The organism is Nonomuraea marmarensis (assembly GCF_043197025.1).
Lineage (GTDB): Bacteria > Actinomycetota > Actinomycetes > Streptosporangiales > Streptosporangiaceae > Nonomuraea > Nonomuraea marmarensis.
In genome coordinates this window covers 1-53,097 of record NZ_JBICRM010000040.1, presented here as the reverse complement: position 1 = coordinate 53,097, position 53,097 = coordinate 1, and the positions used below count along the sequence as shown (strand labels likewise).

General features: G+C 71.1%; 60 protein-coding genes and 1 pseudogene (1 of these 61 only partly in view). 30 read left to right on the top strand and 31 right to left on the bottom strand.

Annotated features, from left to right (window positions below):
• Both ACFLIM_RS42350 and ACFLIM_RS42345 read left to right on the top strand, forming a co-directional pair.
• Window positions 1-214: the 3' portion of a helix-turn-helix domain-containing protein gene (locus tag ACFLIM_RS42350; protein WP_393175030.1), read on the top strand. It extends 620 nt beyond the left edge of the window; 214 of the gene's 834 nt are visible here — the last part of the coding sequence; the start codon falls outside the window, past its left edge; its stop codon occupies window positions 212-214.
• Between the two features lie 60 nt (window positions 215-274).
• Window positions 275-802 carry a GNAT family N-acetyltransferase gene (locus ACFLIM_RS42345; protein WP_393175027.1) on the top strand — a complete coding sequence of 176 codons (528 nt, stop codon included), beginning with the start codon at window positions 275-277 and terminating at the stop codon, window positions 800-802.
• A 43-nt stretch (window positions 803-845) separates the two neighbouring features.
• Here ACFLIM_RS42345 and ACFLIM_RS42340 read toward each other — a convergent pair whose 3' ends face one another.
• Window positions 846-1,727, bottom strand: a complete 882-nt coding sequence (locus ACFLIM_RS42340; RefSeq protein ID WP_393175025.1) for a MurR/RpiR family transcriptional regulator — start codon at window positions 1,725-1,727, stop codon at window positions 846-848.
• Window positions 1,728-1,792: 65 nt separating this feature from the next.
• Here ACFLIM_RS42340 and thrC point away from each other — a divergent pair, with 65 nt between their 5' ends.
• From thrC to ACFLIM_RS42295, 9 genes are all read left to right on the top strand, one after another.
• Window positions 1,793-2,857, top strand: coding sequence for a threonine synthase (thrC, locus tag ACFLIM_RS42335; RefSeq protein WP_393175023.1), 1,065 nt, complete (start codon window positions 1,793-1,795; stop codon window positions 2,855-2,857).
• Between the two features lie 112 nt (window positions 2,858-2,969).
• The gene (locus ACFLIM_RS42330) at window positions 2,970-3,578 is read left to right on the top strand and encodes a biotin transporter BioY (RefSeq protein ID WP_393175020.1); all 609 of its coding nucleotides are present in this window, start codon (window positions 2,970-2,972) and stop codon (window positions 3,576-3,578) included.
• Between the two features lie 4 nt (window positions 3,579-3,582).
• Complete coding sequence (locus ACFLIM_RS42325) at window positions 3,583-4,929, top strand: class I adenylate-forming enzyme family protein (protein WP_393175018.1); 1,347 nt, start codon at window positions 3,583-3,585, stop codon at window positions 4,927-4,929.
• Between the two features lies 1 nt (window position 4,930).
• Window positions 4,931-6,067: a thiolase family protein gene (locus ACFLIM_RS42320; RefSeq protein ID WP_393175015.1), complete on the top strand. Its 1,137-nt coding sequence runs from the start codon at window positions 4,931-4,933 to the stop codon at window positions 6,065-6,067.
• A 1-nt stretch (window position 6,068) separates the two neighbouring features.
• On the top strand, window positions 6,069-6,743 hold the full coding sequence (locus ACFLIM_RS42315; RefSeq protein ID WP_393175012.1) for an energy-coupling factor ABC transporter ATP-binding protein: 675 nt from the start codon (window positions 6,069-6,071) through the stop codon (window positions 6,741-6,743).
• Window positions 6,740-7,345: an energy-coupling factor transporter transmembrane component T family protein gene (locus tag ACFLIM_RS42310; protein WP_393175010.1), complete on the top strand. Its 606-nt coding sequence runs from the start codon at window positions 6,740-6,742 to the stop codon at window positions 7,343-7,345. The genes ACFLIM_RS42315 and ACFLIM_RS42310 overlap by 4 nt, the downstream gene beginning before the upstream one ends.
• A 51-nt stretch (window positions 7,346-7,396) precedes the next feature.
• A complete protein-coding gene (locus ACFLIM_RS42305) occupies window positions 7,397-7,747 on the top strand; it encodes an ArsR/SmtB family transcription factor (protein WP_393175007.1) in 351 nt (116 codons plus the stop codon).
• On the top strand, window positions 7,747-8,367 hold the full coding sequence (locus ACFLIM_RS42300; RefSeq protein ID WP_393175004.1) for an SRPBCC family protein: 621 nt from the start codon (window positions 7,747-7,749) through the stop codon (window positions 8,365-8,367). The genes ACFLIM_RS42305 and ACFLIM_RS42300 overlap by 1 nt, the downstream gene beginning before the upstream one ends.
• Entirely contained in the window at window positions 8,364-8,762 is a 399-nt protein-coding gene (locus tag ACFLIM_RS42295) for a VOC family protein (protein ID WP_393175002.1), read from the top strand. Before ACFLIM_RS42300 ends, ACFLIM_RS42295 begins: the two co-directional genes overlap by 4 nt.
• 108 nt (window positions 8,763-8,870) lie before the next feature.
• On the opposite strand, the gene ACFLIM_RS42285 is transcribed toward ACFLIM_RS42295, so the two are convergent.
• A complete protein-coding gene (locus ACFLIM_RS42285) occupies window positions 8,871-9,497 on the bottom strand; it encodes a TetR/AcrR family transcriptional regulator (RefSeq protein ID WP_393175000.1) in 627 nt (208 codons plus the stop codon).
• Window positions 9,498-9,571: 74 nt separating this feature from the next.
• On the opposite strand from ACFLIM_RS42285, the gene ACFLIM_RS42280 reads away from it, so the two are divergent.
• A complete protein-coding gene (locus ACFLIM_RS42280) occupies window positions 9,572-10,237 on the top strand; it encodes a carboxymuconolactone decarboxylase family protein (RefSeq protein ID WP_393174998.1) in 666 nt (221 codons plus the stop codon).
• 75 nt (window positions 10,238-10,312) lie between these two features.
• Window positions 10,313-10,951, top strand: coding sequence for an NAD(P)-dependent oxidoreductase (locus tag ACFLIM_RS42275; RefSeq protein ID WP_393174996.1), 639 nt, complete (start codon window positions 10,313-10,315; stop codon window positions 10,949-10,951).
• On the opposite strand, the gene ACFLIM_RS42270 is transcribed toward ACFLIM_RS42275, so the two are convergent.
• Window positions 10,927-12,054 carry an SWIM zinc finger family protein gene (locus tag ACFLIM_RS42270; protein WP_393174992.1) on the bottom strand — a complete coding sequence of 376 codons (1,128 nt, stop codon included), beginning with the start codon at window positions 12,052-12,054 and terminating at the stop codon, window positions 10,927-10,929. The two genes, ACFLIM_RS42275 and ACFLIM_RS42270, sit on opposite strands and share 25 nt — an antisense overlap.
• Window positions 12,051-14,759, bottom strand: a complete 2,709-nt coding sequence (locus ACFLIM_RS42265) for a DEAD/DEAH box helicase (RefSeq protein ID WP_393174989.1) — start codon at window positions 14,757-14,759, stop codon at window positions 12,051-12,053. Before ACFLIM_RS42265 ends, ACFLIM_RS42270 begins: the two co-directional genes overlap by 4 nt.
• Window positions 14,760-14,861: 102 nt before the next feature.
• Between ACFLIM_RS42265 and ACFLIM_RS42260 the strand changes: the two genes are divergently transcribed.
• From ACFLIM_RS42260 to ACFLIM_RS42245, 4 genes are read left to right on the top strand one after another with little or no spacing between them, the layout of a single operon-like run.
• On the top strand, window positions 14,862-15,479 hold the full coding sequence (locus ACFLIM_RS42260) for a DedA family protein (RefSeq protein ID WP_393174986.1): 618 nt from the start codon (window positions 14,862-14,864) through the stop codon (window positions 15,477-15,479).
• Window positions 15,463-16,554, top strand: coding sequence for a sensor histidine kinase (locus ACFLIM_RS42255; RefSeq protein WP_393174984.1), 1,092 nt, complete (start codon window positions 15,463-15,465; stop codon window positions 16,552-16,554). The genes ACFLIM_RS42260 and ACFLIM_RS42255 overlap by 17 nt, the downstream gene beginning before the upstream one ends.
• Window positions 16,545-17,189 (top strand): response regulator, encoded by a 645-nt coding sequence (locus tag ACFLIM_RS42250; RefSeq protein ID WP_393174982.1) that lies wholly within the window; start codon window positions 16,545-16,547, stop codon window positions 17,187-17,189. The genes ACFLIM_RS42255 and ACFLIM_RS42250 overlap by 10 nt, the downstream gene beginning before the upstream one ends.
• Before the next feature lie 21 nt (window positions 17,190-17,210).
• Window positions 17,211-17,570, top strand: a complete 360-nt coding sequence (locus ACFLIM_RS42245) for a dihydrofolate reductase family protein (RefSeq protein WP_393174980.1) — start codon at window positions 17,211-17,213, stop codon at window positions 17,568-17,570.
• Here the strand turns inward: ACFLIM_RS42245 and ACFLIM_RS42240 are convergent.
• Entirely contained in the window at window positions 17,522-18,403 is an 882-nt protein-coding gene (locus ACFLIM_RS42240; protein ID WP_393174978.1) for an NAD-dependent epimerase/dehydratase family protein, read from the bottom strand. The genes ACFLIM_RS42245 and ACFLIM_RS42240 overlap by 49 nt on opposite strands.
• 42 nt (window positions 18,404-18,445) lie before the next feature.
• Window positions 18,446-19,153, bottom strand: coding sequence for a TetR/AcrR family transcriptional regulator (locus ACFLIM_RS42235; protein ID WP_393174976.1), 708 nt, complete (start codon window positions 19,151-19,153; stop codon window positions 18,446-18,448).
• A gap of 143 nt (window positions 19,154-19,296) precedes the next feature.
• Between ACFLIM_RS42235 and ACFLIM_RS42230 the strand changes: the two genes are divergently transcribed.
• Window positions 19,297-20,160: an SDR family oxidoreductase gene (locus ACFLIM_RS42230; protein WP_393174974.1), complete on the top strand. Its 864-nt coding sequence runs from the start codon at window positions 19,297-19,299 to the stop codon at window positions 20,158-20,160.
• 132 nt (window positions 20,161-20,292) lie between these two features.
• On the opposite strand, the gene ACFLIM_RS42225 is transcribed toward ACFLIM_RS42230, so the two are convergent.
• The 6 genes from ACFLIM_RS42225 to ACFLIM_RS42200 form a co-directional block, all read right to left on the bottom strand.
• Complete coding sequence (locus ACFLIM_RS42225; RefSeq protein ID WP_393174971.1) at window positions 20,293-20,451, bottom strand: hypothetical protein; 159 nt, start codon at window positions 20,449-20,451, stop codon at window positions 20,293-20,295.
• Between the two features lie 80 nt (window positions 20,452-20,531).
• Window positions 20,532-20,891 carry a hypothetical protein gene (locus ACFLIM_RS42220; RefSeq protein WP_393174969.1) on the bottom strand — a complete coding sequence of 120 codons (360 nt, stop codon included), beginning with the start codon at window positions 20,889-20,891 and terminating at the stop codon, window positions 20,532-20,534.
• 63 nt (window positions 20,892-20,954) lie between these two features.
• Window positions 20,955-21,356 (bottom strand): VOC family protein, encoded by a 402-nt coding sequence (locus ACFLIM_RS42215; protein ID WP_393174966.1) that lies wholly within the window; start codon window positions 21,354-21,356, stop codon window positions 20,955-20,957.
• Window positions 21,353-22,141, bottom strand: a complete 789-nt coding sequence (locus tag ACFLIM_RS42210; RefSeq protein ID WP_393174964.1) for an arsenate reductase/protein-tyrosine-phosphatase family protein — start codon at window positions 22,139-22,141, stop codon at window positions 21,353-21,355. The genes ACFLIM_RS42215 and ACFLIM_RS42210 overlap by 4 nt, the downstream gene beginning before the upstream one ends.
• Window positions 22,142-22,462: 321 nt before the next feature.
• A complete protein-coding gene (locus tag ACFLIM_RS42205) occupies window positions 22,463-23,209 on the bottom strand; it encodes an aminoglycoside phosphotransferase family protein (protein ID WP_393174961.1) in 747 nt (248 codons plus the stop codon).
• Window positions 23,210-23,603: 394 nt separating this feature from the next.
• Window positions 23,604-24,071, bottom strand: coding sequence for a hypothetical protein (locus ACFLIM_RS42200; protein ID WP_393174959.1), 468 nt, complete (start codon window positions 24,069-24,071; stop codon window positions 23,604-23,606).
• Window positions 24,072-24,424: 353 nt separating this feature from the next.
• Between ACFLIM_RS42200 and ACFLIM_RS42195 the strand changes: the two genes are divergently transcribed.
• Together ACFLIM_RS42195 and ACFLIM_RS42190 are read left to right on the top strand one after the other, a co-directional pair.
• Window positions 24,425-25,153, top strand: a complete 729-nt coding sequence (locus tag ACFLIM_RS42195) for a Clp protease N-terminal domain-containing protein (RefSeq protein WP_393174956.1) — start codon at window positions 24,425-24,427, stop codon at window positions 25,151-25,153.
• Between the two features lie 101 nt (window positions 25,154-25,254).
• Complete coding sequence (locus tag ACFLIM_RS42190; RefSeq protein ID WP_393174954.1) at window positions 25,255-25,383, top strand: hypothetical protein; 129 nt, start codon at window positions 25,255-25,257, stop codon at window positions 25,381-25,383.
• 79 nt (window positions 25,384-25,462) lie between these two features.
• On the opposite strand, the gene ACFLIM_RS42185 is transcribed toward ACFLIM_RS42190, so the two are convergent.
• The gene (locus tag ACFLIM_RS42185) at window positions 25,463-26,479 is read right to left on the bottom strand and encodes a sigma-70 family RNA polymerase sigma factor (RefSeq protein WP_393174951.1); all 1,017 of its coding nucleotides are present in this window, start codon (window positions 26,477-26,479) and stop codon (window positions 25,463-25,465) included.
• A gap of 152 nt (window positions 26,480-26,631) precedes the next feature.
• Here ACFLIM_RS42185 and ACFLIM_RS42180 point away from each other — a divergent pair, with 152 nt between their 5' ends.
• A complete protein-coding gene (locus ACFLIM_RS42180) occupies window positions 26,632-27,219 on the top strand; it encodes a dihydrofolate reductase family protein (protein WP_393174949.1) in 588 nt (195 codons plus the stop codon).
• Here the strand turns inward: ACFLIM_RS42180 and ACFLIM_RS42175 are convergent.
• The 4 genes from ACFLIM_RS42175 to ACFLIM_RS42160 all read right to left on the bottom strand — a co-directional run bounded on the left by ACFLIM_RS42175 (window position 27,191) and on the right by ACFLIM_RS42160 (window position 29,906).
• A complete protein-coding gene (locus ACFLIM_RS42175) occupies window positions 27,191-27,493 on the bottom strand; it encodes a hypothetical protein (RefSeq protein WP_393174947.1) in 303 nt (100 codons plus the stop codon). The genes ACFLIM_RS42180 and ACFLIM_RS42175 overlap by 29 nt on opposite strands.
• A 9-nt stretch (window positions 27,494-27,502) precedes the next feature.
• Window positions 27,503-28,666 (bottom strand): hypothetical protein, encoded by a 1,164-nt coding sequence (locus ACFLIM_RS42170; RefSeq protein WP_393174945.1) that lies wholly within the window; start codon window positions 28,664-28,666, stop codon window positions 27,503-27,505.
• Entirely contained in the window at window positions 28,660-29,115 is a 456-nt protein-coding gene (locus ACFLIM_RS42165) for a hypothetical protein (RefSeq protein WP_393174942.1), read from the bottom strand. Before ACFLIM_RS42165 ends, ACFLIM_RS42170 begins: the two co-directional genes overlap by 7 nt.
• A gap of 569 nt (window positions 29,116-29,684) precedes the next feature.
• Window positions 29,685-29,906, bottom strand: coding sequence for a hypothetical protein (locus ACFLIM_RS42160; RefSeq protein WP_393174940.1), 222 nt, complete (start codon window positions 29,904-29,906; stop codon window positions 29,685-29,687).
• A gap of 411 nt (window positions 29,907-30,317) precedes the next feature.
• On the opposite strand from ACFLIM_RS42160, the gene ACFLIM_RS42155 reads away from it, so the two are divergent.
• On the top strand, window positions 30,318-30,881 hold the full coding sequence (locus ACFLIM_RS42155; protein WP_393174938.1) for a dihydrofolate reductase family protein: 564 nt from the start codon (window positions 30,318-30,320) through the stop codon (window positions 30,879-30,881).
• Here ACFLIM_RS42155 and ACFLIM_RS42150 read toward each other — a convergent pair whose 3' ends face one another.
• Together ACFLIM_RS42150 and ACFLIM_RS42145 are read right to left on the bottom strand one after the other, a co-directional pair.
• Window positions 30,882-31,295 (bottom strand): hypothetical protein, encoded by a 414-nt coding sequence (locus tag ACFLIM_RS42150; RefSeq protein ID WP_393174936.1) that lies wholly within the window; start codon window positions 31,293-31,295, stop codon window positions 30,882-30,884. It lies immediately after the preceding gene.
• A gap of 66 nt (window positions 31,296-31,361) precedes the next feature.
• The gene (locus ACFLIM_RS42145) at window positions 31,362-32,156 is read right to left on the bottom strand and encodes an SDR family oxidoreductase (RefSeq protein ID WP_393174934.1); all 795 of its coding nucleotides are present in this window, start codon (window positions 32,154-32,156) and stop codon (window positions 31,362-31,364) included.
• 101 nt (window positions 32,157-32,257) lie between these two features.
• Here ACFLIM_RS42145 and ACFLIM_RS42140 point away from each other — a divergent pair, with 101 nt between their 5' ends.
• Window positions 32,258-32,887 carry a TetR family transcriptional regulator gene (locus ACFLIM_RS42140; RefSeq protein ID WP_393174932.1) on the top strand — a complete coding sequence of 210 codons (630 nt, stop codon included), beginning with the start codon at window positions 32,258-32,260 and terminating at the stop codon, window positions 32,885-32,887.
• Between the two features lie 151 nt (window positions 32,888-33,038).
• Here the strand turns inward: ACFLIM_RS42140 and ACFLIM_RS42135 are convergent.
• The 3 genes and pseudogenes from ACFLIM_RS42135 to ACFLIM_RS42125 all read right to left on the bottom strand — a co-directional run.
• Window positions 33,039-33,191 (bottom strand): annotated as a pseudogene (locus tag ACFLIM_RS42135) (4a-hydroxytetrahydrobiopterin dehydratase); the annotation flags it as partial.
• A gap of 103 nt (window positions 33,192-33,294) precedes the next feature.
• Entirely contained in the window at window positions 33,295-34,578 is a 1,284-nt protein-coding gene (locus tag ACFLIM_RS42130) for an RNA polymerase sigma factor (RefSeq protein WP_393174930.1), read from the bottom strand.
• Entirely contained in the window at window positions 34,575-34,904 is a 330-nt protein-coding gene (locus ACFLIM_RS42125) for a YciI family protein (protein ID WP_393174928.1), read from the bottom strand. Before ACFLIM_RS42125 ends, ACFLIM_RS42130 begins: the two co-directional genes overlap by 4 nt.
• Window positions 34,905-34,995: 91 nt before the next feature.
• Between ACFLIM_RS42125 and ACFLIM_RS42120 the strand changes: the two genes are divergently transcribed.
• Window positions 34,996-35,421: an SRPBCC family protein gene (locus ACFLIM_RS42120; RefSeq protein ID WP_393174926.1), complete on the top strand. Its 426-nt coding sequence runs from the start codon at window positions 34,996-34,998 to the stop codon at window positions 35,419-35,421.
• Between the two features lie 79 nt (window positions 35,422-35,500).
• On the top strand, window positions 35,501-36,724 hold the full coding sequence (locus tag ACFLIM_RS42115) for a hypothetical protein (RefSeq protein WP_393174923.1): 1,224 nt from the start codon (window positions 35,501-35,503) through the stop codon (window positions 36,722-36,724).
• 11 nt (window positions 36,725-36,735) lie between these two features.
• On the opposite strand, the gene ACFLIM_RS42110 is transcribed toward ACFLIM_RS42115, so the two are convergent.
• Both ACFLIM_RS42110 and ACFLIM_RS42105 read right to left on the bottom strand, forming a co-directional pair.
• A complete protein-coding gene (locus ACFLIM_RS42110) occupies window positions 36,736-38,412 on the bottom strand; it encodes an FAD-dependent monooxygenase (protein ID WP_393174921.1) in 1,677 nt (558 codons plus the stop codon).
• A gap of 42 nt (window positions 38,413-38,454) precedes the next feature.
• Window positions 38,455-39,690, bottom strand: a complete 1,236-nt coding sequence (locus tag ACFLIM_RS42105) for an FAD-dependent oxidoreductase (RefSeq protein ID WP_393174918.1) — start codon at window positions 39,688-39,690, stop codon at window positions 38,455-38,457.
• Between the two features lie 98 nt (window positions 39,691-39,788).
• On the opposite strand from ACFLIM_RS42105, the gene ACFLIM_RS42100 reads away from it, so the two are divergent.
• Window positions 39,789-40,397: a TetR/AcrR family transcriptional regulator gene (locus ACFLIM_RS42100; protein WP_393174916.1), complete on the top strand. Its 609-nt coding sequence runs from the start codon at window positions 39,789-39,791 to the stop codon at window positions 40,395-40,397.
• 67 nt (window positions 40,398-40,464) lie between these two features.
• On the opposite strand, the gene ACFLIM_RS42095 is transcribed toward ACFLIM_RS42100, so the two are convergent.
• Entirely contained in the window at window positions 40,465-40,872 is a 408-nt protein-coding gene (locus tag ACFLIM_RS42095; protein ID WP_393174914.1) for a hypothetical protein, read from the bottom strand.
• Entirely contained in the window at window positions 40,776-41,168 is a 393-nt protein-coding gene (locus ACFLIM_RS42090; protein ID WP_393174912.1) for a glutamine amidotransferase-related protein, read from the bottom strand. Before ACFLIM_RS42090 ends, ACFLIM_RS42095 begins: the two co-directional genes overlap by 97 nt.
• A 70-nt stretch (window positions 41,169-41,238) precedes the next feature.
• Between ACFLIM_RS42090 and ACFLIM_RS42085 the strand changes: the two genes are divergently transcribed.
• Window positions 41,239-42,129, top strand: a complete 891-nt coding sequence (locus ACFLIM_RS42085; RefSeq protein ID WP_393174910.1) for a LysR family transcriptional regulator — start codon at window positions 41,239-41,241, stop codon at window positions 42,127-42,129.
• Between the two features lie 78 nt (window positions 42,130-42,207).
• On the opposite strand, the gene ACFLIM_RS42080 is transcribed toward ACFLIM_RS42085, so the two are convergent.
• Genes ACFLIM_RS42080 through ACFLIM_RS42070 form a run of 3 tightly spaced genes read right to left on the bottom strand, consistent with a single transcriptional unit; the run spans window position 42,208 to window position 46,081 of the window.
• Window positions 42,208-43,539: a serine hydrolase domain-containing protein gene (locus ACFLIM_RS42080; RefSeq protein WP_393174908.1), complete on the bottom strand. Its 1,332-nt coding sequence runs from the start codon at window positions 43,537-43,539 to the stop codon at window positions 42,208-42,210.
• 18 nt (window positions 43,540-43,557) lie between these two features.
• Entirely contained in the window at window positions 43,558-45,111 is a 1,554-nt protein-coding gene (locus ACFLIM_RS42075) for a hypothetical protein (protein WP_393174906.1), read from the bottom strand.
• Between the two features lie 25 nt (window positions 45,112-45,136).
• Window positions 45,137-46,081 carry an alpha/beta hydrolase family esterase gene (locus tag ACFLIM_RS42070; protein WP_393174904.1) on the bottom strand — a complete coding sequence of 315 codons (945 nt, stop codon included), beginning with the start codon at window positions 46,079-46,081 and terminating at the stop codon, window positions 45,137-45,139.
• A 192-nt stretch (window positions 46,082-46,273) separates the two neighbouring features.
• On the opposite strand from ACFLIM_RS42070, the gene ACFLIM_RS42065 reads away from it, so the two are divergent.
• From ACFLIM_RS42065 to ACFLIM_RS42055, 3 genes are all read left to right on the top strand, one after another.
• On the top strand, window positions 46,274-47,881 hold the full coding sequence (locus ACFLIM_RS42065) for a recombinase family protein (protein ID WP_393174902.1): 1,608 nt from the start codon (window positions 46,274-46,276) through the stop codon (window positions 47,879-47,881).
• Between the two features lie 275 nt (window positions 47,882-48,156).
• On the top strand, window positions 48,157-49,257 hold the full coding sequence (locus ACFLIM_RS42060) for a hypothetical protein (protein WP_393174900.1): 1,101 nt from the start codon (window positions 48,157-48,159) through the stop codon (window positions 49,255-49,257).
• A complete protein-coding gene (locus ACFLIM_RS42055) occupies window positions 49,254-49,850 on the top strand; it encodes a hypothetical protein (RefSeq protein ID WP_393174898.1) in 597 nt (198 codons plus the stop codon). The genes ACFLIM_RS42060 and ACFLIM_RS42055 overlap by 4 nt, the downstream gene beginning before the upstream one ends.
• Before the next feature lie 79 nt (window positions 49,851-49,929).
• Here ACFLIM_RS42055 and ACFLIM_RS42050 read toward each other — a convergent pair whose 3' ends face one another.
• Both ACFLIM_RS42050 and ACFLIM_RS42045 read right to left on the bottom strand, forming a co-directional pair.
• Entirely contained in the window at window positions 49,930-51,213 is a 1,284-nt protein-coding gene (locus ACFLIM_RS42050; protein WP_393174895.1) for a pentapeptide repeat-containing protein, read from the bottom strand.
• 306 nt (window positions 51,214-51,519) lie between these two features.
• On the bottom strand, window positions 51,520-52,431 hold the full coding sequence (locus ACFLIM_RS42045; protein WP_393174892.1) for a hypothetical protein: 912 nt from the start codon (window positions 52,429-52,431) through the stop codon (window positions 51,520-51,522).
• Window positions 52,432-53,097: the final 666 nt, after the last annotated feature.

Sequence of the window (53,097 nt, the reverse complement as noted above, 5' to 3'; positions counted from 1 at the left end):
GCCGGGGGCGGACATCTCCTACGACGAACCGCCGGTGCCCGGCCTTGAGCAGCACATCTGGGTGCTGGAGGGGGCGGTGGAGATCACCGCCAACGGCCACGTGGACACCGTCGAGGCGGGCGACTGCCTGCGCTTCCGGCTGTGGGGAGCCTCCCGCTTCCGCTGCCCCGGCCCCGATCCGGTGCGGTACGCACTCCTGATCGTCCTGCCCTGACCCCCGAGCGGTCGGCCTATCCAACCCGCCTGCCCCTGACCCGCCGAGCCGAGGAATCGAATGCACACCATCGACCGCCTGTCCGCCGAGGAATTCGACGCCAGCGTCAAGGACCTCGCGAACCTCCTGGTCGACGCCGTGGACAGCGGCGCGTCCGTGGGCTTCCTGACGCCGTTCGGCCATGAGGCGGCTGCCGCCTGGTGGCGGGCCCAGGCCCCGGCGGTGGCCGACGGCAGCCTCGTGGTCTGGACCTGCCGCGACGGCTCCGGCATCAACGCCACCGTCAGCCTGGCCCTGGCGCGCAAGCCCAACGCCCGCCACCGCGCCGAGATCGTCAAGCTCATGGTCCACCGCGACGCCCGCGGCCAGGGCCTGTCCCGCGCCCTGCTGGCCGCCGCCGAGCGGGGCGCGCTCGCGGCCGGGGCCGGCCTGCTGCTCCTGGACACCGAGACCGGCAGCACCGCCGAGCACGTCTACCTCACCGGTGGCTGGACCCGCTACGGCATCGTCCCCGACTACGCCGGATCCCCTGACGGCACCCTCCAGGACTGCAGCTTCTTCTACAAACACCTCACTGCGGCCGGCTGAGGCCAGGTGAGCGCTGTGAACCCCTCACAACGCTGCGAGCGGTTCACAACGTCTGGGTCAGGGCGTCGAGATCGGCCAGCCGCTGGGCCGGGACCAGGCGGGCGGCCGTGGCCACGAGCAGCAGCTCGGTGACGGCGATCTCGTGCGCGAGCGGCGCGATCGGCCCGGCCGCCTCGCGCGGCAACCTGATCAGGACCTCCGCCTGCGCGGCCAGCGGCGACTCCCAGGCGTCGGTGACGAGCACCAGCCGCGCGCCCCGGGCGCGGGCGGCGTGCACGAATCGAGCGGTGTCGGGGGAGTAGCGCCGGAAGTCGTAGGCCACGACCACGTCCGCAGCCCCCAGATCGAGTACGGTACGGGCGCGCGCCTGCGCGGAGTCGGGCACCCGCTGCGCACCCGGACGCAGGCTGGCCAGCTGCCGGATCAGATATTCGGCCGCCAGCTCGCTCAGCGGCCCGCCCAGCGCCCACACGGCCCCGGCCTCGGCGAGCAGCGCCGCCCCGGCCTCGAACAACGGCTCGGCGACGGCCGCGAGCGTCCCGTCCAGCCCCGAACGGAGATCCTCGGCCGCCCGCCGAAGCTCGGAAGCTCCGGCCCGGGAGGAGCCCCCAGAAGAGCCTGCCTCGGGGGAGGCGGCCGGAGAGCGCGGGCCAGGTGAGCGGGCGACGAACTCGTGCAGCCGCGACCGTTCCCGCGCCCCATCCCTGACCGCCGCCTGGAAATCCGCGAACCCGCCGAACCCCAGCCGATCGAACAACCGCGAAGCCGTAGGCGGGCTCACCCCCGCCCGCTCGGCCAGCGCGCGCAGCGACCCCAGGGCGGCGAACGGATAGTCGTCGAGCAGCACCCGCACGATCGCCCGCTCCCCGGGCGGCAACTCGGGATAGACGGCACTGAGCCGGGCCTCCACCGCATCGTTCTCCACAATGACAAACGTTACACCATTCCCCGTATACAGATTTACCCGAAACGAATGTTACGGTGCGAGACATGAATACCTGGCATGGTCTGATCGACAGCGACTACCGGCGCTGGCTGCCGGTCACCGCCGACACTCCCTCCATCTCCCTGAACGAGGGCAACACTCCGCTCCTGCGCTCGTCCCACCTGTCCGAGACCACCGGCTGCGACGTCTGGCTGAAGGTCGAGGGCGCCAACCCGACGGGCTCGTTCAAGGACCGCGGCATGACGGTGGCGATCAGCAGGGCGGCCGAAGCCGGCGCCGAGGCGGTCATCTGCGCCTCCACCGGCAACACCAGCGCCTCGGCCGCCGCCTACGCCGCCCGTGCCGGGGTGACGGCCGCCGTGCTCGTCCCCAAGGGCCGGATCGCGCTGGGCAAGCTGAGCCAGGCCGTACGGTACGGCGCCCGCATCGTCGAGATCGACGGCACCTTCGACGACTGCCTGCGCGTCGCCCGCGAACTGGCCGGCCATCACCCGATCGCCCTGGTCAACTCCGTCGGCAACGAGTTGCGCCTGGCCGGCCAGCGGACCGTCGCGTACGAGATCGTGGACGCCCTGGGCGAGGCGCCCGACGTGCACTGCCTGCCGGTTGGCAACGGCGGCAACATCACCGCCACCTGGGGCGGCTACCGCACGTACCAGAGCGCGGGCCTGTCCACCCGGCTGCCGCGGATGTGGGGCTTCCAGGCGGCGGGCGCGGCGCCGCTCGTACACGGCAGCCCTGTCGCCGAGCCCCGGACGGCGGCCACCGCGATCAGCGTCGGCAACCCCGCCACCTGGGACGGCGCCATCGCCGCGCGTGACGAGTCCGGCGGGCTGATCGCCGCGGTGAGCGACGAGCAGATCTTCGCGGCGTACCGGACGCTGGCCAGCCGCGACGGCGTCTTCGCCGAGCCCGCGTCGGCGGCCGGGGTCGCGGGCCTGCTCGACCGGCACGCGCGGGGCGCGCTGGAGCCGGGCCTGCGGATCGTGATCACGCTCAGCGGCAACGGCCTGAAGGACCTGGACGCCTCCCTGCGCGACGGCTACACCTCGACCGAGACCTCCTCGGCCACCGCCGACGTGGCCCGCGCCCTGCGTCTGGCCGCCTGAGTTCCCATGCGCGGCAGGGACGGCGGGTATCCATCGTTCGCAGATGATCGCGCGGAATGTTGTGGGATACCTCCATGCCTGAAGCGCGGCGTTCTGGTGTGGGATCGACCCCATGAAGAGTGACGGGAAGAGGCGCAGGTTCCCCACGGGAGACCTGGCGAGGGTGGCCGTGTTCGCCGCGCTGATCGCGGTGCTGGGCCTGGCTCCTTCGCTGAACGTGTTCGGCAACGTGGTCCCGATCACGCTGCAGACGCTTGGTGTGATGCTGGCGGGCGCGATCCTCGGCACGTGGCGGGGAGCGCTGGCCGTCGCGGTGCTGCTCGTGCTGGTCGCCGCGGGGCTGCCGCTGCTGGCCGGCGGGCGGGGCGGGCTGGCGGTGTTCGCGGGGCCGTCGGCGGGGTTCCTGATCGGCTGGATTCCCGGCGCGGCGGTGACCGGCTGGCTGGTCGAGCGCGCGGGCCGCGACCCGGGGATCGTCCGCCTGGTGGTGGCGTGCCTGGTGGGCGGCATCGGGGTGATCTACCTGTTCGGCATCCCCGTGCAGGCGGTGGTCACCCACGCGTCCCTGGGTACGACGGCGCTGCTCAGCCTCACCTTCCTGCCCGGCGACGTGATCAAGGTGGTGCTGGCGTCCATCGTGGTCAGGGGCACGCAGCGCGCCTACCCGGATGCGGTGCCCGCCGTGTACCAGGAGCGGTTGCGTACCGGCCGGGCGCGTTGACGAGATGCCGGTAGCGCAACATGTGATGCGGCACGCCGCCGAACGCCCTGCCCGGGTGGCGGCGCGCGGCCCGGAGGGCGAGCTGAGCTATGCCGAGCTCGCCGAGAAGATCAACGGAGCCGCCCGGCACCTGCTCGGTCTGGGCATCGGCCCCGGCGCGCTGGTCGCGGTGGGCGTGGCGGACCCGGTGGCGCTGCTCATCGCCGTGCTCGCGGCCGACCTGGCCGGGGCCACGCCGCTGGTGGGCGAGCACACCTGGGACCGCGCGCGGTGGGCTCAGGTGACGGACGCGGTGGACGTGCTCATCGACGAGCCGCTCCCGTATGTGGCGGGTCCCGCCGTGCGGTTCGAGCCGAGGCCGGACGACCGGGCGTGGGCGTGCTTCAGCTCCGGCAGCACCGGCAGGCCCCGTGCCGTGGTACGCACCCGCGCGTCGTGGACGGCCTCCTTCCCGCATCTCAGCGACCTGGCCGGGATCGGCCCCGACGACGTCGTGCTGGTCCCCGGCCCGCTGGTCTCCTCCCTGTACGCCTTCGCCGCCGTGCACACCCTGGCCACCGGCGCGACGGCCATCCTGCCCGGCCACCGGCCATGGAGGTCCCTCGTGGCCCAGGCCACCGTCGTGCATCTGGTCCCGCACCAGTTGCCCGACGTGCTCGAACATCCCGGAACGTTGCGCACGGCGGTCGTCGGCGGCGCGGCGCTGGGCCGGGACGCGCGGGCGGCTGCGGCGAGTGCCGGGGTGAACGTCGTGTCGTACTACGGGGCCACCGAATTGTCGTTCGTGGCCGTGGACGCCGACGGGGGCGGGCTGCGGCCGTTCCCCGGCGTCGAGATCGAGGTCAGAGCGGAGTCCGCGGGCGCGCTCGGCGAGGTGTGGGCGCGCTCGCCGTGGCTGGCCGGCGGCTACCTGGACGACGCGGCCGGACCGCTGCGCCGCGACGAGGCCGGTTGGGTGAGCGTGGGCGACGTGGCGGAGCCGTACCGGGTAGGAGAGGTGTTGCGGCTGCGCGGACGGGGCGGCGGCGCGATCCAGACCGGAGGCGCCACCGTCGTGCCCGAGGACGTCGAGGAGGTGCTCAGGAAGGTACCCGGCGTGGGGGACATCGTGGTGGTCGGCTCGCCGCACCCGCACCTGGGCTCGGTGGTCACGGCGATCATCGAGGGCGCCTCGCCGCCGCCGCGCTCGCTGCTGGAGGCGGTCGCCAGGAGCGGGCTGGACGCGGCGCAACGGCCGCGCCGCTGGTACGCGGTGCCGAGCCTGCCGCGCACCCAGGCGGGCAAACCGGCTCGTGCGCTGGTCGCGGCCCGGCTGGCGGGCGGCGACCCCGACATCCGCCGGCTGGCCTGACATGCGCCGCAGGGACGATCCCGTCATCGTGGCCACCCGCCGCACCCCCATCGGTACGGCCGGGCACGCGTTCAAGGAGCTGAGCGTCGATCGGCTGGCCGGACCCGTGATCGAGGCGGTCACCCGCGACGTCCCCGGGCGGCGGGTGGACGACGTGGTGCTGGGCAACTGCATGGGGCCCGGCGGCAACGTGGCCAGGGTGTCGGCGCTGGCCGCGGGGCTGGGGCAGGAGGTGCCGGGCCTGACGGTGGACCGGCAGTGCGGCAGCGGCCTGGCCGCGATCCTGGTGGCCGGGCAGGCGGTACGCGCGGGGGAGATGGACCTCGTGATCGCCGGAGGGGCGGAGAGCGCCTCGACCGCGCCGCTGCGTACCCGGCGGGGAGAGGCGCAGCCGTACGGCAGGGCGCCTTTCGCGCCGGACGGCCACCCCGACCCCGGCATGGGGCCCGCCGCCGAGGCGCTGGCGGCGGCGCGCGGCGTCAGCAGGGAACGCCAGGACGCCTACGCCTGCCGCAGCCACGCCGGGGCGCTGGCCGCCCGCGCCGCCGGCCGGTTCGACGAGGAGATCGTCGCGATCGGCGGGCGGGCCGAGGATCAGCGGCCGCGGCCGCTGCGGGCGGCGTCGCTGGCCCGGCTGCCTGCGGCGTTCGTGCCGGACGGTACAGTGACGGCCGGTAATTCCTCCCCGGTGAGCGACGGCGCGGCGGTCGTGGCCCTCGTGCCCGAACGGCTGCGCGCCGGCCTGCCGGGGATGCGGCTGGTGGCCGGGGCCGTCGTCGGGTGCGATCCGGCGCTGCCCGGGTGGGGACCGGTGCCCGCCGTGCGGCGGGTGCTGGCGCGTGCGGGGGTGGACATGGGGCGGGTCGCGGCCGTGGAGATCGTGGAGGCGTTCGCGGCGCAGGTGCTGGCCGTGACCGACGCCCTCGAGCTGGATCCGCTCGGCGCGGACGGGGAGCGGGTGTGCCCGGACGGCGGCGCGCTGGCACTCGGCCATCCGTGGGGCGCGACCGGCGCGGTCGTGGTGACCAGGCTGTTCAGCAGGCTCGTCGGCGCAGGCGCCCCGCCGGGAACGCTCGGCCTGGCGGCGGCCGCGGTCGGCGGCGGTCTCGGTGTGGCGGCCCTGTTCGAGGTGGTGTGAGGTGATCGAGTTCGCCGGCGTGCACGTGACGCTCGGGCAGCGGGAGGTGTTGCGCGGCATCACCGCCGCCCTGCCCGAGCGCCGTGTCGGCGTGGTGGGCGCCAACGGCTCGGGCAAGAGCACGCTGGCCCGCCTGGTCAACGGCCTGGCGCTGCCCACCTCGGGCAGCGTCACCGTGCTGGGCCTGGACACCCGCCGGCACGCCGCCAGGATCAGGCGCGGGGTCGGGTTCCTGTTCACCGACCCGGACGCGCAGATCGTGATGCCGACGGTGGCCGAGGACGTGGCCTTCTCCCTGCGCCGCAAGGGCCTGGCGCGCGAGGAGGTGGAGCGGCGCGTGCACGAGGTCCTGACCAGGTACGGACTGGGCGGCCACGCCGACCACCCCGCCCACCACCTGTCGGGAGGCCAGAAGCAGTTGCTCGCCCTGTGCTCGGTGATGGTGCTGGAGCCGGACATCCTGGTCATGGACGAGCCGACCACGCTGCTGGACCTGCGCCACTCCCGCCAGGTCGCCGGCCTGCTGCGCGACATGCCGCAGCAGGTGCTGGTGATCAGCCACGACCTGCCGCTGCTGGCGGACTTCGACCGGGTCCTGGTGCTCGACCAGGGCCGGATCGTCGCCGACGGCATCCCGGAGGAGGCCATCGGCCACTACCGGAAGATCATGTCGTGAACGGGCTCACCGGCGCCTACGTCCCCGGCGCCTCGCCGCTGCACCGGCTGCCCGCGGGCGCCAAGCTGGGCGGGCTGGCCGTGACGTGCACGGTGCTCGTGCTGCTGCGCTCACCGCTGGCGCTGGCCGGGGCGGCGGCCGTCGTGGCCGGACTGTACGCGATCTCGCGGGTGGGCGTGGCAGCGGCGTGGGCGCAGGTCAGGCCGGTGCGCTGGTTCGCTGTGGCGTTGTTCGGGATGCAGTGGGTGTTCGCGGACCTGGAAGGAGCGGTGTCCACGACGGCGCGGGTGGTGCTCGCCGTGGGGCTGGCCGGGCTGGTCACGCTCACCACCCGCACGTCGGCCATGATGGCGGCGCTGGAACGCTGCCTGTCGCCGGCCAGGTTCGTCGGCCTGGACCCGTTCCGGCTGTCGTTGTTGTTGTCGCTGACCGTGCGCAGCGTGCCCGTCGTGGCCGCGCTGGCCACCCGCGTCAGGGAGGCGCAGCGGGCCAGGGGCGTCGAACGCAGCCTGCGCGCCTTCGCCGTGCCGCTCGTGGTCAGCGCGCTCAGGCACGCCGACGCGCTGGGCGAGGCGCTCAGCGCCCGCGGCCTGGACGACTGACCCATTATCCCAGGCTTGACTTATATAAGTACTGCCTGAAATACTCGGGCCGTGCACGCATTCGACGTCCTCGGTGACCCGGTCCGGCGCCGGATCCTGGAGCTGCTGGCAGGTGGCGAGCAGAGCTCCGGCGAGGTCACCGCGGTCATCCAGGGCGAGTTCGGGATCTCCCAGCCGGCCGTCTCCCAGCACCTGCGGGTGTTGCGCGACAACGGGTTCGCCAGTGTACGAGCCCAGGGCACCCGGCGGCTCTACGCCGTCGACCCGGGCCCGCTGCAGGAGGTCGACCTCTGGCTGGACCGTTTTCGCGGCTTCTGGAATCAGCGGCTGGACGCGCTGGCCACGGAGCTGGCCCGCGGCAAACGCGAACGCCGCATGAACGACGACACGAAGGACACCTGATGGACATAGTCGACGAGATCACGCGGGCCCACCGCGAGCTGGCCGGCGACAAGCGCAAGGTCATGGTGCTGCGGCGCCACTACGACGCCGAGGTGGCGGACGTGTGGGGGGCCTGCACCGACGCCGAACGGCTGGGCCGCTGGTTCCTGCCGGTCACCGGCGACCTGCGGGTGGGGGGCACGTACCAGCTCGAAGGCAACGCGGGTGGCGAGATCCTGCAGTGCGAGCCGCCGGAGCTGCTCAAGGTCACCTGGCAGTACGGCGAGGACCCCGGCTTCTCCGAGGTCGAGGTGCGCCTGTCCGCCGACGGCGACGGCACCCTGTTCGAGCTGCGCCACACCGCCGAGGTGGATCCGGAGTTCTGGTCCCAGTACGGCCCCGGCGCGGTCGGCGTGGGCTGGGACCTGGCGCTGCTGGGCCTGGGCCTGCACCTGTCGGGCGGCACGCCGGTCGACGAGGCCACCTTCCACCAGACCGACGAGGGTAGGGGCTTCATCACCGCGAGCAGCCGGGCGTGGGGCGAGGCGCACCACGCCGCGGGCGGCCCGCCGGACGAGGTCGCCGCCGCCGTCGCCAACACCACCGCTTTCTACGCCCCCGAAGAGGAGTCCCCGAGATGACCCAGAAGATCAACACATTCCTCATGTTCCAGAACGGCGACGCCGAGGAGGCGATGACGTTCTACACCTCGCTGTTCGACGACGCGAAGGTGGTCCGCCTGACCCGCTACGGCCCGGGGGAGCAGGGCGCGGAGGGCAAGATCAAAAATGCCGCGTTCACGCTGGCGGGCCAGGAGTACATGTGCTTCGACAGCGACCCCCGGCACGCCTTCACGTTCACGCCGTCGATCTCGCTCTTTGTCGGGTGCGACACCGAGAAGGACCTCGACCGCCTGTACGCGGCCCTGTCCGAGGGCGGCCAGGAGCTGATGCCGCTGAGCTCGTACGGGTTCAGCACCAAGTTCGGCTGGGTCAACGACCGCTTCGGCGTCTCCTGGCAGCTCAACCTGCCCTGACCACCAGGCCAGCGGTCACAGCCAGCCGCGTGACTCGGCCACGCGGACGGCCTCGGCGCGGTTGCGGGCTCCCGTCTTGCCGATGGCCGCGGAGATGTCAGGGGTGCGTCAGCCCGCCGGCCGCACCGCCGCGGGCGCGATGCCGCCCAGCTTGATCAGAAACCGGTCGATCTGCTCCGCCAGCGGCGGCCAGGGGAGATCGGGCTGGTTGACCCGCAGCGACACGGCGCCGTGCACGGCCGACCGGAGATCGAGTGAGACCTCCTCGGCGTCGCCGCCGGTGGCGAGCCCGGCGTCCAGACAGCGCTGGACCGCCGCCGTGGTGCGCTCGGTCAGCTCCTGCTTGAACGCCATGGAGTTGCGCTGGTTGAGCGTGCTCTCGTGGAGCACTTTGTACAGGCCGGGATGCTTGCGCACCCAGTCGCCGAGGAAGTGCAGCCGGCCGCGCAGCCGCGCCACCGGGTCGGCGGAGGCGGACTCGGCCCGCTCGAGGGAGCGCACCAGGTCGCGGTGGCACTGCTCCAGGGCGGCGAGCACGAGCGCGTCCCGGTCGGCGAAGTGGATGTAGACGGAGGTGGCGGCGATGCCGACCTCGCGGGCGACCGCGCGCATCGACAGGGCCTGGTCGTCGGCGAGCTCGTCCAGCAGGTGCTGGGCGGCCGCGACGATGTCCGCGCGCAGCCGCTCGCCCTGCCCCCGGCGGTTGCGGCTGCGAGGGGTGGAGGTCGCGTTCATGGAGGCCATTGTATTGCGACAACCGTTGCACTACCGTCGTAGCGCTACAAGTGTTCAGTTAAGGAAGAAGGCCCATGAACGTCACCAAGACCCTCGACCCGGTGTTCGAGGAGATGAGCGCCGCCACCGACCGCACGGTGTGGGAGGGGATGCCGGAGCTGAGCGCGCGGGAGAAGGTCCTGCTGTGCGTGGTCGCCGACGTCTGCCAGCAGACTCTCGGGCTGCCGTTCGAGGCGCACGTGGCGATGGCGCGCGAGTGCGGCGTGTCCGCCGACGACCTGCGCGAGCTGCTGCGCTTCATCTCCTACGACAGCGGCTACCCGGCCGCGCTGTCGGCGATGGCCCGCCTGGCCGACCTCGAACCCGAGCCCGCGGGGCCCGGCCACGCGGTCAACGCCGACGGCGCGGACAGCCCGATCCCCGCGCCGACCCGGCAGGCCGTACGCAACCTCGACCCCGCCTTCGCCGGCTTCATGGACCTGCAGTCGCGCATGCGCGCGGGCATGGAGCGGCTGAGCGGGCGCGAGCGCGCGTTCGCGACGATGCTCGTCGACGTGCTCTACCAGACGCTGGAGGAGAGCTTCCAGGTGCACGTGGCGCGCGCCCTCCGAGCGGGCGCCACCCCTGAGGAGGTACGCGCCGTCGTGCGCTTCTCCGCCCAGTTCGGCATGACGAAGGCGTGGCGCGGCCTGCGGGCGCTCAACGCCCTGTTCACCGACACGGGAGCCGTCTTCGCCTGACCACCGGCCGCTCGGGCGGCGTGTCCCCGGAGTAGGTTAGTGAACACTCACCTACCCGGAAGGGAGCACGTCACCATGAAGATCGCGGTCTTCGGAGCGACCGGCGGCACCGGGCTCCAGCTCCTGCGCCAGGCACTCGACCTCGCCCACGAGGTCACCGCCGTGGTGCGCGACGCCTCCAGGCTGCCCGCCGACCTGCGCGGGCGCGTGGAGGTCGTCGAGGCCGACGTGATGGACCCCGATGCCGTCGCGCCGGCGGTCGAGGGCCGCGACGCCGTGCTGAGCGCGATGGGCTCGCGCGAAAGGGGCCCCACCACCGTGCACTCGGCCTCCATCGCCTCCATCACGCGGGCCATGGACCGGGTGGGCAGCCGGCGCCTGCTGATGGTGAGCGCCGGCGGCCTGGAGGCGGACGCGGGCGACGGCCCGTTCACACGGTACGTGCTCAAGCCCCTCATCGTGCAGCACCTGTTCCGCCACTCCTATGCGGACCTGGCCGAGGCTGAGCGGTTGTTGCGGGCCGGCGACCTGGACTGGACGATCGTGCGGCCCGCGCGGCTGACGGACGCCGGGCCCACCAACCGCTACCGCACGGCCAGGGACCTCAGCGTCCGGGGCGGCATGAGCACCACCCGCGCCGACCTGGCCGACTGCATGCTGGGGCTGATCGGCGACCGCACATCGGTGCGTCACGTCATCTCGGTGGCCTCGTAGCGGGCCAGGGCCGAGGGATCGCGTTCGGGCGGGCCGGCGGGCCACCAGCGGCCGTCGTGTTCGGTGAAGGGGTACCAGCGGCCGTCGCGGCCGTAGCGCAGTTGCAGGGGGCCGAGGGTCCAGCGGTTGCGCCAGGACTCGACGTGGGGCGGCTGTTCGTCCTCCCATCCGGCTTCGAGCAGCGCCTGCGCTCTGGCCAGGTCCTGCCGGGGCGGCGTCCATGCGGTTTCCAGGACGTCCAGGCCGCCGGCGCCGCCGTACCTCCAGGCCTGGACGGCGGCGCCGAGACCGAGGTCCAGGTCGTGGTCGGCGGCCAGCCGGACGCGGTCCTGGTATTCGGTCAGCTCCGGCAGCCGCCCGCGCAGCAGCAGCTCGCGCGCCCGCCAGGCGGCGGAGGCGGCCAGCACCCCCAGCGCGGTCACGTCCACGCCGGGGGCCGGTTCCAGGGCGGGCGGGGTGTAGGGGACGTCGTACGGCGGCGGCTCGGGCAGCGGTGGCACGCCCATCGCGAACGCCGCACCGGCCGGCACTCCGGACAGCACTGGAGCGGGGGTGTCGCGCTGCTGGAGGGCCTCGATCAGCTCGCGCTGTCCGCGCCCGCGCACCAGGAGCAGCACGAACGGGTCGGCGTCCAGCAGCCACGAGGTCTGGTAGCACAGGGCCGCGGCGTGCTGGCACGGGTGGCCCCAGTCGGGGCAGGAGCACTCAGGCTCCAGGTCGCCGACCGTGGGCAGCAGCGGCACGGCGGCGTCCGCGGCGGCCTCGACCAGGTCGTGCGGCATGTCGCGGTCCAGCAGCGCGGCGATGTGCCCGGCCTTGGCGGCGACCTGGTCCAGGAAACGTTCCCACGCGGCGTCGGTGAGCTGCTCGACGCGTACGACGGTGTCGTAGTCGCTCTCGGCGACGGCGGCGATGCGGCCCGGGCTGACGGTGATGGGGCCGACCTGCCCGGTCTTGGCGTACGCGCGGCCCTTGCGCAGCAGGACCTGGTCCAGCGAGGTGTCCTCCATGGCCTTGACCCAGGCGCGGCCCCACCAGGAGGTGGCGAAGCGGGCGCCGGCGCGTTGCGGGGGGAAGGCGGGGAATCCGCGGGCGGCGTTCATCTGAGCTCCACGAGAGCGGCGAGTTCGGCGTCGGTCAGCTCGGTGAGGGCGGCCTCGCCGGCGGCGAGCACGGCTTCGGCGAGCGAGCGCTTGGCGGCCAGCATCTCGGCGATGCGGTCCTCGATCGTGCCTTCGGTGATCAGGCGATGCACCTGGACCGGCCGCGTCTGGCCGATGCGGTAGGCGCGGTCGGTGGCCTGGTCCTCGACGGCGGGATTCCACCAGCGGTCGTAGTGGATGACGTGGTCGGCGCGGGTGAGGTTCAGGCCGGTGCCGGCGGCCTTGAGCGACAGCAGGAACACCGGCGCCTGCCCGTCCTGGAAACGGCCGACCATCTCCTCGCGGCGGGCGACCGGGGTGCCGCCGTGCAGCAGTTGGGCGGGCACGCCCCGGGAGGCCAGGTGGCGGTCCAGGAGGCGGGCCATGGCGACGTACTGGGTGAACACCAGCACCGCGCCGTCCTCGGCGACGATGGTGTCGACGAGCTCGTCGAGCAGCTCCAGCTTGCCCGAGCGGCCGGGCAGGCGCGGGGTGGCCTCGTGCAGGTACTGGGCGGGATGGTTGCAGATCTGCTTGAGCCCGGTCAGGAGCTTGACGATCAGGCCGCGCCTGGCCATGCCCTGGGCGTCGGCGATCTGGGCCATGATCTCGCGCACCACCGCCTCGTACAGTCCGGCCTGCTCGGTGGTGAGCGCGACGGGCCGGTCGGTCTCGGTCTTGGGCGGCAACTCGGGCGCGATCCCGGGGTCGCTCTTGCGGCGGCGCAGCAGGAACGGCCCCACCAGCCGCGACAGCCGTTCGGCCGCCTGGCTGTCGCCGGATTCGACGGGTTTGGCCCACCGCGCCCTGAACCTGCTCAGCGGGCCGAGCAGTCCCGGCGTGGTCCAGTCGAGGATGGCCCACAGTTCCGACAGGTTGTTCTCCACGGGGGTGCCGGTCAGGGCGACGCGGGCGGCGGCGGGGATCTCGCGCAACGCCTTGGCGGTGCCGGAGGCGGGGTTCTTGACGTGCTGGGCCTCGTCGGCCACCAGCAGGCCCCACGGGTGCCCGGCCAGCCGGGCCGCGTCCAGCCGCATGGTCCCGTACGTGGTCAGCACGAACCCCTCCTCGGCCAGGGTCCGGTTCGTGCCGTGGTAGCGGCGCACGGGCACGCCGGGCGCGAACCTGGTGATCTCGCGCTCCCAGTTGCCCAGCAGCGAGGCCGGGCACACCACCAGCGTCGGCCCCGTCCCTGCTCGATGCAGGTGGAGGGCGATCAGGGTGATCGTCTTGCCCAGGCCCATGTCGTCGGCCAGGCAGCCGCCGAGCCCGAGCGAGGTCATCCTGGCCAGCCAGCGCAGCCCGGCCAGCTGGTAGTCGCGCAGCGTGGCGGCCAGCGCCTCGGGCTGGGTGACGTCTTCGGGTTCGGTCAGGCGTTCGCGCAGGTCGCGCAGCCACGCGGTGGGCTCGGCCTGGACCTGCTCGCCTTCGACCTCGACGGTCCCGGTCAGGGCGGCGCCGAGGGCTTCGAGCCCGGTCAGGGGTTTGAGGTCGCGGTGGCGGGCCTTGCGGGCCAGGTCGGGGTCGATGAGCACCCATTGGTCGCGCAGCCGTACGACGGGGCGGTGGGCCTCGGCGAGCTGGTCCATCTCGGCGGCGGTCAGGCGCTCGCCGCCGAGGGCGAGCTGCCAGTCGAAGCTGGCCAGCTGGTGGCCGCCGAGGAACGTCGGCAGGTCATTGGGCGCGCCGTCGCGCTCGCCGATGACGGCGCGGACGCTGAGGCCGCGCACCAGAGAGCGGGGCCAGTGCACCTCCACGCCGGTGGCGGCCAGGCGCTCCGCGGCGCCGGCGAGCAGGTCTTCGACGTCGCCGTCGGTGAGGGCGAGCTCGTCGGGTACGGCGCTGTCGAGCAGCCGTTCCAGCCGGGGCCAGGTACGGGCGGCGCGGCGGATGGCCAGCGTCGCCTCGATCCTGGCCCGGGCGCCGAACCCGGGGTCGTGTCCCTGCCACAGGTCGGCGGCGTCGACGACTCGCGAGGGGTCGGCCAGGCTGTGGAGCTGGACGACGGCGCGGAACTCGGCGGCTTCGAGGTCGTCGGCCTCCAGCCGCAACGACAGCCGTACCCCGGAGTCCAGCCCGGCCGACACCTCCTCGGCCCACCGGCGCAGGTGCGGCACCTTGACCGGTTTGACGGCGGCGTAGGCGGTGGCGCCGGTGGCCCGCACGGCGCCGGGGGAGCGCGGCATGGCATCGGCCACGGCGTCCAGAAAGGCCCGGAGCAGCGGCTCGGCATCGGGCAGCAACGGTTCGTCCGCTTGCTCGAGTGGGATGGCGCGGGCCGATCCGGGCATGGCGTCGGCCAGTTCGCGGATGCGCTGCACGTCGGCGGCGTCCAGCGGGCCGGCGCGCCAGGAGTCGTGCTCGCCCGCCGACACCCCCGGTAGCACCCGCCCCCGGGTGACGAGCTGGAGGGCGACCAGCGCCGCCGCCCCCCAGAACCGCGCCGCCGGGTGGGCTTCAGGGTCGGTGCGCGCCCGGGCCAGGGCCGCCACCGCCTCGCTCACCGGGACGAGGGTGGCCGCCACCTCGCGCGTGCCCCCGTGTTCCGAGGCCACGGTCACGACGGCCGAGCCGCCGGGGTCGAGGAAGGCCATGCGCCCGGACCTGGGCGGGTCGCCGGGTTGGAAGAGTGCCGCGTGCCGTGCCAGATCCGTTGTGAGCCTCACGGCCGTACAGTGTACGGTACGCGGGGGGTGTGGTTTACCACAGTCCCAGAACGGCCGCCTGCCTCATTCCGGGCATATCTGATCTTCCCTAGCCTTGCTCGCATGACTGATTGGCTGGTTGGACTGATGGAGAGTCTCGGGGCGCCTGGGGCGGGGCTCGCGATCGCGCTGGAGAACCTGTTCCCGCCCCTGCCCAGTGAGGTGATCCTGCCGCTGTCCGGCTTCACCGCCGCCCGGGGTGAGATGGACCTGCTGGACGTGCTGGTCTGGACGACGCTCGGCTCGGTGGCCGGGGCGCTGGCGCTGTACTGGGTGGGGGCGCTGCTGGGCCGCGAGCGCACGCTGGCCATCGCCGCCAAGCTGCCCCTGGTGAAGGTGTCCGACATCGAGAAGACCGAGGCGTGGTTCCGGCGCCACGGCCGCAAGACGGTGTTCTTCGGCCGGATGATCCCGATCTTCCGCAGCCTGATCTCCGTACCGGCCGGGGTGGAGCGGATGCCGCTGGTGACGTTCACGCTCCTGACGACGGCCGGCAGCCTGATCTGGAACACCATCTTCGTGATGGCCGGGTATCTTCTGGGCGAGAACTGGTCGCTGGTGGAGGCGTACGTGGGCATCGGCACCAACGTCGTGATCGCCGTGGTGGTGCTGGCGGTCGTGGTGTTCGCCGGCGTGCGGCTGGCCGAACGGCGCAAGGGGAGGCATGCGACTCGCCGCTGAGGGGCTGCGGCTGCTGGGCGCGGTGACGCTGGGCGCCGTCACCGCGCTGGCCGAGCTGGCGTTCCTGCTGCTGGTTCTGCCGTTCCCGGGCAATCCGAACGTCGGCGCGGCGGCCCGGCGGCTGGCCCGGTTCGAGGCGCGCCGCCTGCGCCTGGACCCCGCCGCCCTCGCCTGGGACGGCGTCAGGCCGCTGGGGTACCTGGCCGCGCGGGTCCCGGTCGGCGTGCTGGGCGGCCTGGTGATCACCCTGCTCGGGTACGGGGCGGGCGCGGGCGTCCTGATCGCGGTGGCGTGGGGGCGCGGCGAGCCGTTCGACGGGATGGCGCCGACGATCCCCCTCGTGGCCTACATACTGCTCGCTGGATTCGTACTGCTATTTCTGGATTTGTCGGGCGTGGTGGGGGTGCACGCGCTGGAGCGCCGGCTGGCCGCGCGGATGCTGGGCCCGGACCCGACCGAGGCGCTGGAGCGCCGGATCGCCGAGCTGGCCGAGAGCCGGGCGGGCATCGTGGCCGCGGTCGACTCCGAGCGGCGCCGGATCGAGCGCGACCTGCACGACGGGTTGCAGCAGCGCCTGGTGGCCCTGTCGATGCTGGTCGGGCGGGCCAGGCGGGCGCGCCCGGAGCTGCTGGAGCAGGCGCACCAGGAGGCACAGCAGGCGCTGGCCGAATTGCGCGAGGTGGCCTGGCGGGTCTACCCGAGCGGGCTGGACTCCCTCGGGCTCGGCGAGGCCCTGGCGGGGGTGGCCGAACGCTCGGTCGTGCCGGTCACGGTGGCCTGCGAGCTGGCGCGGCGGCCGCCGATGGCGGTGGAGACGGCGGCGTACTTCGTGGTGTGCGAGGCGGTCACCAACGCCGCCAAGCACGCCGGCGCCACGCGCATCGCGGTGGAGGTGCACGAGGAGGGGGCGGCGGTGGTCGTACGGGTGCGAGACGACGGCTCGGGCGGCGCCAGTCCGGCCGGCGGTGGCCTGTCGGGGCTGGCCAGGCGGGTGGCGGCGCTGGACGGCAGGTTCGAGCTGAGCAGCCCGGCGGGCGGGCCGACGACGATCACGGCGGTGCTGCCGTGCGGGTGATCCTGGCCGAGGACTCCACGCTGCTGCGCGAGGGCCTGGTGCGGCTGCTGCTGGAGGAGGGCCACGAGGTGCCGGCCGCCGTCGGCGACGCCGGGGCGCTGGTTGCGGCGGTGGCCGCGTACGAGCCGGACGTCGTGGTGGTGGACGTGCGCATGCCGCCGACCCACACCGATGAGGGGTTGCGGGCCGCGCTGGAGATCAGGCGCCGCTGGCCGGCCGTCAGGGTGCTGGTGTTGTCGCAGTACGTGGAGAAGAGGTACGCCGCCGAGCTGATGAGCGCGGACGTCGAAGGCGTCGGCTACCTGCTCAAGGACCGGGTGGCGCAGGTGGGCGACTTCCTGGACGCGCTGGAGCGGGTGGGGGCCGGGGGAGCGGCGTTCGATCCGGAGGTGGTGCGCCAGCTGCTGGCCCGTACCAGCCAGGTGGACCCCCTGGCCCGGCTGACCGCGCGCGAGCGCGAGGTGCTGGAGCGGATGGCGCAGGGGCTGACCAACGCCTCGATCGCGCAGGCGCTGCACGTGTCGCAGAGCGCCGTGGAGAAGCACGTGAACTCGCTGTTCGACAAGCTGCGCCTGTCGCACACGACCGGGTACAGCCGCCGGGTGCTGGCCGTCCTGCACTTCCTGAAGTCCTGACTTCCGGCCAATATCCCCGTCTTGTACGTCGTCTCGGTCACCCTAACCTCCCCCACCTGGGAGAACACCACCGTCATCAGCGGCGACCCGCACACCGAGCCGGCCCGGCTCCGGCAGCTGCCGGGCAAGGACACCGGCATCACCGGCAGCGCCACCCTGGCCACCTCCCTGCTGCGCGACGGCCTGCTGGACGAGCTCAACCTGCTCGGCACCGGCAAGCGCCTGTTCGAGGTTAGATGCTCGCACTCTGCCCCACACCGGCCACGGCCTTTCCGCCCGCTCAGGCCGGGGCGAGGCCCCGTTCACCGGCGGAAAGGGCTGAGCGCCGCCGGTCATTCGCGCGGGGCGTCCCTGAGCAGGCCGAGGCGGAGAAGGCTCTGAGCGGTGGCGGTGACGGCGTCCTGGCTCGATCGCGGGGCCCAGCCGAGGACGAGGCGGGCCTTGTCGCTGCTGAGGTGGCGGATCCTGCCGAGGTTGGCGGCGGTCTCGCGCATCGCGGGGTTGCTCTCGGCGGCCTGCCGCACCACCTCGTCCGGCAGCACCTCGGTGGGCACCCGGTGGGCGGCCGGCCCCAGGCGCTCGCGCAGGGTCAGGGCGATGTCGTGCAGGGACACCACGTCCCCGGCGGCGGCCATGAACCGCTGCCCGGCCGCCTTCGGGCTGGTCATCGCCCGCAGGTGCAGGTCGGCGGCGTCGCGTACGTCGACCACCCCGAAGTACTGGCGCGGCACGCCGGGCAGGTCACCGTTCATCAGCATGGTGATCAGATTGATCGACCCGGCGTGGTCGGGCCCCAGCACGGGACCGAAGATGCCCACGGGGTTGACGACCGACAGCTCCATCGGGCCGCCCTGCCTGGTCATGAAGTCCCAGGCCGCCCGCTCGGCGAGCGTCTTGGACTTGATGTACGGGGCGACGCCGCCGTCGACGTCCGTCCAGTCGTCCTCGGTGAAGGGCCGCTCGGTGTCCGGGTGACCGTACCCGATGGCGCCGAAGGACGAGGTGACCACCACCCGGCGTACCCCTGCGTCGCGGGCGGCGCGCAGCACCCGGAGCGTGCCCTCCACCGCGGGCCGGATCAGCTCGTCCTCATCGTCCGGCGGGGCGGACGGGAACGGGGAGGCGACATGCCCCGCGTCGACCTGTTCGGAGGGCTCCGCTCTCTGCGCGACAAGGATTGACCCCCAGCGAGCCGCCTCTTGCTTTCCGGTCACGGGGGCCGGCGCCCAGCGCGGACGACCGTGTATGAGGGCGCGTCACTGGGCTGGGCTGGTGATGCGGTCGAGCCACTCCTGCAGGAGGTCCTGCTCCCGATCGGTCAGGGCGGTGGTCTGCGGCAGGACGGCACGCAGGGCGACCGCGGCGCTGACCGGTCCGGGCGACGCGGTCGCGGGGGTATCGGTGGTGATCGCGGTGATGACCGCCTCACGGGCCATGACCGACAGCTCCGGGTCCCGGCGGTCCCCGGGCATGTCGATCAGCGTGAGGGTCGTGCCGCGGCCGGCGGCCTGGACGAGGTTGGCGGCGCGTTCCTCGCTGACACGTAGCCGGCCCGCCTCGGCGATCCTGCGGATGCTTGCGGCGAGGAACTTCGCGCCGTCGACGGCGGCCTGCGGGGCCGCCCCGGGCCGGGGCTCGCTCATGACCAAGTACAAGGCCGGGTTGGCCAGGCCGAAGTCGACGTGCAGGTCCCAGCCGGCGCGCAGGTCCTCCACCGGGTCGGCGGTGGGTTCCAGGCCGGTCTTGGTGTTCAGGTAGGCCGTGAAGCCCTCGGCCGCGACCGCGTCGAGCAGGCCCCGCATGTCGCCGAAGAGCCGGTAGATGGTCGGGACCTGCACACGGGCGGCGGCACAGACCGTACGCGTCGACACGGCCTCCCGGCCGCCCTCGGCAAGCAGCTCGGCCGTGGCGGCGAGGATGCGCTCACGGGGGCTGCGCCCGGCAGCGAAGTCATCGGCGTCCATGTAGCAACGATAACAGTAAGCTGTTTGCACTTTTATTTTAGCGGTGCTAGCTTCATTCGTGTTAGCACTGAAACCGCCACTGCGGCGCCGAGAGCGCCCTGCCGGACGCCGGCTTACCGCAACCGAACCCACTGGAGGTCGTCGTGATCATCATTACCGGAGCCAATGGCCTGCTCGGCCGGGGAACCGTTGAGCAACTGCTCGTACGCGTCCCCGCGGAGCAGATCGCAGTGAGCGTCCGCGACCCGGAGAAGGCGCGGGGACTGCAGGAACAGGGCATCCGGGTCCGACGCGGTGATTTCACCGACCCCGCGAGCCTCGCCCACGCCTTCGAGGGGGCGTCGCAGGTCCTGATCGTGTCCGCCAACGCCACCGGGGAGGAGGCGGTCGGCCAGCACCTCACCGCGATCGAGGCAGCCAAGACGGCCGGCGCCCGCCGCATCCTCTACACCAGCCACATGGGCGTGAACCCATCCTCGTCCTTCCCGCCGATGCGCGACCACGCTGCCACCGAAGCGGCACTGCGCGAGTGCGGCCTGCCCTACACGTCACTGCGCAACGGCTTCTACGCGTCCACGACGCTGATGCTGCTCGGCGCCGCCCTGAAGACGGGAGAACTGGCCGTGCCGCAGGACGGGCCGGTCTCCTGGACCGCCCACGCCGACCTGGCCGAGGCAGCCGCGACCGCCCTGGCCAAGGACGGCTTCGACGGTCCGACTCCCGCCCTGACGGGCAGCGAGGCGATCGACTTGGCCGAGGTCGCGGAGATCGCCTCTCAGCTGACGGGGCGCCCGATCCGGCGGGTGGTCGTACCGGACGACGAGTACCGGGCTGGACTGGTCGCGCACGGTGTGCCCGAAGCCCAGGCGGACATGCTGCTGGGCATGTTCGCAGCAAGTCGGCAGGACGAGTTCGCCCACGTCGACCCGGAACTCGCCCACCTCATCGGCCGTCCACCGACGCCCCTGCGAGACGTCCTGAAGGCGGCGCTCACCCAGGCCGGGTGAAACGCGCGCTCCTGCTCCCCAGCACCTCCTGTGCAGTTGACGGCCCCAACTCGCCCTCCGGCATCGGGGCCGTCGTCATGCCAGGCATCGGATCAAGTGGAAGTGCGTCGGAGGACGGGGTCGGAGTGCTGTTCAGGCAGGAACCCGTGCCAGCAGGGCGCGGGTCTCGGCGACCACGCGTTCGTCGAATTCCGGCTCGCGCACGAGCATGGAGCCGTTCATCGGCCGGCCGTTTTCGTCGTAGTAGACACTGGTGCGGCACGAGTCGTCGGTGAGTACCTGGGTGATCACCCGGGCCGAAGGGTCGGCGTGCGCTGCCGTACCACCGGGTCGGTCACCCGCGACCAGGCCCGACGCAGAGTAAAGATCTGTCAGTGCAGTGGAACGTACGGCTCCCACAGGGCGGCGAGCGCCACCACGGCCGTGAGGGCCGTGAGCTGCATGACCACGATGCCATTCCGTCGGCGCCGAGCAATGACCACACTGACGATCAGGACGAAGCCCATGACTGCGTAAGAGCCGTAGGCGACGGTGGAGCGGAAGGTCATCTCCGCCTGCCACTGCGCGGGAGTGGGGTCTCCGCCCGAGCAGAGCACGGTGGCGCCGTCGCACAGCACGCCGCGGTTGCGTGCCCAGTGGATGGCGAATCCTGTGGCCATCAGCAGGGCCAGGTCCATGATCAGCACTGCGACGGCGGGGACGGTGTGCCTGGATAAGTCGTCCGTCTTCACGGGCTTGAGCCTAGAAGGTCCCGACGCGGTCTGGTTCGGGTGCGGAGTTGTGGGACGTGGGCGTTAGGTGCCGTCCTTGGCTGGTCGGTAGGCGGGTTCGAATAGTTCGATGAGGTTGCCGGCGGGGTCGGTGAGCAGGACTTGGCGTCCGCCGGGGCCGGCGACCACGTCGCTGCGGAAGGCGAGTCCCGCGGTACGCAGCCGGCCGATTTCGGCGTCGAGGTCGTCGACGATGAGATGGATGCGATTGCGGCCGCCGGCGGTGGCGTCAGCGGGCGTGGCGCGGGCACCGGAACTGGCCGGTCCGGACAGCAACAGCCGCAGCGGGCCGCGGGTGACATCGGCGAAGGCGGGTGCGGCGCTGGTGTGCAGGGCGAATCCGAGGTGGGTGGTGTAGAAGTCTATGGCCGCTTGGACATCGTCGACGATGTAGCGGACGCTGGCGAACTGGTCCGGTGGTGTCATGGCTGGACCTCCCGGTGTGGGGTGTGGGCAAGGATGGGCAGCAGGTACCGGATGCGGGTGTCGATCTCAGCGGCGGTACGGTCGAACGCGGGATAGCCGGCCCGGGCGGTGTCGTTGCCGGTGGCGGCCGGGTCGGGGATGCTCCAGTGCAGGCGTCGCGGGTGGTCATCGAACTCGGGGCAGACCTCGCGGACCTTGTCGCACAGGCTGATCACGTAGTCGAAGCGGCGGCCGGTCATCGTGTCCAGATGCCGCGGACGCTGGCCGGCGATGTCGATTCCGTACTGCTGGCGCAGCACACGCACGGCGTTGGGGTGCAGGCGTGGTTTGGGGTGGCTGCCGGCGCTGGTCACCTCGGCGCGGCTGCCGGTGCGGTGGCGTAGCAGGGCCTCCGCGATGGGTGAGCGGGCGCTGTTGCCGGTGCACACGAACAGCACGGAGGGTGCCGCCGAGTCTTCGGCCGCGATCGCCGGCTGGGTGGGGACCAGACGTAGCGCGGGATGCAGGGTGGTACCGGCGGCGGCCAGCGCGTGCGCACAGCGCTCCAGGTCCAGGTGGTAGTAGCTGTCGCGGCCGTCGAAGCTGCTGCGGCGGGCCACGACCAGCCCGCCGGAGCGCAGCAGCCGCAGATGGTAGGAGACCAGGTTCTGCGGTTGGTCGACCAGGGCTACCAGTTCCCGCACGCGCAGATCGCTGTGCGCCAGTTCGCTCAGCAGCCGCCAACGCACCGCGTGGGCGACCAGCCGGACGAACGGCGGTGGGACTGCTTGACCGGACAGCGCCATGGTCAGCATGATACGTCAAATTGATTTGATTGATATATCTGGATCGATGTACCTTCCGGGGTGCGTTCCGCCATCTCCCCAGAAGCACCGGCAACACCGCCCGGTTTCCTGCGTCTGACCGGGCACTCTGTGCGGTGGCAGTTGCTGAGTGAGCCGCAGCACCTGGCCATCGACGGCCGTACCGCTGGACATCACCCCGTTCTTCACGGTCAATCCCTTAGCTGGCCAACGCGACGAGTCGGTCCGGAAGACGACGCGCTTCAGGAGATGGCTCGCTCGATGCGGCAGAACGGCACTCGTGGCCGTCGGGCTGGTGCAGCCTCACATCCGGGATCTCAGCACGTCGACCTCGCACCCTGGCGAGGACGGGTCGAAGCCGTGCTCGACCAGCCAGCGGACCGCCAGCAGGCTTCGCAACGACCACCACGCGCGGATCACGTCGAGGTCGACGTGGGTGCCGTAGCCGACGACGACGTCGCCAAGGTGCTCCTCGTGTCCGAGCGTCAAGCTGGCGAGGTCGTACAGGGCATCGCCCTGGGCCGCCTCGGACCAGTCGATCACGCCGGTGATCTCGTCACCGTCGACGAACACGTGGGTGACCTGCAGGTCGCCGTGCGTGAACACCGGTGTCCACGGCCGGAGCGCAGCCTCGGCAACCCGGCGGTTGCGCGTGACCAGGTCGGTGGGAAGGACGCCGTTCGTGACGAGCCACTCGCATTCGCCGTCGAGGTGCGATGCGATCTCGTCGAGGCTCCGACCGGGCCATGGCGGCAGCGGCGCGTCGTGCAGCATCCGTGCGGCGGCACCCGCCGCGGCCCACGCCGCCGACGACGCGATCGACGGCTCGCCGAGGCGGCCGAGTGCCGTCCCTGGGAGGGCGGCGAGCGCGAGCACGGGCGGCTTGCGCCACAGGACCTCCGGAGTCGGGATTGGCGCCATAGCCATCGCCTCGACCTCGACGTCGGTGCGGGTCTGGTCAGCGTCGATTTTCAGGAACACGTCGCCGACGCGCAGGGTCGCGCGCTCGTGATGGGCGACGACGACCTCGACCTCCTCCACGTCGGCCATTATCGCGAGATGACCACCGACGTCGCCACGGGTTTATCGCGTGCGACTGCGCGGCTGACCGCGTCCCGCTGCCCCGGCGGCCTCGTGCACGACACCGACCGCTGACGGGCCGAGCACTGCCTCAGTCCGCCGGGCCTCGGCACGTGGATCGTGAAGTCCGAGCGGCATGTCGTCGCGGTCGGTGACCTCGACGCGACCGAGACTGTCGGTCCGATGACGTCGAGCGAGCGCTGTCGCGCATGACCCGGCGGTGCTCAAGTCGTCCGGTTGCACGTCGAACCACACTTGGCCTATGCCTTCGCGCGCCTGAATCGGCGATCTGGGGGCATTCGCTCGCTCGGAGTACGAATCAGCATGCGTTACGGCGCATAGGCATGCGACCTAGCTGACTCACTCACATCGGCAAGTCCGGATGCCGCCCGTGTCGCGTTTCGTCACTGGACAGGTGCTCGACTGCGCCGAGGAAGTCGCGGAAGGCCCGGTCGGTGCGGGTGGCGTCGCCGGTGGCGTCGAGGTCCATGAGGAGACCACGGATGACAGCGAGAACGAGCGTCGCGAGATCCGGCCGGCCGATGCTGCGCAGGCCGTCCTCGAGCGGCCCGAGCCAGTCGGTCGTCGCGGTGCGCCGGAAGTTGGGCCACAACTGCTGCTCTGCACTCTCGCGCAGCTGACCGAACATCCGCAGGTACGGCTGCCCGTCCGGGCCGGTGATGGAGGTCCAGGCGCGGTTCAGGGTGGCCGTGTACGGCTCGTCGGGTCGCGCCCGCAGGAGGTCGCCGAACGCGTCGAGCTGGCGTTGCCGCGCGTGCCCAAGGACGGCCCGCAGCAGGGCGTCGCGGGTGCCGAAGTGATAAATCAGCATGCGGGTTGAGGTGGCAATGGCCAGCGGCTCGAGCCGGTCGGGGAGGCCGTGCGCGAGGGCGTGATCTGCGCAGGCACGAAGCCCTCACCATCGCGCGGAATCTGCCAAAGCCGGTGAGCTGGGCCGAACTCGGCGCAGCGGTCGGCATATCCACCCAGGGCATCCACCAGTAATACGCTCGCCAGCAACTTTTCGTCACTCGCAGTCACAGGCGGACGTCATGACTCGACCTCCCGACAACACCCAAGTTGATCTTGGTGACAGTTATCCCTGGCAGATGACAACTATCTCTGTGAGTCTCAGGTCGTCAACTTCGGGTTGACGGTAGGCGACCGTCAACCTATGGTTGACGCATGGAAAGTACCGTACGTCTCCACGACCTGATCACCGCGATCAAGACCCGGCACCCCGACGGCGACCCCCTGGGCGAGCTGTCGGACGCGGTGACCTTGGGTGAGCACATCGGCGAAGTGGCCGACCACCTGATCGGCCACTTCGTCGACCAGGCCAGGCACTCCGGCGCCTCCTGGACCGACATCGGGCGCAGCATGGGCGTCAGCAAGCAGGCCGCGCAGAAGCGGTTCGTGCCCAAGGACGGCGGCTCCGGCTTGGCCGCCGACATGCGCACCTACTCCCGCTTCACCGACCGGGCCCGCAGCGTCGTCGTGAAGGCGCAGGAGGAGGCGCGGGCAACGGGCCACGACCACATCGAGCCCGGCCACCTGGTGCTCGGCCTGCTGCGCGAGCCCGAGGCGCTGGCGGCCGCGACCATGGTGGCACTCGGCGCGTCACTTGACTCGGTCAAGGACGCCGTCACGGCCGTGCTCGGGCCGGGCGGCGGGAACCCGCCGCAGATGATCACGCCGTTCTCCGTGCAGGGCAAGAAGGCACTGGATCTGACGCTGCGCGAGGGGTTGCGGCTGGGTCACGACTTCGTGGGCACCGAGCACATCCTGCTCGGCGTCCTGTCGCTGGAGGAGGGGTCCGTGGTGCGGGCGCTGGCGGATCTCGGCGTGACCAAGGAGCCGGCCGAGCGCGAGATCACACGGGCGATCAAGGAGATCAAGCAAGCCAGGGAATGATCTCCTTGATCGGGACAGAACGGGGGCCGGCGTAACTGTCGGTGGCCATCGGCAGGAAGGACGCCACCGTCTCAGGCCCCGTCAAGAGGAGTGGGGCAGTCATGAAGCAGGGATCCGGGTCTGCCGGCATCGACACCAACCTGACCCCGTACGGGGAGATCCAGCTACGGGACCGACCGCCGTCTGGACCTGACGGGCCTGCCCACTACGCCATGACGAACCCGGGGTGACGAAAAGCTCGCCCGATAGCCGCGCCAGCACATCCGCCGGTGTGTGTTTCGCTGGCGCGCATATCCCCCGGGAGGCCGGCTATCGGCTCGGGAGCGATCGTGGTAGCCCGAACGATGGGAGCACGCTGTTTTCGAAGCGGGTCATGGCGCAGATCCGGTCGCCTGCGAGGGTGAGGACGAACAGGCCGGTCCCGTGGCGGATGCCGGAAGGAGCGCGCAGGTAGGCTCCGAACGCCGGCTGACCGTTGGCTCGCGTCGGCACGAGGTCGAACCTGCGGCCTGAGCCGAACATGTCGGCGCAGAAGCGGGCCACGACGTCTCGGCCCTCGTATTCGAGGGGCAGCGGTGGCATGGACATGAAGACGTCGTCGGTCAACAGGGCCACCAGCGCGTCGATGTCGGCGGACTCGTACGCGCTGACGAACTTCGCCACGATCGCATCCTCGGCGGGTGAATCGGCGGCGGGAGGCGGTTCGCGGTCGGCGACCGTCAATCGTCGGCGCTGCAGGCCGGCGCGCGCCCGCTTGAGGGCGCTCTTGACCGATTCGACGGTCGTTTCCAGCATGTCGGCCACCTCGCTGGCGTGGAATCCGAGGACGTCGCGCAAGATGAGGACGGCGAGCTGGCGAGGCGGCAGGACCTGAAGTGCGGTCACGAAGGCCAGAGAGATGGATTCGGTCTGCTCGTAGCGGGCCTCCGGGCCGAGCGGCAGATTGATCGCACCTTCGAGGAGGGCGTCGGGATATGGCTCGAGCCAGACGATCTCGCCGAGCCGGGTCGGCTCGGGCGGTTCAACCCCGGGGATGTCCCACTCCTTGGCCGGGCGCCGGCTGGCCGAGCGAAGCGCGTCGAGGCACCTGTTGGTGGCGATCCGGTAGAGCCAGGTGCGGATCGAGGCGCGACCGTCGAACCCTCCGAGACCCCGCCAGGCGGACAACAAGATGTCCTGGAGGGCATCCTCGGCGTCCTGGAACGATCCGAGCATCCGGTAGCAGTGCACCTGGAGCTCGCGGCGGTGCGGCTCGGTCAGCGCTCGGAACGCCTCGCCGTCCCCAGCCCGCGCCCTGCTGATCAGGTCGGCTCTCGCCAACTCCACTTTGGCCACCTCTCTCCTGCACCGTGTCGCGCTTCCATCCTGTATGGACGCCGGCCGAGGGGCGAACGGGGCGGTTGATGAGCGCCCCCTTTCCCGACGTCGCGGCGTCTAGATCGGTGGTAGCCGACAACGCGGACAAAGGGAGAACCGACATGGGAAAGATCGTCATCAGCGAGAACGTCTCGCTCGACGGAGTCATCCAGGACAACCCGACCGGTGAGGACGGCTTCGGGCGCGGCAGCTGGTTCACCCGAATTGGGGACAAGGACCGCGAAGCGTGGGCCAAGATCGAGTTCGAGGAGGCGCTGGGGGCCGAGGCCCTGCTGCTGGGGCGACACAGCTACGCGTGGTTCGTCGCACGTGGCTGGGCATCCCGCAGTGGCGAGTGGGCGGACAGGTTGCGAAGCCTGCCCAAGTACGTCGTCTCCTCCTGCGCCCTCGAAGGTCCCGATTGGAACAACTCGACGGTCCTGACGGGCGACGTGGTGAAGGAGGTCTCGAAGCTGAAGCAGCAGGTGAACGGGGACATCGTCGTCTACGGCAGCGGCCGCCTCGCGCACACGCTGATAGAGCATGACCTCGTCGACGAACTGCGGCTGATGACCTACCCGTTCGTGGTTGGGGCAGGCGAGCGGCTCTTCGGTCAGACCAGCGGCGTGAAGCCCATGCGTCTGGTCGACACCCGCACCGTCGGTGACGGCCTCGCCTTCCTCACCTACCAGCCCGTCCGAGTCGCCTAGCCACCACGTCGGCGGGTGAGCGCCTCCTTCGGGTCACCGTCCGCCACCCTACGCGCCCCACCACGCGCGCAGGGTGGCGGCGCTTGACCCGACGGCAGACGCCGTTGGAGACGCCTGCCACCACGGTCTGGTCCGGCGCGGTTGCGTACCGGTCGGCCGCGTGGTCGATCAGCGCCCGCAGGAAGGCGACGTCGTCCACTCCCGCCTCCTCGGCGGTGGTGACGCCCCGGCCGTCGGCCCAGCAGCCGCCGTGGCCGTCGGGGTAGGCGATCACCCACCGTTGTTATCCAGTGAACATGAGTTGCACTGGCGCGCCCCGAACGGTGTTGGGCGCGCTGGTCCCCCGTGTTCTGGCCGCGTCCGGGCCCGGCGCATCGTGTGCGTGGTCCGGTGTGCGGTGGCGGGTTCCCTCACGCCCGGCAACACGCCGGTCGGCCTGGACGCTCCGATGCCCCGCACGATCGCTCTGGTCGTGCGGGGGCGGTGGCGTCCGTCGCCGGATCGGGTGCTGCTGGGCGCGTCTGCCGACGGCCACGGCGGCTGCGTCGTGGCGGGTGGTGTTGCGGGTCGCACTGGTCAGTGGGGCCTGCCAGTGCTGGGCGCCCCACTTGGAGGTGTATGCCGGATCGATGGCGATGATCGTGATGCCGGTGGCGTCGGCCATCGAGGTGAGCCGGGCGCGGAGTCTGCCGGTGGGCATGCCGGAGATGAGCTGCCGGAACCGCTTGTTGCGGCCGTGTTTCTCGCGGGTCTTCTCGGCGGCGAAGTCGAGGTCTTCGATGGCGATCGCGCTCACGCCGCACGAGCGCGCCCAGCGCAGCAGGCGGGTCAGGGCGTGGCGGACCTGGGCGTCGCGGTGCTCGGCGGTGCCGGCCAGGTCGTAGCCGAAGCGGCGCGGGTTGCCGATCGGGTTGCCGTGCACGTCCAGCCGCCAGGCGGCCAGATGATCGGCATTGGTGTCCACGCCGATCACGCCGTGGGCGAGCGCGGCGGACAGGGGGAGGGCCGGGGCCGGGGGGCGTTGCCAGGAGGCGGTCAGGTACCAGCGGCCACGGGCCACGTCCAGGTGGATGCGGTAGGCCACGGCACGGTTGGCTGCGATCCGGTCGGCCCATTCGGCGCCGCGGTGTGCGAAGGCCACCCGGCACCCCAGGGCGTAGCGGCCGTGCGGCGCGTTGGCCAGGTGCGCCAGCGGCGCGGGCAGCCGGATCGACACCTCGCCGTCGGGCGTGACGCGGATGGTCTCGTTGCCGTAGCGCTTGCCCGACTCGCCGTCGGCGTGCAGGAACCACCGCTCGGCCTCCCACCGTTGCCGCCATTCGACCTCGGTGAGCTGTGCGGCGGCAAGGTGGTGCCGGTTGCGGGCCAGCCGCTTGCCGCCCCGCACGACGCGCACCCGCCCGGCGTGGTGGTCGGCACGCTCGCGTGCCAGCCGGTCGGTCAGCACGTGCAGGCGGCGGGACTTGGCGAACCATTCCTGCGTGCTGCGGTAGCCGCCCGGCGCCCTCTTCGAACCCTTCGCCCGATCGGCTGAGACAGCCGATGCGCGATCGTACGGATACCTGCCTCAAGCGACTGGATGTGGGCCAGCTGGCAGCGCCGGGCCAGCGCCCACTGGTCATGGGTGGCCTTGGTGATGGCCCCGGCCCAGCGCGCCGAGGAGTCCGGCGTCAGCTCCCGCTTGCGCGCCGCCCACCTGTCGGGGGAGTGCTCCAGCCCATCACGGCAGCGCACCGCAAGATCCTTCGAGGCCAGCGCGCCGAGATGCGCGCCCACCAGCCGCAGCACCTGCTCATCCTGCAGGGTCAGGTCCTTGAGCCGGTCCCGGATCGCCACCCCGGACGGCCCGGCAGCCACGAACGGCGCCTCGATCGGCCGCAAGGAGCTGTCAGCCATGCGCGGCTGCCTCCAGCACCGGGCAGGCACGCCCGTTCAGCGACCGGCGGCCGCGCCACGAGGCTGGCACATCTCCAGCGGAAGCGAACCAGTGCGCCTGCATGACATGCACCCCACCCCGAGCTTTCACAGACAGTGACGATTAGACTACCAACATCTGACCCTGCTGGGTAGAACGTTTGAGCGATTCGCAGACACCACCCGTCGCTCAGATCCGCCCACGTCACCACGGACCGGCATCCGGCCGGGATAGACGGGGTGATCGAGCAGGCTCGGTCAGGACCAGAAAGGACGGGCGACCCGCCGCGCACGATCATCCTTAAGGCCGCGGGAAGAGACACGGGCGCAGAAGGCCCCAGACCGCCGATCGTCTCCACGGCGGTGCCGGCGTCGATATTGATCACGACCGTGCGCGGACCGGACCCCGCTCAGCCGGAACCCCCCGGGCGTGTCGCTACGAACAAGGGGTATGCCTGTATGACGACTGACCCCCTGCGCACGCCCATTCCGTCAACCTCACACGAAGATCAAAGCGCAACTACAGACGCACCATACACACTCATGCCTACTCAACAGCCAACAGTTCGCGACCCCCGGAGGTCCGCCTGCTGGCCGAACGTGGTCCACTCGCGCATCATCCAGCCGCCGGCCTCCGGGTGGTTTCCGTGCAGCACCAGCACGAGAGGCCTCGGGCCGCCACCCGAGGCCGCGCGCGGCAGCCGGATCGTGAAGCCACGCACCCGCCCCTCGATCGTCAGCTCACCGCGAACCACGGCTCCGTCGTCATTCATACGCCGACTCTGCCACCTGCCTGCCAAGCGCCGGCAAGACCTGGACCCCGCTACGTCCCGGACGACTGTTACGCGTCACGTGGCGTCCTCATTGTGAGCACGGCCGGGACCTTGATCTTCTGGCGGACGGCGACAACTTCGTGAGCATCACGCCTGCCGGCCCCGCCCGATGGCAGCCTCAGCCCGACAGCGGTGGTTACGGAGAATGAGCAGTCCCGCCCAGGCAGATCGCCGACTCTGCGCGACAGATGGAGGTGCCCAAGGGGCGCATGGCTGCGCGCAGATCACGCCATTCTGCTCCCTGCCGCGTGCACTACACCCCGTGCCGATGATTCCGGCAGCCAGGCCAGGTCTACTTGTGTAACGGCCGCCGTCCACAGCGCGGCAGGCACCGAGATGAGAGGGTAAAGCATGGGCCAGCTGATCTACTCGGCGATCGCCTCGGCTGATGGCTACGTCGAAGACGAGGGCGGCAACTTCGACTGGGCGGCGCCCGACGAGGAGGTGCTCGCGTTCGTCAACGACCTCGAGCGGCCGGTCGGGACTTACCTGTACGGGCGTCGGATGTACCAGACGATGCTCTACTGGGAGACCGCCCACACCCTCTCCGGCCAGCCGTCCTGCGTCCGGGAGTTCACCGGGATCTGGCAGGCGGCTGACAAGGTCGTGTTCTCAAAGACACTGAGATCGGTGTCGAGCGCCCGCACGCGAATCGAACGAGACTTCGACCCCGGCATGGTCGGGCAGCTGAAGCGTGCCACCGGGCATGACATGACCGTGGGGGGCGCGGACCTGGCTGGGCAGGCGATCAAAGCCGGCCTGGTCGACGAGCTGCAGCTGTTCCTGATGCCCGTCGTGGTCGGAGGCGGCAAGCATGCGCTCCCCAATGATGTCCGCTTGCACCTGGAGCTCCTGGACACGCACCGGTTCGCCGGCGGCGCCGTGTTCCTCAGGTACCTCCCGAAGTCAGCGTGATCATCGCTCAAGAGGACAACGTTGACGCACGCGCCGATCGTCCCGATCGGCGCGGTCATCTGGTTCGTCGATCTTGGCTGCACAGCCGCCCCGAACGGCGGATATCGTACGTTCGTCGTAGCCGGATTGTGACCATCTGTGATGAAACGTCGGCCCCGGCGAAGCACACCGGGTGCCCTGCGCGCCGCGGTCTCGATCGAGCAGAAGCGTCACGGCGAGCATGGCAGCGTCATCCTTGACCATCGCCGAAGGGTCTCGGCCGGCCTCATCCGATCTCCCCATAGCCATCAGGAGCGACGTTCGACCCGAGTCGGCGTCGACGCCGTCGCCCGCCGCGACCCCGCAGCCCGCCGCAGCACCAGCAACCAGCCCCGCTGAGAAAGGACCGCCGATGATCCGGATGCTGATCTCCATCGCCCTCAACCGGATCTCCGACGGCAAGGGCGGCGAAGTCTGCTGCAGCCGGCGACCTATAGGGAATCAGGTGAAGGTTTCGCCGCCGTCGACGGTGATGACCTGGCCGGTGATGTAGTTGTTGGCCATGAGGAAGAGGGCCGAGGCGGCGGCTTCCTCGGCGGTGCCGAAGCGGCCGAGGGGAGCGGTCGATCCGGCGGCGGAGATCGCGTCGTCGGAGTTCAGCCCCGGCAGCGAGCGCAGGAGTGGGGTGTCGATCCGGCCGAAGCGGACGGTGTTCACGCGCAGCCGTGCGGGGGCGAGCTCCACGGCGAGGGCCCTGGTGAGGGTCTCCACGGCACCGCCGACCGACAGCGGGGCGGCCATTCCGGGAGCGGGGCGGACCACGAGGATCCCCGAGCTGAACGTGAGTGAGCCTCCCGCGGGAAGCCGGGTCGCCGCCGCGCGGGCGGCAGCGAAGGCCGCCCAGAGGCGGGAGTTGAAGGTCGTGCGGATGTCGTCGGCCGACAGCCCGGTCAGGGGACCGGTGCCGCTGATGCCGCCCGCGGTGACGAGCACATGGTCGACGTGACCCGCCCTGTCAAAGGCCTCGGCGAGGATCTGCTCGTCTCCGCCGTCGCCGGGAACGTCCAGCACGGCGTCGTCGGGATCCTCGGCCGGGCTCGCGCTTCGCACCCGGGAGACGGCGGCCTTCAGCCGGTCGGGGTCGCGGCCGACCAGCACGACGCGGGCGCCGACCGAACGTAGCAGGACGCCCGCGGCCAGCCCGATGCCCGAGCTTCCGCCGATGAGGACGGCGGTCGTGCCGGACAGGGCGCTCGGCAGCGGCGAACGAACGGGGATGGGAGTCGCAGTGCTCATGGGAGAGCCTTTCGAAGAAATAAACCATCTGGTTGTTTTATTGCTCGGCTCGATACTGCCGTCTGGACGGAGAGGAGTCAACCGGATGGTTTAATTCGTTCATGGCCTATGACGCGGAGGACACCAGACGGCGGATCTTCGCCGCCGCCGCCACCGAGTTCGCCGAGCACGGCCTGGCGGGGGCCAGGGTCGACCGGATCGCGACGGCCGCCAGGGCCAACAAGCAGGCCATCTACCTGTATTACGGGAGTAAGGAGAAGCTGTTCGCCGCCATCTTGCGAGCGAAGCTGGAGGAGGTCCGCGTCTGCGTCTCCATCGATCCCGACGCGCTGGCCGAGTCGGTCGGGCAGATCTTCGACTGGTACCAGGAGCACCCGGAGCTGATCAGGCTGCTGCTGTGGGAGGCGCTGGAGGCGTGCGACGAACCCGACGAGGGCGAGTGGGAGCGCCGTGACGGTTTCCGCGAGAAGGTTCACCATCTCCTGGACGGAGGCGTGGCCCACCACCTTCCCGAGGACGCACGCGTCCGCGCCGCGCAGGACCTGCTGTTCACCGTCATGGGACTGATCGCCTGGAACTTCGCGGTGCCCAGGATGTGCCGCGTTGTCCTGGACGAGGAGACCGACCAGGCCGCCTTGGCCCGCCGCCGCGAGACAGTGATCGAAGCCGCTCGCAGCCTCGCCACCACCCTGGACGCCTCCAGAGCGGGGTCTCGGAGTAACACGAGCTGATGCTTGCGTGGCCGTGCCCTCGCGCGTCGATCGTGACCTGGACGGTCTGCACGGCGGCCGGGTCGGCGGGCACGCCCAGCTCGCGCGCCACCGCCGAGAGCTGCCGGGCCAGCTCGACGTCGCGCTCGCTCAGCCCGTAGTAGTCGTGTGTGATCGTGATCAGCCGCACGGTCACGCCGCCGTACCGCAGGTCGACGTCGGGGTGGTGGTCGTCGAGGCCGGCCAGCTCACTGATCGCGTGCACGAGCCGGGCGCCGGCCGCGAACGACCCGGTGCGCAAGTACGTGCACGCCCCCTCGCTCACCCACCCGCCAATCCTCGACACCGCCGGCCTCGTGGAACTGCCGTGCCGTGATCCGCTTTGTCACGCCCTCAGCGTAGGGCCGGCCATCACGGCAGGTGCCGCGTCACACCTTGAGGTCCGACAGGCGGCGAGTGAGGTAGCGGCGGTCGGCGTCGGTGACGGCCAGGGCGAGCGCGTGCCGGTAGGCGCCGGCCGCTTCGGCCGGGCGGCCGAGGCGGCGCAGGAGGTCGGCGCGGGTGGCGGGCAGCAGGTGGTAGCCGTCCAGCCGGCCGGAGTCGGCCAGCCGGTCCACCAGCTCGAGCCCCGTCTCCAGGCCCTGGGACATGGCGACGGCCACGGCGCGGTTGAGCTCGACGACGGGGGTGGGCAGCAGGCGGGCCAGCCGGTCGTACAGGGCGGCGATCTGCGGCCAGTCGGTCGCGGCCGCCTCGGCGGCGGTGGCGTGGCAGGCTGCGATGGCGGCCTGCACCTGGTACGGGCCCGCGGCGCGGCGGGCGAGCGCCCGGTCCAGGACGTCGAGGCCCTCGTCGATCGCGGCGCGGTCCCAGCGGGCGCGGTCCTGCTCCTCCAGGGGTACGAGGGTGCCGTCGGGGCCGGTCCTGGCGGCGTGGCGGGCGTCGTGCAGGAGCATGAGGGCCAGCAGTCCGCCCGCCTCCGGTTCGCCGGGCATGAGGCGGGCCAGCAGCCGGGCCAGCCGGATGGCCTCGCCGCGCAGGGCGGGCCGGTCCTGGCGGTCGTAGCCCTCGTTGAACAGCAGGTAGAGGACGCCGAGGACGGCCTGGGTGCGTTCGGGGAGCAAGTGCGGCGCCGGCACGCGGAACGGGATGCCCGCCTGCCGGATCTTGCGTTTGGCTCTGACCAGGCGCTGCGACATGCCCGATTCGGGCACCAGGAACGCCCGCCCGATCTCGGCCGTGCTCAACCCGGCCAGCGTGCGCAAGGTGAGGGCGACCTGCGCCTGCAGCGACAGCGCCGGATGGCAGCAGGTGAACATCAGCCGCAACCGGTCATCCGGGAAACCGCCCAGGCCGGCCTCTCCGAGCGACGCGCCGCCGTCCCGGAACCCGCCGTCCCGAAACCCGGCGTCCTCCGGGAAGCCATCGCTCTGCCGCAGCCTGGCGGCGGCCTCTTCGAGCCGGGCGATCTCGCGCAGCTTGGCGGCGCCGACGGCCTCGCGGCGCAGCCGGTCGGTGGCGCGGTTGCGGGCGGCCGTGGTCAGCCAGGCGCCCGGCCGATCCGGTACGCCGTCCCGCGGCCAGCGCTCCAGCGCCGCGGCGAAGGCGTCCTGGGTGCACTCCTCGGCCAGGTCCCAGTCGCCGGTGACGCGGATGAGGGTGGCGACGATCTGACCCCATTCGCGGCGGAAGACGGCCTCGAGGTCGGTCATAGGTCCAGGACGGGCCGGATCTCGATCGAGCCGTAGCGGGCCACCGGATGCGCCGAGGCGATCTCGACGGCCTCGTCCAGATCGGCGCACTCGATCAGGCTGAACCCGCCGATCTGGTCCTTGGTCTCGGCGAACGGCCCGTCGGACAGCAGCACGTCGCCGCCGCGCACCCGCACGGTGGTGGCCTCGGTGGCCGGCCGCAGCCCGACCCCGCCCTGGATGACGCCGCGCCGGGTCATCTCCTCGCTCCAGCCGCCGCATCCGTGCCGGGCGATCTCCTCGGGGACGTCGGACTCGTCGAGCCCGATCATGAGCAGGTACTTCATGCAGCCGAGGATAGCCAGCACCCCCGACAACGGCCTCCGAGCGGGGGTATCACATGAGGGAGACACGCAACGCATCGGATCGGGGGTTCGGGTGAGACCCGTGTACGCGGCCGCCGCCGTCCATGTGCCGGCGCCGCCGGAGCAGCTGTTCGCACTGATCATCGACTGGCCCAGGCACCAGGAGTGGATGTTCATGACCACCGCCCGGCAGGTGGGCCAGGACGTCATCGAGGCCTACACCGGCGTGTGGCCGTTCGGCTTCCTGGACACGATGACGATCACCCATTGGGAGCCGCCGGCACTGCTGCGGGTGACGCACACCGGCCGCGTGGTGCGCGGCCGGGGCGCGATCCGGGTGGTCCCGCACGAGCGCGGCAGCCGCGTCATCTGGGCCGAGGAGCTGCGCCTGCCGTTCGGGCCGCTGGGCCGGGCGCTGTGGCCGCTCGCCCACCCCGTCGCCGTCGCCCTGGTCCGCCGCTCCCTGCGCAAACTGTCCGCACTCGCGCTCAGCATGTGAACGGGAACCTGCGCGCGGCGGGCGGTGTAGGCAGGACATGGCTCCCCACACCACAGGCACGCCTCCCCACAGCACGAGCATGGCTCCCTGGACCAGACGCCAGGCGTTCACCCTGGCCGCCGCCGCGGCCGTCCTGTCGGCCTGCGCGGCGGAAACGCCCGCGAAGCCCGCCGAGTCCCCGCCCGCGGCCAGGCCCGCCGCCCGGCCCGGGCGCCTGTTCGCCGAGACCGCCACTGGGCTGGCCGTCGTCGACCTGGCCACCGGCAAGGTACGCGCCACCTACCCGGGCGCGGTCGCCGAGCCGCGCTGGGCCACGCTCTACCAGCTCCACGGCGGCCATCTGCGCACCTACCAGGCCGCGGAAGGCATTGTCATCGACGACGTCCGGGCGGCCGGCGAACAGATCAAGGCCGTCTCCGCCGGCCTGGCCGCGCTGGGCCCGCCGGCGGGGCCGCGTACCCGTACCAGAATCACGCTCGTGAGCGCCGGCGGCGAGTCGCGCGCTCTCGACCTGGACGGCAACGTCGAGCCGGAGGCGTTCTCGCCCGACGGCCAGGCGATGTACGTCCTGGACCGCCTGCCACCGGCAGCTCCCGACCGCTATCGGGTGCGCATGTACGACCTGACCCAGGGCACGATGGGCGCGCTGCAGACGCGTGACAAGCGGCAGATCTCGCCCGGGCAGGAGGAGGAGATGCGCGGCCAGGGTCGCCAGGCCGTCCTCGACCCCGCCCAGAACATCCTCTACACCCTCTACACCCACCAGGACGCCCACCTGCACACCCGCGATCTGGCCGCGGGCCACGACCTCAGCCCGGGAGTGCACGCCTTCGTGCACGTCCTGCACCTCGACCAGCGCTGGGCGTACTGCCTGGACCTGCCCGCCCCGTTCGGGCTCGGCCCGCCGCCGGCGCACACGCTGGCGTTGCAGGACAGGAGGCTGTACGTGTTCGACGCCTCCACCGGCCGCGCCGTCGTGGCCTCCACGGAGAAGCCGGCGATCGAACGCTCCGCGCTGCTCGGCAAGCTCACCACCGGCGAGGCGTACGCGACGGCCGGCGCGGGGCGCCTGTACCTGGCGGCGGGCACGCGGCTGGTGGCGGCCGACGGCGAGACGCTCGCGCCGCGGGCCGCCTGGGATCTGCCGGGCCCGGCCCGCGGGCTGGCGCTGCTGGGCGGTGAGCTGCTGGCCGGGGCGGGGGATCAGGTGCTGCGCCTGGATGCGGGCACCGGCGCCCGCCTCGGCGCGATCGCCCTGCCCGGCCTGCGCACGCTCCGCCACGCCGAGCCCGCCACCGGCTGATGATCTTCTGGTCAACGGCCTTGGATCCCCGGCTCCGATCGGCCGTCTGCTGAGGTCGTGTGCCGGGTGTAGAGCCGGTCCAGGTAGTCGGCGAAACGGCCGATCTCATGGGGAGGCCCGGTGTACGCCAGGTGGCCGTCAGGCCGGATCAGGAACAGGCGCGACCCGCGGGCGCCGTAGCGCGCGTGCAGGGTCTTCTCGCCGGCGGGCACGGTGTGGACGCGCATCTCGACCGGATACCGGCCGAGAAGGTCCTCGACCAGCCTGCGGTGGGCGGCGACCGCCGGCCCGGGTTCGGCTCCTTCGAACAGCAGCACATGGTGAGGGGTGCCGCCGATGACGTCGAACAGGTCGCCGGGCGCACCGTCCCGGGTGGCCTCGAAGCGGCCGTAGGGTGCGCGGTCGCCGGGACGCGGCCCCCGGGCGCGGCCGGAACCGCCGGCCACGGCCGGGCTGTGCCGGTAGCCGATCCAGGTCTGCGAGAACAGCCGGAAGACACCGGCTCGGACCGCCGGTAGCCGCGTCAGCGGTCCGAGCAGGCGGGCGGCGATGTGCGATCTGATCCACCGCGCGATCGGATGCCGCCGGGTTTCGAGTGCGAAGGCGCGGTCGGTACCGCGCAGCACCGCCGCGGCGACGGGGCGGCGCTCTGCCTCATAGGAGTCGAGCAGCCGCTCGTGCGCCTGCCCGTTGGCCGCCAGGGCGAGCTTCCAGCCGAGGTTGAACGCGTCGCCGATGGCCAGGTTCATGCCCTGCCCGCCGGCCGGGCTGTGGAGGTGCGCGGCGTCACCGACGAGGAAGGTGTTTCCGGCCCGGAATCGCCCGGCGATCCTGCTGTGGATCCGGAACAGGGCCGTCCACGCCGCGGCGGTGAGCCGGGCGTCGACGGAGAAGGAGGTGTCGAACCAGTCCTGGATCCGGGCCGAAGGCACGTCCGCGTAGGGCTCGTGGGAGGCCTCCTGCCGGGTGCCGGGCGGGGCGAGCCCGGGCGGGACGGCGCCGAAGAGCCGGTAACGGCCGCTTGCCAGGGGGAACATGCCGACGAAGCCGTCGCGGGTGAGGTTGAGGCGCAGCGTGCCCGCAGGCGGGCCCGCACCGGCGGGGAAGTCGATGTCCACGTCGGCGAGCAGTCCGGTCTGGTCGTAGGTACCGCCGGGGAAGTCGATGCCGAGAGCCCGCCGGACCCGGCTGCGTGCGCCGTCCGCGCCCACCACCCACCCGGCCGCGATGGTGTCGCGCACGCCGGTCGCGCGGCGCACCACCGCCCTTGCCCCGTCCGGGTGGTCGGACAACGCCACCAACTCGGTGTCCCACTCGATGCCGTGGCCGCGCTCGGCCAGCCACTCGACCAGGAGCCGTTCGGTGCGGTCCTGTTCCAGGCCCAGAGCGTACGGAAACGGCGTGCGGTCCGCGGCCCCCTGCCCGGCGAGGGAGAAGCCTCCTGCCCGGCGACCTCGTTCGAAGATCTCGACGCCGGTCGTTCGCACCCCCTGCGCCACCGCCCGATCGGCGAGTCCCAGCCGGTCCAGCAGCTCAAGGGTCCGCACGTGCAGGATGGCAGCGCGGGACTGGGTCACCGGCCCGGACTTGGCGTCCACGATGGTGAAGTCCACCTCATGGGCGGCGAGCACCGCGGCCAGCACCAGACCGGCGGGCCCGGCACCGACGATGAGAACCCGCGTGCGCACGGGCGGCGTCACCGGCCCCTCAACCGGCCCCTCATCGGCCCCTCATCGGCTCTTCGGGGGGAGGCGTACGTGCTCCGGCCGGACGCCCACGCCGAGCAGACGGCTCATCGCCTTCCGCACGAGCGGTATCCGGACGATCGCGCCGTAATCGGGTGCGGCCTGCGCGCGCAGCGCGCGATCGATGCCGAACCGCTGGGCGGTCCGCTGCAGCGCCTGGGTCGTCACCGTGGGCGCCCATCTGCGCCGCTGCACGGCGGCGGTCATCCGCTCCGGGATCGGCTCACCGGTGTGCTGGGCCCGCTGGAGGTGCCGGGTGAGGATGTTCGCGGCGGCGACCGCGTCCTGCACCGCGAGGTTGATGCCCACTCCCGCGATCGGCGACATGGCGTGGGCGGCGTCGCCGATCAGCAGCAGCCCGGGGGAGCGCCAGCGCCGCAACCGGTTGAGCCGGACTTCCAGGAATCTGGTGTCCTCGAAGCCGGCGAGCTCGCCGACCCGGTCGGCGAGGAAGCCGACGAGGTCGGCGACATCGTCGCGCAGTGGCTGGATCCCGGCGCCGCGCAGCTCCTCGTAGCCGCCCTTGCGGATCATGTAGGCGATGTTCCAGTACGTGCCCCGGTTGATCACCGCGACGGCTCTCCCGCCGGCCATGCGCAGGTGGTAGCCCTCGTCCGGGTCGGTGTCGCGGCGGGAGAGCCGGAACTGCAGCACGTCCATCGGCGCGCCGAACTCGCGGGGACGCAGGCCGGCCGCCCGGCGCACCGCGGAGTGCCGGCCGTCGGCGGCAACCGTCAGGTGCGCCCGCACGTGGTGGTCGCCGTCCGGGGTGCGGAACCGCACTCCGGTGATGCGGCCGCCTTCTCGCCGGACGTCGTACGCCTCGGCCTCCATGACCAGGCGGAAGTGCGGAAGGCGGGCGGCCTCCGAGACCAGCAGGTGGAGAAGATCCCACTGCGGGACGAACGCGATATAGGGATATTTCAGATCAAGGGTGGAGAAGTCGGCCACATCCACCGTACGGCCGTCGCGGACGAACCCGACCGTCGAGACCTTGTGGTGCGGCAACGCCAGGAACCGCTCGGCCAGGCCGAGCTCGGCCAGAACCTCGATCGTGGACGGATGCACGGTGTCGCCGCGGAAGTCGCGCAGGAAGTCGGCGTGCTTCTCCAGCACCACCACCTCGACCCCCGCCCGGGCCAGCAGCAGCCCCAGGACCGCGCCGGCAGGTCCGCATCCGGCCACGCACGCGGTGGCCGTCAGTGTCTCCGGGCCGGCCATTCCCCACCACCCCATTCTTAGTAGACGATAGCGTTCCTTATGGCCGGGCCAGAGTAACCGTCACAGGATTGAAGACGCAAGCGTCTACTATTGCGGGCATGGCAGGCAGCAGGACGCGAGAGCCGACGGTGCCGCAGAGCCGGCGACGCGGCACCGAACTGGAACGGGCGATCTATCGGGCGACCCTGCAAGAACTCGCCGCCGTCGGCTACAACGGCGTGACGATGGAGGGGGTGGCGCGACGGGCGCAGACCGGCAAGGCCGCCCTCTACCGGCGCTGGCCCTCCAAGAAGGACCTCGTCCTGGACGCCCTGCTCCGGGTGCTGCCCGAGGCCCGCGAGATCGCCCCGTCCGGCTCCGTCCGGGACAACCTGCTCGCCACGCTCACGATCATGGCCGGGACCCTCGCCGGCGAGGCGGCCCATCCCGGCCTCGGCGTCATGATCGAGGTGCTTCGCGAACCGGAGCTCAGGGAGGCGTTCGGCACCAGGGTCATCGAGCCCCGGCTGCGCCTCATCGAGGCGACCTTGCACGAAGCCGCCGCACGCGGCGAGATCACAGCCGGCGCGGCGCTTCCGCTGATCGCCCGGACCGGTCCCGCCCTGGTCATCCAGACGTTCCTGCTCACCGGCGAGCCCCCGGCGCGGGCGGAGCTGGCCCGGATCGTGGACACCATCCTCATGCCCCTGCTCGCTGGGCCGAGCTGATCCACGATCCGGCCCACCCGATCCACTGCGACGTCCGTCTGTTCGCGGGCCACCCGGTAGCGTCCGGCTAACGCGCGTGCGCCGCCTGGCGCGAGGCGTGCCGGCGGGTGACCGCCGTGGCGAACGCCGAGACCACCGGGTGCGGCCGCCGTCCGTCCCCGGCCAGCTCCGGCTGGAACATGGTGGCCAGGAAGAACGTGTGACCGGGCAGTTCGGCCACCCGCACCGCTCCGTCGTCGGCGTGCCCGGAGAACACCAGCCCGTGGGCGGCGAGCGTCTGCTTGTAGGACTCGTTGAGCCCGTAGGAGCAGATGTAGGCCTCCAGGGTGGTGGGCGCGCCGATGATCTGCTCGATCAGCGAGCCGGGCTCCAGCCGTACTAGGCCCTCGTGCCCGGCCAGCGAGCACGCCAGCGGCGTGAGCAGGAAGTCGCGCGGCCCGGCTCGTTCTCGGCGTGCGCCACGTCCAGAGCGCACACGTGCCGCGCGTACTCCAGCAGCATGTGCTGGAACCCGCCGCACGTGCCGAGGAAGGGGATGTCCTGCTCGCGGGCGACGCGCGCGGCCTCGACCGCGCCGGCCTCGTCACGGTACGGGCTGCCGGGCAGCACCCAGATGCCGTCGAAGCGGTCCAGCCCGGTCACGTCGGTGGTGGGAATCCAGTACGGGTCGAGCGCGATGCCCTCCCGCTCCCGCAACGCCTCGATGAGCAGCGGAATCCTGACATGCGAACGAACACTGGGGGAGCGGTCCCCCACAAGCGCTATTTTCATGCCCCCATCGTGACGGCCCCACCCAGTTAAGCGCCAACGATGAAATCTGCATCTGCTATAAGCATCACTGATGGACCCTCATCTGCTGACGACGTTCGTGACCGTGGCCCGCCACGGCTCCTTCTCCGCCGCGGCCGCCGAGCTCGGCTACACGCAGTCGGCGATCTCCCAGCAGATCGCCGCGCTGGAGGCCGACCTGGGGCTGGCGCTGCTGAGCCGCCGCCCGGTCGAGCCCACCCCGGCGGGCCGGCGGCTGCTGGAGCACGCCGGCCCGCTGCTGCTGCGCCTGCGGGCAGCGCGCGCCGATGTGCTGCGCGCCGCCGCCGTGCCCCGGCACCGGCTGCGGCTGGCCGCCACGCCGCTGGCCGTCAACCCGGTCCTGGCGCTGCGGCTGGCGCGGGCGCGCGCCGAGCAGCCGCGCCTGGAGGTGACGCTGCACACGTGCGGCCGGGAGGAGGTCGGCGCGATGGTCGCCGAGGGGGAGGCGGACCTGGGCCTGGCCGACGGGATCGCGGCGCCGAGCGACCCGTTGCGGCTGCCCGACGCGGGCCCCATGACGGCGGCCGGGGTGACGGAGGAGGAGCTGGTCGTGGCGCTGGACGCCGGGCATCCGCTGGCGGGGCGGGCGGCGCTGCGGCTGGCGGACCTGGTGGACGCGCGCTGGCTGCAGACGCCGCTGTGCCCGCTGGCGCGGTTGCGCGACCTGATGGGCGACGGCTTCCCGGTGGCGCTGGACTACCAGGGCGACGACGTGCACACGGTGGTCAACCTGGTGGCCGCCGGCCACGGCCTCACCCTCCTGCCGGCCTCCGCACTACCCGCCTGCGGGACCGCCGCTGATCGGCCGGTCGCGCTGGGGGTACCGCTGGCCGCGCCGCGGCTGGTGCACCGGGTCGAGCTGCTGCACGGCGCCCTGCCCGCCGGCCCGGCCGCGGACCTGGCACGGGCGCTGTCAGGCTGACCGCGATCTGTGCGGGAGATGCCAGCGCCGTCCCCCACGATGGGCCACATGAACCGCGCGCCGCGCCGACCGGCGGGTTCAGGCGTGCCAGTCCGTCACCCCGCCCGGCACCGGCGCGCCCGGATCGTACGGTTCGCGGGTGAAGATGAACGTGTTGAGGTCCAGATGGCCGGCGGCCACCTTCAGCGTCTCCCCGGCGTAGTAGCCGTCGAGCCCGAGCCACGTCCCGTCGTCCTGCGGCACGAACCGGGAGGCCCGCCCGCCGCCCCCGACCGGCTCCAGCGACAGGCCGCGTCCGGGCAGCAGCCGCAGCGCGTACGGCTTGGGCCCCCAATGCCACAACCCCGTCAGCGCCAGCAGGGCGGGATCGGCGGCGGCGGGCTGCCATTCGCCGGGCAGGCGCGGCTCGTACTCCTCCAGGATGTCGAGCAGGTCGGTCAGGAGGGTGCCGCTGAGCCCGGAGGTGGTGTTGGCCATGAACAGCACCCCGACCCCTTCGGCCGGCTCGGCCCACACGGTGGCCAGGAACCCGGGCATCGACCCGCTGTGCCCGGCCAGCCGCCGGCCGCCGGTCCTGGCCAGTTGCAGCCCGAGCCCGAACCCGCCGGTCCAGGCGTCGCCGTCGTCCACCTGCGCGGGTTCGCGCATCTCGGCGAGGCTGGCGGGGGACAGGACGCCGCCGGTGTCGCCGCCGAGGAAGGCCGCCCAGCGGGCCAGGTCGCCCGGGGTGGACCACAGCTGCCCGGCGGGTCCCATGGCGTCGGCGTCGTGCTCGGGCTCGGCCAGCACGACGTCGGCCCACGGGTGCACGGCGTAGCCGGTGGCGTGCGGGGCGCGGGGCCTGGGGGTGGTGGCGTTCATGCCGAGCGGGCCGAGCACCTCGGCGTGCAGGGCGTCGAGCCAGGTGGTGCCGCGCAGGCGGGCGACGAGCTCGCCGAGCAGGGCGAAGCCGAGGTTGGAGTAGTGGAAGCGGCGCCCGGGCCGGTGTTTGAGCTCGGCGGGGCCGAGGCGGGCGATGAGGTCGGCGGCGCCGATGCCGGGGGTGCGTTCCCACCAGGCGGTGGGCGGTTCGGCGGTCAGCCCGGCGGTGTGCGAGAGCAGCTGGGCGATCGTGAGGTGCCCGAGCGGCGTGCCGGGCAGGTGCTTGTCCAGCGGGTCGGTCAGGTCGAGGGCGCCTTCGTCGCGCAGCCGCAGGACGACGACGGCGACCATGCTCTTGGTGATCGACCCGATGCGGTATTGGGTGGCGGCGGTCGGCGGCGCCCCGCCGACGCGGCCGCGGCCGCCGAACCACGCCGTGCGCCCGTCGCGGACGATCGCGGCCGTCAGCGACGGCACCCTGCATTCGGCCTGTTCGACGGCCAGCCTGCGCAGCAGCGCGCGGGCCGTCGCGTGTCCCACCTGGTACATGAGCGACAAGAGTAGCCGTTAGATCAGCACGAGCCGCGGGCCGATCAGCTCTCCCTGGTGGGGCTGGGGATGGGCCTGGTCGTGGTAGTAGTGGCCGGCGTACCAGACGACGACGTTGGCGCCGTTGATGCTCTCGCCGTTGAGGAAGCGGTTGAGCGCGGCCCGGTCGCGCGGGCCGGGGTTGCCGTCGTCGAGCTCGCGCGGGTGGTGGCGCAGGAACCACAGGTCGGACACGCCGTAGGCGTCGGCGGTGCCGTCGAACTCGCCGGGGTGGATCTGGTAGCCGCGGCCGGACGCCTTGTCGCGTACCTGCCAGTACAGGGCGGGGTGGCGGCGCTTGCGGGAGGTCTCGCGGATGATCGGGACGGGTTCGGGGATGAGGGAGCCGGTGTCGTCGATCTGCTCGATGACGTCGTTGCCGGCGCCTTCGACGTCGAAGTCGAGCCGCCAGTAGGCGTGGTGGCGGTGCACCAGGCACGTCATCGGATTGGCGGTGGCGGCGAACCCGAACCGGGGGGAGATGTCGCCGTTGTCGGCCAGCCGCCAGTCGCTGGCGTAGCGGTACCAGCCGGCGGCCAGCTCGCTGACGATGCGTAACTCCTCGCCGTCGTGGTGGAAGGCGACGCCCTGGAAGTTGCCCGCGTCGGTGGCGGGCCGCTCCAGGATGGTACGCGGCGCGCTCTCGCACAGCCGCCACCCCCAGCCGACGGGGTCGTGGCCGGTGGCGCTGAAGCGGGTCTCGAAGCTGACATCGTCGCGGAAGGTGGTGCCTTCCTCGTACTCGACGTTGAGGACGGGCACGTGCGCCTGGCGCAGCACCAGCCGGCCGCGGTAGCGGACGTTGCGCAGTTCGACGCCGCCGCCGACGCCGGGGTTCTGCGGCGCGGAGGCGCGCGGGCGCACCACGAGCAGGTCCCACAGCTCGGTGTCGCCGCGGTGGACGCGCACGCGGACCTGGTCGGGGCCGCCGCGGTCGGTCAGGGCGTCGATGCCGTCGGGGACGGTGTGCTCGCAGTCGTGGTGCATGCGCACGTTGACGCCGGCCGGCGTCCAGTCGACGCTCCGGCCGGCCAGGTCGACGGCGACGATGCGGTGCCGCAGCCCGGTGGGCTCGCCCGGCGTGTACAGGCCGAGGGCGGGGCGGCGCACGGTGGTGCCGTCGGGGTTCTCGGCGTCGGCCAGCGGCGGCATGGGGCGGTAGACGACGACGTCGTCGCCGGCGGGGAAGCGGGGGTCGGCGCGCAGGATCGCCGCGGCGGCCAGGAGTTCCTCGCGGCTGGGCTGGGGGCGCCAGGCGCTGGGCCGCAGCTCGGCCCGCTCGGGCCGGTCCAGGGTGCCGCGCAGCTCGACGGCGCGGTTGCCGGCCGGGTCGAACACGACGGCCTGGAACGGCGCGTTCTCGCCGGGGTCGTGGCCGAGGCCGGGGGCGAAGGCGACGGTGAGCCGGGCCGGGTCGGCGACCTCGAGCGCGGCCAGCGCCTCGGGGTGGTCGGCGACGGCCTGGCGCAGCCGCTGGGCGCTCAGCCCGGTGCGCGGGACCGCTTCGATGGTGACGCGTACGTCATCGCTCATGCTGTAACTCCCCTGGGGGTGCGGGTCATCGGGAGGGGGTGCGGTCGAAGGCGTCGAGGATGAGGCCGGTGGCGTCCAGGTCGCGGGCGGTGGCGCCGAGCCGGGGCACCTCGATGGGGCCCGGCCAGGTGTGGCCGCCGCCGTTGACGGTGTACAGGCGCAGTGTGGTCCCGCCGGGGCAGGATTTCCAGCCGCGCAGGCGTACCTGCTGGTTGTGGGGGGTGGTGGTGCGGCCGGTGCAGCCGAGCGCGGCCGCCCAGTCGTCGGCGCTTTGCTCCACGGGCGGCAGCGTCACGAGGTCGGCGAGGGCGCGCAGGTTGCCGGTGGCGTCGCGGAGGGGATGGCCGCCGCGGTAGGGGACGATCCGGTCGGCGGTGCCGTGGAAGGCGATGATCGTGGCGGGGCCGGCGCCGGGGCAGGGACGCGCGATGGTGAGCCCGGCCACGGCGGCGACGCCGGCCAGGCGGCCGTGCGCCGCGCAGATGAGGGCGGTGGCCATGCCGGCGCCGTAGGACATGCCGGCGGCGAACTCGCGGCGGGCATCGACGCACAGCTCGCGCTGGAGGTGGTCGAGCAGCGCGGTCAGGAAGGCGGTGTCGTCGGGGCCGGCGGTGCCGGGCAGCGTCCAGGCGAAGCGGCCCTCGGCGGCCTGCGGGGTGGCCACGATGTAGCCGCGGCGGGCGCCGGCCTCGGGCAGCCGGCTGTAGGCGGCCTGCTCGGCGGCCGAGGAGCCCAGGCCGTGCAGGTTGAGCAGGACGGGGTGGGGGCCGCGCCCATCGGGCACCGACAGCAGGAAACCGCGCTCCAGGCCGCCGGAGGCCAGCGTGTGCCGGCCGGGCTCCAGCGGGTGGGCGCCGGCGCAGCCGCTGGTGGGGGCGGCCTGGGCGGGCGGGCTCGGCGGCGGCGGGGCGGCGCCGCAGCGGGCGGCCAGCAGCGCCGCCACCACCAGGGTGATCACGCCTTTGGCCATCGGTGCCTCCCCGTCCGCCCTCGCCCCAGTCTGCTGGAGGCCGCGCTCGCGCGCGAGCGCCTGGCGATCGGCTGGTCTAACCTGAGCCCGACAAGGGTGAGCATGGAGGTGTTCGGGTGAATCGGGACGAGGGCGGCGCGACCCTGGACGCCGTCCTCGAGCGCATTGTCCGCAAATGAGTAACGTGTGATCGTGCGTATCCCCCCAGGTGAGGGCTTGATCCCCGCCATCGGCTACATCCGCGTCTCGATGATGCTGGAGGAGAAGATCTCTCCGGACATCCAGCGGGCCGCGATCAAGGAGCTCGCCCGCCGCCGTGGCTATCGGGTCACCGACTGGGTCGAGGACCTCGACGTCTCCGGCAGGACCTTCCAGCGGAAGATCATGAAAGTCATCGCTGATGTCGAAGAAGCCAGGGCCAAGGCGATCCTCGTCTGGAAGTACAGCCGCTTCGGACGCAACCGGACCGGCAATCAGCTCAACCTCGCCCGCGTCGAGAAGGCCGGCGGTGAGCTGGTCTCCGCGACCGAAGAGGTCGACGCCCGTACAGCGGTCGGCAAGCTCACCCGCGGCGTGCTGTTCGAGTTGGCCGCGTTCGAGTCCGACCGGGCCGGTGAGCAGTGGGGCGAGGCATTTCAGAACCGTCTTGCCCGTGGACTTCCTCCGCTCGGCGCCGCCCAGTTCGGGTACATCAGGCGCGGCCGGGTCCGTCACCCGCTCTATCACGACAGGACTCTCGCTGCGCCCGAGGACGGCAGAGAACGGTACGAGCCGGACCACGCAAGCGGTATGGCTGGCATCCTCGCGGACTTCTACGACCGGTGGATCGCCGACCGGAACTTCTCTAGCCTGGCCGACTGGGCGAACGCTCGCGGCGCCCGGACCACAACCGGCGGGAAGTGGAGGCCGGGCGAGCTGACGCGGGTGATGGACCGGGGTTTCGCAGCCGGTCTGATCTGTGTCCACCATCGTGACTGCCGGTGTGCCAAGCCGTCGAGCTGCCGCAACAAGGAGTACCACCCCGGCGCACACGACGCCGTGATCAGCATGGAGACGTGGGAGACCTACCGGAGGTACCGAAAGATCACCTCGGCTCTGCCGCCGCGTGCCCGGAGAGCCGTCTACCCGCTGTCCAAGCTGCTGAAGTGCGGCTACTGCACCAACACCATGTACCCGCTCAAGGTCAACCACAGCGGCCGCATGGGGTGGGTGTGCGGGTCGATTTACCGCAAGCGCTACGACGCCCCAACCTGCGGCACCCGGTTTGTGACGATGGAGGCCGTCGAGGAAGCGGTTCAGCAGGCGCTCGTCGCGTGGCTGCCAGACATCGAGGCCGCGGCCGCTCTGGCGGCGGCCGGCCTACGGGTGGTCACAGAAGTCGAGGATTCCCAGCCGGAAGTGCTTCGCCGTGAGCTGGAGCGGATCGACAAGGCCCTCCAACGGCAGACCGAGCTGCTGATCAACGACGTGATCCCGCAATCGTCCTACGAGCCGGTGCGTGACAAGCTGCTCCGCGAACGCGAAGCGGTCCTGGCCGCGCTTGCGGAGTTCGAGGACCTACCAGAGCCGATCGACCCGATGGACTGCGTGCCGGTGATCGAAGGGCTCGTCCAGGAGTGGGACAGCCTGCCCTCTGATCGGCTGCGGAACATCCTGGCCGAGGTGATCGACCACGTGGACGTGTACCGGCAGGATCCCGCGACGGCGTGGATCGTCGTCCACTCGGCGTGGGGGGACAAGAGGCGTCGCAAGCTGCGCAGCCGTTTCAGCAAATGGCAAAGCCGCGAGACTGTGGGATAATCCGGCGATCTTGAAAGGAGAACTATCGGCTGAAATGAGAAACGGCCCGCAGTGCGGGCCGGTCCCGTGAAGTAACCAACTTCATCGCGATTGCTATCCCTGCTCGCAAGCTTGGCGGCTACCGGAGCGGGGTGCGTCGCGTTGCCCCCGTGGGGGCCTTGCTCTTGGAGTAGAAGATAACACGCCTGCCCTCGGTTTGCGAAAAAACCGAAGTCGGGGCGCGTCGGCGCACGTCGGCGCACACCCCCGTCACGCCCTCGATCCAGCCCATCCCCATGGATGGGCGAAGAATTGCACCCACCCGCGCCGCGTTCCTCGACGCGGTGGACTACCTCGCCCGTACCACCTGCAATCGCCAGCGGCACCGCAACCTCATGCGCCTGGCGTGGCAGCTCGCCACCCGCACCGACGCCACCATGATGACCGTGCCCAAGCGCGGCGCCACCTGGGACGTGCTCGCCGAAGAGGTCGGCGTGTCCCGCCGCACCATCGCCTACCTCCTCGCGTGGATGCGCGAGCACCAGCTGCTCATCACCGTCACCACCGGCTCTACCCCACGCACCCGGCCAGGCAGCCTGTGGGGCCACGTCGACGACGGCCTCGGCAACCTCGCCGCGGAGTACTCCCTCATCGTCCCGGCCGAACTGCTGGCCAACGACGTCGACGAGCTCGAGGCGGCGGAGCCCGAAGAAGAGGAAGACGTTCCGTGGCCGGTCGATACCGTCGCTGAGCGCCCTACGTTTTCCCACGTCAGCGGGCATGTGGAAGAAGTTTGCACCCCCGCTGTTTGGGGTTGCTCTTCTGAGAGATCTTTCCCTAACGCGAGCGCGCGTGACAGCTCCGAGACCACGGGCCCGACGCGCTCGTGGCCACGCCACGAAACGCCCCGCAGCAGGAGAGACCAGCTCGCAGCGTGCGAACGGCTTCGCCAGGGGAACGCGCTGACCCTCGGCATCCTGTCGGCGAAGGACCTGCGGTCGCTGCTGCGTCTCCTCTTCGTCGCTGGGTTTACCGTCGCTGATGTGGAGCACGCGCTGAACCGGATGCCGGACGGGCAGCACTGGGGCGACATCGACCCCGGCCGCCTGGCGGGCACGGTCGAGCGCAAGCGGGGCATGCGTGCCCGGATCCGTCACCGCGTGGGGTTGTGGGTCGATGCTGACGGTGCGCCGCTAGCCCGGTCGGCGTCGCAGCAGGCCGAGGACGCGGAGGTCGCGATGTGGCGGGCTCAGGAGCGTCGACTGAGCGTCATCTGGGGCACGCCCGAGTCGGTCGACCAGGCCGCGCCCGTGGTCGACATGGGGGAGTGGCGGACACCGCCCGCGGAGTACCTGGCCGTCCGGGCGGCGCTGCGGGCACTGAAGGAGGGCGCGTGATGGGCAGCTCGTCGCCGCAGGTTCCTCCGCATCTGCTGGACCTGGCTGGCCGGTTCTTCGACGCTGGGTGGGGCCACGCGGATGTGCTGCACGCGCTGAACCACTCGCCGGACGGCGCTCCGGTGTGGGGCGATCCGATGCGGTGGGAGGTGGCCAAGGCCCGGCTGCGGCTCTGGATGGACGGGTCGATGCGGCCGATCCTGTCGCGGTCGCAGCACGTTGCCCGCGCCAACTCGGCGAGGATGCGAGCGCAAACGCTGGCGCGAGCGGCGCGGGCCCAGGCCGAGCAGCGGGCCTCCCGCGACCCCGCGGCTGCGGTCGCGCGTGCGAGAGAGATCCTGGCGAAGGTCTTGCCGGGGGCGGCTGAGCCGCTGGCCAAGCGTGCGGAGAAGGCGGGGACGCGTGAGGATTGGGAGCGGTGGCGGCGGTTGGATGAGGCTGCGGCGGCTGCGGTGGTGGCTGGTACGGCGGCTGAGGCGTGGGAGCCGGAGCCTGAGCCGGTGGTGGATCCGGAGGAGGAGGCGCGGTTGCGGGCGGTGCGTCGGGCACGTTGGGAGCGCGCGAATCGCAGGGGCGAAAGCGGCACCGGTTGACGAGCAAAAGGGATGAAGCCCGGGGGCGTGGTTCGCAGGATGGTACGGCCTGCTGCACGCGCCCAGGCCAGCCGCAGCGCTAGGACGACTTGGCCTGCTCCTCTGGCGGATCGTCAACGAACCTAGCGGGCGGAATTGCCCCCTCTGTCGACGCTGCCGACTCATACTCTTGGCGCTCCAGCTTCGTGTACTTCAGGTCCACGCCGGTCAGGTTTGCGGCAGACAGATTCGCGCCAGTCAGGTCCGCGCCGAACAGGTCCGCGCCGGCCAGGTCGGCACCAAACAGGTCCGCGCCGGTCAGGTCCGCGCCGGTCAGCTTCGCGCGGGTCAGCCGCGCGTCGACCAACTCCGCACGGGATAGCTTCGCGTGGGTCAGTATGGCGTCGCTCAGGTCCGCCTCTTCCAGCTTCGCACCGGTCAGGTCCGCCTGATCGAGCGTTGCTTCGGTTAGGTCCGCGCTGGTCAGCTCCGCGCTGGTCAGATTTGCGCCGGTGAGATCCGTGCCGGTCAGATTCGCTTTCACCAGGTGCGCGCGGGGCAGCTCAGCTGCGATCAGTATCGTGCTGGCCAGATTCGCCTGGACTAGGTACGCACTGCTCAGGACCGCATTGCCTAAAAACGCGTTGCTTAGATCTGCCCCGCCCAGGAGTGAGTCACCCAAGTCTGCGGATCCGAGCTTTGCGCCTGTCAGGATCGCGCCAGTTAGGTCCGCGCCAGCTAGGTCGGCCCGGCGCAGATCTGCGTCAGGCATATCTGCTCGACCGATTACCGTGAGAGCGGCCTGCACATCAGCTCGCACTTCAGGGAACCTTGTGCCGCGCAGATCCTGCGACTTTCCGTCTTCCTCCACTTGGGGGGGTGGTGGTTCAGGGTCACGAACATACCCGCGTACAAAGGCCGTCAGGACCTCCTGCACAGTGCGGTGGTCGCGTTCGGAGTCTCGGGCGATGTGCTCAAGCGCGTAGATGCCGCCGATGCGGATGTGCAGGTTGTCCACGTCGCTGAGTTGTTGGATCGCTTTGGTGTAGCGGTCGGTGACCTGGCCCTGCTCGGTCAGCTCCAGGGTCCGGGTTGAGGTCTGCTGGGTCAGCTCGACAGTCCGGCGCGCAGTTTCGGCGTTGCGGGCCGTGTAGTACACGGCGGCCAGCGCAACCACACCGGTGGCGATCGCGAGTGCCCGCCCGCGTACGGCATCGGCGGCGGTCGCGAGGTCCTTCTCCGCGAGCTTGGTGACGTCCACGTCGAGGTCGACGACCCATCGGGCGCCGGGCCCCAGCACCCAGACGAGTCCGGCGAGGAGCAACACAGCGGCCACGAGCAGGATCGTGCCCTGGGAGGGCAGGCGTCGACGCTTGTCCGTCATGCGCTGAGCGTAGAAGCCTGGTCTTGCTGTGCGGTTGCGATCGGCCTGTTCCGCTATCGCAAGGGGCATCGCCAACTTGCTCTTGCGAAAGCTCTCTTGCTTGCACCTATGAGTGGCCAGAATCGCGTGTGAGCGCCTCTGATCGCTCATCTCGCAGATGAGGCCGGCGCGCTTCCTGGAGGGCTCAGGGACGCGCTGAGACGCGTGCTGTGGCCCTACGCCTGAACGGTCGCCAGGCAAAGGCCAAAAGCAGGTCCCGCCAGAGAAGGTACAAGGAACCAATCTGTGGGCCCACAATTTCTGGGATCAATCATTTCCGTAATCACCCTCGTAAGCATCAGAGGGATCACCGTCTACGGTGAAAGAATCGTCTACTCCAGCTTGGTCCAAAAGTTCATAACTATCAAGTACTAGATGACACACAGAACAACTGAAGTACTCCGCGCCAATTGTGTGCGTTACCAGCACATCGAAATCTTCTTCGGAGTACTGCTCATAAGTTGTTTCCGTATCCGTTATATCTTCCCCTTCAATGGTACCCATAGAGCCGCATGCCGGACACGCTGCCGTTCCGCTGTAGCTTAGATGTCCTGTTAGGACCTGACTGGTCTGCCATTCTGCCGCAACGCGGGCTGACAGGGTTCCTTCACGGCGTTGTTGTAGGCGTTGCTTGGCCCTCTCGATAAGCATCTCAGTTCTATGTTCGACATTCTTGCTATTTTGTTCAAGATGCTTCGCTACAACGCCCTCGCGATCTGATCCGACAAAGTCATCTATGTCTCTATCAAGTGCCGTTACTAGCACGGACGCTAGCGCCCAGAACTTTGGCCACCAGGCATGAGGGGGAATCGCCATGAATCCAGCACCGCTGCTGTGCAGGTACTCATTACGAGCCTGGCTGAAGCGAACGGCTTCGTTCAGACTGAAAGGCTTAAAGGCTTTATGGCACCTACTGAAGAGAGTTTTCGCTTTGACCGATACGAACCGCGCATCTCCTTCGATGAGGCCGCTAGCCATGAGAAGATTTGTGCCGTCTTCAGTTGGGTCTGCGATAAGGAGCGGCGAGACTCGTGCCAGAGCGGCTTTTGCCAATAGCTCCAAGGAGAGCGACGCCCATAGCGCTTGTTCGTCGAATGAGCGTGCATCGTCGTCCATTGCTCTATTGATGAAAAGTTTGGCCTTCACCCATAGCGCTTCGTGATCATACGGAGGAATCATGAAACCTCTTGCGGAAGATAGTAGCTGATCCTTTGGAGTTCCCGGTCGAGATCGTCAGCGGCAGAGGATCTAGCGTGAAGCACTTTTCTGTTGGCTATCACGAGAATCTTCTCTGGATCATCCCATATGCACTCGGAGGCGTCATCGAATTGCTTCTCAAAGTACTCGACGGTCTCTCTAGCACGAGCGTCGCACGGTACCATGCAGCCGGGATCGTAGCGATAACCCGTCTTTGTATAGGCCGTAGAGAAGAAGCTATCGCTGCCTATGGAAACGAGAAATACACCGTGAACCACATGTTCTGGTGGATAGAAGCTATATTTACCCCAGCGTTTCGGCCGCCATAGACGTGTAGACGTACTATTAGATTCCCTGCAGGTGAGTATAATTACATCAGGTGGCGTTACTAGATGGGCTCCATCGGTGTGAAGAGGCTGCGCGCCTACTCCGTAGGTGGCACTAAGCGACTTAGGTTCCGCAGCCTCTTGGCTGGTGGGCTTGAGAGTAGTGAGAGACGGACTTCCCCGGCGATTAGGTACTTGTCCGTGGCCATGTAAAAGTCCCCACAGGTGGCCAGTTCGAGGTCACCACTGGTGGCCGGTTTAGGTCCCCACTTCTGCTTCGCGTTGTCCGCGTGTCGTGAGGAGGGGTGTGCCCTGAGCGGTG

What these genes read in the sequence shown, in the direction of transcription:
- ACFLIM_RS42345 (WP_393175027.1), top strand. Translation starts at nt 275, where the DNA reads ATGCACACCATCGACCGCCTGTCCGCCGAGGAATTCGACGCCAGCGTC.
- thrC (WP_393175023.1), top strand. Translation starts at nt 1,793, where the DNA reads ATGAATACCTGGCATGGTCTGATCGACAGCGACTACCGGCGCTGGCTG.
- ACFLIM_RS42330 (WP_393175020.1), top strand. Translation starts at nt 2,970, where the DNA reads ATGAAGAGTGACGGGAAGAGGCGCAGGTTCCCCACGGGAGACCTGGCG.
- ACFLIM_RS42325 (WP_393175018.1), top strand. Translation starts at nt 3,583, where the DNA reads ATGCCGGTAGCGCAACATGTGATGCGGCACGCCGCCGAACGCCCTGCC.
- ACFLIM_RS42320 (WP_393175015.1), top strand. Translation starts at nt 4,931, where the DNA reads ATGCGCCGCAGGGACGATCCCGTCATCGTGGCCACCCGCCGCACCCCC.
- ACFLIM_RS42300 (WP_393175004.1), top strand. Translation starts at nt 7,747, where the DNA reads ATGGACATAGTCGACGAGATCACGCGGGCCCACCGCGAGCTGGCCGGC.
- ACFLIM_RS42295 (WP_393175002.1), top strand. Translation starts at nt 8,364, where the DNA reads ATGACCCAGAAGATCAACACATTCCTCATGTTCCAGAACGGCGACGCC.
- ACFLIM_RS42285 (WP_393175000.1), bottom strand. Translation starts at nt 9,497, where the DNA reads ATGAACGCGACCTCCACCCCTCGCAGCCGCAACCGCCGGGGGCAGGGC.
- ACFLIM_RS42280 (WP_393174998.1), top strand. Translation starts at nt 9,572, where the DNA reads ATGAACGTCACCAAGACCCTCGACCCGGTGTTCGAGGAGATGAGCGCC.
- ACFLIM_RS42275 (WP_393174996.1), top strand. Translation starts at nt 10,313, where the DNA reads ATGAAGATCGCGGTCTTCGGAGCGACCGGCGGCACCGGGCTCCAGCTC.
- ACFLIM_RS42270 (WP_393174992.1), bottom strand. Translation starts at nt 12,054, where the DNA reads ATGAACGCCGCCCGCGGATTCCCCGCCTTCCCCCCGCAACGCGCCGGC.
- ACFLIM_RS42260 (WP_393174986.1), top strand. Translation starts at nt 14,862, where the DNA reads ATGACTGATTGGCTGGTTGGACTGATGGAGAGTCTCGGGGCGCCTGGG.
- ACFLIM_RS42255 (WP_393174984.1), top strand. Translation starts at nt 15,463, where the DNA reads ATGCGACTCGCCGCTGAGGGGCTGCGGCTGCTGGGCGCGGTGACGCTG.
- ACFLIM_RS42235 (WP_393174976.1), bottom strand. Translation starts at nt 19,153, where the DNA reads ATGGACGCCGATGACTTCGCTGCCGGGCGCAGCCCCCGTGAGCGCATC.
- ACFLIM_RS42215 (WP_393174966.1), bottom strand. Translation starts at nt 21,356, where the DNA reads ATGACACCACCGGACCAGTTCGCCAGCGTCCGCTACATCGTCGACGAT.
- ACFLIM_RS42210 (WP_393174964.1), bottom strand. Translation starts at nt 22,141, where the DNA reads ATGGCGCTGTCCGGTCAAGCAGTCCCACCGCCGTTCGTCCGGCTGGTC.
- ACFLIM_RS42205 (WP_393174961.1), bottom strand. Translation starts at nt 23,209, where the DNA reads ATGGCCGACGTGGAGGAGGTCGAGGTCGTCGTCGCCCATCACGAGCGC.
- ACFLIM_RS42200 (WP_393174959.1), bottom strand. Translation starts at nt 24,071, where the DNA reads ATGCTGATTTATCACTTCGGCACCCGCGACGCCCTGCTGCGGGCCGTC.
- ACFLIM_RS42195 (WP_393174956.1), top strand. Translation starts at nt 24,425, where the DNA reads ATGGAAAGTACCGTACGTCTCCACGACCTGATCACCGCGATCAAGACC.
- ACFLIM_RS42190 (WP_393174954.1), top strand. Translation starts at nt 25,255, where the DNA reads ATGAAGCAGGGATCCGGGTCTGCCGGCATCGACACCAACCTGACCCCG.
- ACFLIM_RS42180 (WP_393174949.1), top strand. Translation starts at nt 26,632, where the DNA reads ATGGGAAAGATCGTCATCAGCGAGAACGTCTCGCTCGACGGAGTCATC.
- ACFLIM_RS42165 (WP_393174942.1), bottom strand. Translation starts at nt 29,115, where the DNA reads ATGGCTGACAGCTCCTTGCGGCCGATCGAGGCGCCGTTCGTGGCTGCC.
- ACFLIM_RS42160 (WP_393174940.1), bottom strand. Translation starts at nt 29,906, where the DNA reads ATGAATGACGACGGAGCCGTGGTTCGCGGTGAGCTGACGATCGAGGGG.
- ACFLIM_RS42155 (WP_393174938.1), top strand. Translation starts at nt 30,318, where the DNA reads ATGGGCCAGCTGATCTACTCGGCGATCGCCTCGGCTGATGGCTACGTC.
- ACFLIM_RS42150 (WP_393174936.1), bottom strand. Translation starts at nt 31,295, where the DNA reads ATGGAGATCAGCATCCGGATCATCGGCGGTCCTTTCTCAGCGGGGCTG.
- ACFLIM_RS42145 (WP_393174934.1), bottom strand. Translation starts at nt 32,156, where the DNA reads ATGAGCACTGCGACTCCCATCCCCGTTCGTTCGCCGCTGCCGAGCGCC.
- ACFLIM_RS42140 (WP_393174932.1), top strand. Translation starts at nt 32,258, where the DNA reads ATGGCCTATGACGCGGAGGACACCAGACGGCGGATCTTCGCCGCCGCC.
- ACFLIM_RS42130 (WP_393174930.1), bottom strand. Translation starts at nt 34,578, where the DNA reads ATGACCGACCTCGAGGCCGTCTTCCGCCGCGAATGGGGTCAGATCGTC.
- ACFLIM_RS42125 (WP_393174928.1), bottom strand. Translation starts at nt 34,904, where the DNA reads ATGAAGTACCTGCTCATGATCGGGCTCGACGAGTCCGACGTCCCCGAG.
- ACFLIM_RS42115 (WP_393174923.1), top strand. Translation starts at nt 35,501, where the DNA reads ATGGCTCCCTGGACCAGACGCCAGGCGTTCACCCTGGCCGCCGCCGCG.
- ACFLIM_RS42105 (WP_393174918.1), bottom strand. Translation starts at nt 39,690, where the DNA reads ATGGCCGGCCCGGAGACACTGACGGCCACCGCGTGCGTGGCCGGATGC.
- ACFLIM_RS42100 (WP_393174916.1), top strand. Translation starts at nt 39,789, where the DNA reads ATGGCAGGCAGCAGGACGCGAGAGCCGACGGTGCCGCAGAGCCGGCGA.
- ACFLIM_RS42090 (WP_393174912.1), bottom strand. Translation starts at nt 41,168, where the DNA reads ATGAAAATAGCGCTTGTGGGGGACCGCTCCCCCAGTGTTCGTTCGCAT.
- ACFLIM_RS42085 (WP_393174910.1), top strand. Translation starts at nt 41,239, where the DNA reads ATGGACCCTCATCTGCTGACGACGTTCGTGACCGTGGCCCGCCACGGC.
- ACFLIM_RS42080 (WP_393174908.1), bottom strand. Translation starts at nt 43,539, where the DNA reads ATGTACCAGGTGGGACACGCGACGGCCCGCGCGCTGCTGCGCAGGCTG.
- ACFLIM_RS42075 (WP_393174906.1), bottom strand. Translation starts at nt 45,111, where the DNA reads ATGAGCGATGACGTACGCGTCACCATCGAAGCGGTCCCGCGCACCGGG.
- ACFLIM_RS42070 (WP_393174904.1), bottom strand. Translation starts at nt 46,081, where the DNA reads ATGGCCAAAGGCGTGATCACCCTGGTGGTGGCGGCGCTGCTGGCCGCC.
- ACFLIM_RS42060 (WP_393174900.1), top strand. Translation starts at nt 48,157, where the DNA reads ATGGATGGGCGAAGAATTGCACCCACCCGCGCCGCGTTCCTCGACGCG.
- ACFLIM_RS42050 (WP_393174895.1), bottom strand. Translation starts at nt 51,213, where the DNA reads ATGACGGACAAGCGTCGACGCCTGCCCTCCCAGGGCACGATCCTGCTC.
- ACFLIM_RS42045 (WP_393174892.1), bottom strand. Translation starts at nt 52,431, where the DNA reads ATGATTCCTCCGTATGATCACGAAGCGCTATGGGTGAAGGCCAAACTT.